This is a genomic window from Pseudooctadecabacter sp. (genome assembly GCF_020627745.1).
Lineage (GTDB): Bacteria > Pseudomonadota > Alphaproteobacteria > Rhodobacterales > Rhodobacteraceae > Octadecabacter.
In genome coordinates this window covers 1-55,778 of the sequence record NZ_JAHDGE010000008.1, presented here as the reverse complement: position 1 = coordinate 55,778, position 55,778 = coordinate 1, and the positions used below count along the sequence as shown (strand labels likewise).

Annotated in this window: 55 protein-coding genes, 1 tRNA gene and 1 riboswitch (1 of these 57 running past the window's edge); of the genes, 19 read left to right on the top strand and 37 right to left on the bottom strand. The window is 61.5% G+C overall.

What is annotated here, in order from left to right:
• Positions 1-801, bottom strand: the 5' portion of a protein-coding gene (locus QZ653_RS05910; protein WP_296418501.1) for a glycine--tRNA ligase subunit alpha. 117 nt of this gene lie to the left of the window's left edge; 801 of the gene's 918 nt are visible here — the first part of the coding sequence; the start codon lies at positions 799-801; its stop codon lies beyond the left edge, outside the window.
• A gap of 208 nt (positions 802-1,009) precedes the next feature.
• On the opposite strand from QZ653_RS05910, the gene QZ653_RS05905 reads away from it, so the two are divergent.
• Positions 1,010-2,773, top strand: a complete 1,764-nt coding sequence (locus QZ653_RS05905) for a serine protease (protein ID WP_296418499.1) — start codon at positions 1,010-1,012, stop codon at positions 2,771-2,773.
• Positions 2,774-2,782: 9 nt separating this feature from the next.
• On the opposite strand, the gene QZ653_RS05900 is transcribed toward QZ653_RS05905, so the two are convergent.
• Positions 2,783-4,405, bottom strand: a complete 1,623-nt coding sequence (locus QZ653_RS05900) for a thiamine pyrophosphate-binding protein (protein WP_296418497.1) — start codon at positions 4,403-4,405, stop codon at positions 2,783-2,785.
• A 2-nt stretch (positions 4,406-4,407) separates the two neighbouring features.
• Positions 4,408-5,859, bottom strand: coding sequence for a TrkH family potassium uptake protein (locus QZ653_RS05895; RefSeq protein WP_296418496.1), 1,452 nt, complete (start codon positions 5,857-5,859; stop codon positions 4,408-4,410).
• A 121-nt stretch (positions 5,860-5,980) separates the two neighbouring features.
• Between QZ653_RS05895 and rpiB the strand changes: the two genes are divergently transcribed.
• On the top strand, positions 5,981-6,412 hold the full coding sequence (gene rpiB, locus QZ653_RS05890; RefSeq protein ID WP_296418495.1) for a ribose 5-phosphate isomerase B: 432 nt from the start codon (positions 5,981-5,983) through the stop codon (positions 6,410-6,412).
• A gap of 6 nt (positions 6,413-6,418) precedes the next feature.
• Here rpiB and folE2 read toward each other — a convergent pair whose 3' ends face one another.
• Together folE2 and QZ653_RS05880 are read right to left on the bottom strand one after the other, a co-directional pair.
• Positions 6,419-7,522, bottom strand: coding sequence for a GTP cyclohydrolase FolE2 (folE2, locus tag QZ653_RS05885; RefSeq protein ID WP_296418548.1), 1,104 nt, complete (start codon positions 7,520-7,522; stop codon positions 6,419-6,421).
• A 238-nt stretch (positions 7,523-7,760) separates the two neighbouring features.
• The gene (locus QZ653_RS05880; protein WP_296418493.1) at positions 7,761-8,939 is read right to left on the bottom strand and encodes an aminotransferase class V-fold PLP-dependent enzyme; all 1,179 of its coding nucleotides are present in this window, start codon (positions 8,937-8,939) and stop codon (positions 7,761-7,763) included.
• A gap of 45 nt (positions 8,940-8,984) precedes the next feature.
• Positions 8,985-9,062, bottom strand: a riboswitch (SAM riboswitch).
• Between the two features lie 83 nt (positions 9,063-9,145).
• Between QZ653_RS05880 and QZ653_RS05875 the strand changes: the two genes are divergently transcribed.
• Positions 9,146-9,856, top strand: coding sequence for a glutathione S-transferase N-terminal domain-containing protein (locus QZ653_RS05875; RefSeq protein WP_296418492.1), 711 nt, complete (start codon positions 9,146-9,148; stop codon positions 9,854-9,856).
• Positions 9,857-9,909: 53 nt separating this feature from the next.
• A complete protein-coding gene (locus tag QZ653_RS05870; RefSeq protein WP_296418490.1) occupies positions 9,910-10,194 on the top strand; it encodes a PilZ domain-containing protein in 285 nt (94 codons plus the stop codon).
• Here QZ653_RS05870 and QZ653_RS05865 read toward each other — a convergent pair.
• The 4 genes from QZ653_RS05865 to ftsY are packed head-to-tail and all read right to left on the bottom strand — an operon-like array spanning position 10,191 to position 14,121.
• Positions 10,191-10,808 (bottom strand): inner membrane-spanning protein YciB, encoded by a 618-nt coding sequence (locus QZ653_RS05865; RefSeq protein WP_296418489.1) that lies wholly within the window; start codon positions 10,806-10,808, stop codon positions 10,191-10,193. The genes QZ653_RS05870 and QZ653_RS05865 overlap by 4 nt on opposite strands.
• 9 nt (positions 10,809-10,817) lie before the next feature.
• A complete protein-coding gene (locus tag QZ653_RS05860) occupies positions 10,818-11,720 on the bottom strand; it encodes a DMT family transporter (RefSeq protein ID WP_296418487.1) in 903 nt (300 codons plus the stop codon).
• The gene (locus tag QZ653_RS05855) at positions 11,717-12,634 is read right to left on the bottom strand and encodes a hypothetical protein (RefSeq protein WP_296418485.1); all 918 of its coding nucleotides are present in this window, start codon (positions 12,632-12,634) and stop codon (positions 11,717-11,719) included. Before QZ653_RS05855 ends, QZ653_RS05860 begins: the two co-directional genes overlap by 4 nt.
• Positions 12,631-14,121: a signal recognition particle-docking protein FtsY gene (gene ftsY, locus QZ653_RS05850; RefSeq protein ID WP_296418483.1), complete on the bottom strand. Its 1,491-nt coding sequence runs from the start codon at positions 14,119-14,121 to the stop codon at positions 12,631-12,633. Before ftsY ends, QZ653_RS05855 begins: the two co-directional genes overlap by 4 nt.
• Before the next feature lie 143 nt (positions 14,122-14,264).
• On the opposite strand from ftsY, the gene QZ653_RS05845 reads away from it, so the two are divergent.
• Complete coding sequence (locus tag QZ653_RS05845) at positions 14,265-15,299, top strand: alkane 1-monooxygenase (protein WP_366933058.1); 1,035 nt, start codon at positions 14,265-14,267, stop codon at positions 15,297-15,299.
• 46 nt (positions 15,300-15,345) lie between these two features.
• Positions 15,346-15,738, top strand: coding sequence for a hypothetical protein (locus tag QZ653_RS05840; RefSeq protein ID WP_296418482.1), 393 nt, complete (start codon positions 15,346-15,348; stop codon positions 15,736-15,738).
• 21 nt (positions 15,739-15,759) lie between these two features.
• Here QZ653_RS05840 and xseA read toward each other — a convergent pair whose 3' ends face one another.
• A complete protein-coding gene (gene xseA, locus QZ653_RS05835) occupies positions 15,760-17,304 on the bottom strand; it encodes an exodeoxyribonuclease VII large subunit (protein WP_296418480.1) in 1,545 nt (514 codons plus the stop codon).
• A 64-nt stretch (positions 17,305-17,368) separates the two neighbouring features.
• Between xseA and purD the strand changes: the two genes are divergently transcribed.
• The gene (gene purD, locus QZ653_RS05830; RefSeq protein WP_296418478.1) at positions 17,369-18,631 is read left to right on the top strand and encodes a phosphoribosylamine--glycine ligase; all 1,263 of its coding nucleotides are present in this window, start codon (positions 17,369-17,371) and stop codon (positions 18,629-18,631) included.
• A 150-nt stretch (positions 18,632-18,781) separates the two neighbouring features.
• Here purD and QZ653_RS05825 read toward each other — a convergent pair whose 3' ends face one another.
• The 5 genes from QZ653_RS05825 to QZ653_RS05805 all read right to left on the bottom strand — a co-directional run bounded on the left by QZ653_RS05825 (position 18,782) and on the right by QZ653_RS05805 (position 23,577).
• The gene (locus QZ653_RS05825; protein ID WP_296418476.1) at positions 18,782-19,294 is read right to left on the bottom strand and encodes a CarD family transcriptional regulator; all 513 of its coding nucleotides are present in this window, start codon (positions 19,292-19,294) and stop codon (positions 18,782-18,784) included.
• 152 nt (positions 19,295-19,446) lie between these two features.
• The gene (gene fdxA, locus QZ653_RS05820) at positions 19,447-19,782 is read right to left on the bottom strand and encodes a ferredoxin FdxA (protein WP_296418475.1); all 336 of its coding nucleotides are present in this window, start codon (positions 19,780-19,782) and stop codon (positions 19,447-19,449) included.
• A gap of 70 nt (positions 19,783-19,852) precedes the next feature.
• Complete coding sequence (locus QZ653_RS05815) at positions 19,853-20,218, bottom strand: RNA-binding S4 domain-containing protein (protein ID WP_296418473.1); 366 nt, start codon at positions 20,216-20,218, stop codon at positions 19,853-19,855.
• Complete coding sequence (locus tag QZ653_RS05810; RefSeq protein ID WP_296418471.1) at positions 20,215-22,977, bottom strand: helicase-related protein; 2,763 nt, start codon at positions 22,975-22,977, stop codon at positions 20,215-20,217. The genes QZ653_RS05815 and QZ653_RS05810 overlap by 4 nt, the downstream gene beginning before the upstream one ends.
• 21 nt (positions 22,978-22,998) lie before the next feature.
• The gene (locus QZ653_RS05805; RefSeq protein ID WP_296418469.1) at positions 22,999-23,577 is read right to left on the bottom strand and encodes a tetratricopeptide repeat protein; all 579 of its coding nucleotides are present in this window, start codon (positions 23,575-23,577) and stop codon (positions 22,999-23,001) included.
• A gap of 60 nt (positions 23,578-23,637) precedes the next feature.
• Between QZ653_RS05805 and QZ653_RS05800 the strand changes: the two genes are divergently transcribed.
• Positions 23,638-23,925 (top strand): SCP2 sterol-binding domain-containing protein, encoded by a 288-nt coding sequence (locus QZ653_RS05800; protein ID WP_296418467.1) that lies wholly within the window; start codon positions 23,638-23,640, stop codon positions 23,923-23,925.
• 5 nt (positions 23,926-23,930) lie between these two features.
• Positions 23,931-24,875 (top strand): alpha/beta hydrolase, encoded by a 945-nt coding sequence (locus QZ653_RS05795; protein WP_296418465.1) that lies wholly within the window; start codon positions 23,931-23,933, stop codon positions 24,873-24,875.
• Here QZ653_RS05795 and QZ653_RS05790 read toward each other — a convergent pair.
• On the bottom strand, positions 24,872-25,633 hold the full coding sequence (locus QZ653_RS05790; protein ID WP_296418464.1) for an HpcH/HpaI aldolase family protein: 762 nt from the start codon (positions 25,631-25,633) through the stop codon (positions 24,872-24,874). The two genes, QZ653_RS05795 and QZ653_RS05790, sit on opposite strands and share 4 nt — an antisense overlap.
• Before the next feature lie 115 nt (positions 25,634-25,748).
• Here QZ653_RS05790 and QZ653_RS05785 point away from each other — a divergent pair, with 115 nt between their 5' ends.
• From QZ653_RS05785 to QZ653_RS05770, 4 genes are all read left to right on the top strand, one after another.
• Entirely contained in the window at positions 25,749-26,756 is a 1,008-nt protein-coding gene (locus tag QZ653_RS05785) for a ligase-associated DNA damage response exonuclease (RefSeq protein WP_296418462.1), read from the top strand.
• A complete protein-coding gene (locus QZ653_RS05780; RefSeq protein WP_296418460.1) occupies positions 26,753-28,342 on the top strand; it encodes an ATP-dependent DNA ligase in 1,590 nt (529 codons plus the stop codon). The genes QZ653_RS05785 and QZ653_RS05780 overlap by 4 nt, the downstream gene beginning before the upstream one ends.
• Positions 28,335-29,210 carry an amidohydrolase family protein gene (locus QZ653_RS05775; protein WP_296418459.1) on the top strand — a complete coding sequence of 292 codons (876 nt, stop codon included), beginning with the start codon at positions 28,335-28,337 and terminating at the stop codon, positions 29,208-29,210. Before QZ653_RS05780 ends, QZ653_RS05775 begins: the two co-directional genes overlap by 8 nt.
• A 96-nt stretch (positions 29,211-29,306) precedes the next feature.
• A complete protein-coding gene (locus QZ653_RS05770) occupies positions 29,307-31,121 on the top strand; it encodes a M3 family oligoendopeptidase (protein WP_296418458.1) in 1,815 nt (604 codons plus the stop codon).
• Here the strand turns inward: QZ653_RS05770 and QZ653_RS05765 are convergent.
• The 6 genes from QZ653_RS05765 to QZ653_RS05740 all read right to left on the bottom strand — a co-directional run bounded on the left by QZ653_RS05765 (position 31,118) and on the right by QZ653_RS05740 (position 36,561).
• Positions 31,118-31,816, bottom strand: coding sequence for an NAD(P)-dependent oxidoreductase (locus QZ653_RS05765; protein ID WP_296418456.1), 699 nt, complete (start codon positions 31,814-31,816; stop codon positions 31,118-31,120). The two genes, QZ653_RS05770 and QZ653_RS05765, sit on opposite strands and share 4 nt — an antisense overlap.
• A gap of 62 nt (positions 31,817-31,878) precedes the next feature.
• Positions 31,879-32,193 carry a DUF4389 domain-containing protein gene (locus QZ653_RS05760; protein ID WP_296418455.1) on the bottom strand — a complete coding sequence of 105 codons (315 nt, stop codon included), beginning with the start codon at positions 32,191-32,193 and terminating at the stop codon, positions 31,879-31,881.
• Positions 32,194-32,220: 27 nt separating this feature from the next.
• Complete coding sequence (locus QZ653_RS05755) at positions 32,221-33,189, bottom strand: Gfo/Idh/MocA family protein (protein WP_296418453.1); 969 nt, start codon at positions 33,187-33,189, stop codon at positions 32,221-32,223.
• A gap of 128 nt (positions 33,190-33,317) precedes the next feature.
• Positions 33,318-34,214, bottom strand: a complete 897-nt coding sequence (rpoH, locus tag QZ653_RS05750) for an RNA polymerase sigma factor RpoH (protein WP_296418451.1) — start codon at positions 34,212-34,214, stop codon at positions 33,318-33,320.
• Positions 34,215-34,439: 225 nt separating this feature from the next.
• Positions 34,440-35,459, bottom strand: coding sequence for an RluA family pseudouridine synthase (locus QZ653_RS05745; protein ID WP_296418449.1), 1,020 nt, complete (start codon positions 35,457-35,459; stop codon positions 34,440-34,442).
• An 88-nt stretch (positions 35,460-35,547) separates the two neighbouring features.
• Entirely contained in the window at positions 35,548-36,561 is a 1,014-nt protein-coding gene (locus tag QZ653_RS05740; protein ID WP_296418447.1) for an AbrB family transcriptional regulator, read from the bottom strand.
• Positions 36,562-36,711: 150 nt separating this feature from the next.
• On the opposite strand from QZ653_RS05740, the gene QZ653_RS05735 reads away from it, so the two are divergent.
• Positions 36,712-38,895 carry an NADP-dependent isocitrate dehydrogenase gene (locus QZ653_RS05735; protein WP_296418446.1) on the top strand — a complete coding sequence of 728 codons (2,184 nt, stop codon included), beginning with the start codon at positions 36,712-36,714 and terminating at the stop codon, positions 38,893-38,895.
• Positions 38,896-38,966: 71 nt separating this feature from the next.
• On the opposite strand, the gene QZ653_RS05730 is transcribed toward QZ653_RS05735, so the two are convergent.
• The 3 genes from QZ653_RS05730 to QZ653_RS05720 form a co-directional block, all read right to left on the bottom strand.
• The gene (locus QZ653_RS05730) at positions 38,967-39,293 is read right to left on the bottom strand and encodes a hypothetical protein (RefSeq protein WP_296418444.1); all 327 of its coding nucleotides are present in this window, start codon (positions 39,291-39,293) and stop codon (positions 38,967-38,969) included.
• A 262-nt stretch (positions 39,294-39,555) separates the two neighbouring features.
• A complete protein-coding gene (locus QZ653_RS05725; protein ID WP_296418442.1) occupies positions 39,556-40,989 on the bottom strand; it encodes a helix-turn-helix transcriptional regulator in 1,434 nt (477 codons plus the stop codon).
• Positions 40,990-41,085: 96 nt separating this feature from the next.
• Positions 41,086-41,162 (bottom strand) — tRNA-His (locus QZ653_RS05720).
• 138 nt (positions 41,163-41,300) lie between these two features.
• Here QZ653_RS05720 and QZ653_RS05715 point away from each other — a divergent pair.
• Positions 41,301-41,489 (top strand): DUF6324 family protein, encoded by a 189-nt coding sequence (locus tag QZ653_RS05715; protein WP_296418440.1) that lies wholly within the window; start codon positions 41,301-41,303, stop codon positions 41,487-41,489.
• Positions 41,490-41,532: 43 nt separating this feature from the next.
• The gene (locus tag QZ653_RS05710; protein WP_412765993.1) at positions 41,533-42,345 is read left to right on the top strand and encodes a DMT family transporter; all 813 of its coding nucleotides are present in this window, start codon (positions 41,533-41,535) and stop codon (positions 42,343-42,345) included.
• Here the strand turns inward: QZ653_RS05710 and QZ653_RS05705 are convergent.
• The 6 genes from QZ653_RS05705 to QZ653_RS05680 all read right to left on the bottom strand — a co-directional run bounded on the left by QZ653_RS05705 (position 42,342) and on the right by QZ653_RS05680 (position 46,493).
• A complete protein-coding gene (locus QZ653_RS05705; RefSeq protein WP_296418436.1) occupies positions 42,342-42,803 on the bottom strand; it encodes an MmcB family DNA repair protein in 462 nt (153 codons plus the stop codon). The genes QZ653_RS05710 and QZ653_RS05705 overlap by 4 nt on opposite strands.
• 469 nt (positions 42,804-43,272) lie before the next feature.
• Complete coding sequence (nusB, locus tag QZ653_RS05700; RefSeq protein WP_296418434.1) at positions 43,273-43,755, bottom strand: transcription antitermination factor NusB; 483 nt, start codon at positions 43,753-43,755, stop codon at positions 43,273-43,275.
• Positions 43,752-44,291, bottom strand: coding sequence for a 6,7-dimethyl-8-ribityllumazine synthase (locus tag QZ653_RS05695; RefSeq protein ID WP_296418432.1), 540 nt, complete (start codon positions 44,289-44,291; stop codon positions 43,752-43,754). The genes nusB and QZ653_RS05695 overlap by 4 nt, the downstream gene beginning before the upstream one ends.
• Positions 44,292-44,407: 116 nt before the next feature.
• The gene (ribB, locus tag QZ653_RS05690) at positions 44,408-45,538 is read right to left on the bottom strand and encodes a 3,4-dihydroxy-2-butanone-4-phosphate synthase (RefSeq protein ID WP_296418430.1); all 1,131 of its coding nucleotides are present in this window, start codon (positions 45,536-45,538) and stop codon (positions 44,408-44,410) included.
• A 131-nt stretch (positions 45,539-45,669) separates the two neighbouring features.
• Positions 45,670-45,900 carry a hypothetical protein gene (locus QZ653_RS05685; protein WP_296418428.1) on the bottom strand — a complete coding sequence of 77 codons (231 nt, stop codon included), beginning with the start codon at positions 45,898-45,900 and terminating at the stop codon, positions 45,670-45,672.
• A complete protein-coding gene (locus QZ653_RS05680; protein WP_296418427.1) occupies positions 45,897-46,493 on the bottom strand; it encodes a riboflavin synthase in 597 nt (198 codons plus the stop codon). Before QZ653_RS05680 ends, QZ653_RS05685 begins: the two co-directional genes overlap by 4 nt.
• Before the next feature lie 148 nt (positions 46,494-46,641).
• Here QZ653_RS05680 and QZ653_RS05675 point away from each other — a divergent pair, with 148 nt between their 5' ends.
• The 3 genes from QZ653_RS05675 (at position 46,642) to QZ653_RS05665 (ending at position 51,268) form a co-directional block, all read left to right on the top strand.
• Positions 46,642-47,925, top strand: coding sequence for a capsule biosynthesis protein (locus QZ653_RS05675; protein WP_296418425.1), 1,284 nt, complete (start codon positions 46,642-46,644; stop codon positions 47,923-47,925).
• Positions 47,926-48,110: 185 nt separating this feature from the next.
• Positions 48,111-49,232: a polysaccharide biosynthesis/export family protein gene (locus tag QZ653_RS05670; RefSeq protein WP_296418422.1), complete on the top strand. Its 1,122-nt coding sequence runs from the start codon at positions 48,111-48,113 to the stop codon at positions 49,230-49,232.
• Positions 49,229-51,268 carry a capsular polysaccharide biosynthesis protein gene (locus QZ653_RS05665; RefSeq protein WP_296418420.1) on the top strand — a complete coding sequence of 680 codons (2,040 nt, stop codon included), beginning with the start codon at positions 49,229-49,231 and terminating at the stop codon, positions 51,266-51,268. The genes QZ653_RS05670 and QZ653_RS05665 overlap by 4 nt, the downstream gene beginning before the upstream one ends.
• Positions 51,269-51,298: 30 nt before the next feature.
• Here QZ653_RS05665 and ribD read toward each other — a convergent pair whose 3' ends face one another.
• From ribD to QZ653_RS05635, 6 genes are all read right to left on the bottom strand, one after another.
• Positions 51,299-52,366, bottom strand: a complete 1,068-nt coding sequence (gene ribD / locus QZ653_RS05660; protein ID WP_296418418.1) for a bifunctional diaminohydroxyphosphoribosylaminopyrimidine deaminase/5-amino-6-(5-phosphoribosylamino)uracil reductase RibD — start codon at positions 52,364-52,366, stop codon at positions 51,299-51,301.
• A gap of 23 nt (positions 52,367-52,389) precedes the next feature.
• Entirely contained in the window at positions 52,390-52,857 is a 468-nt protein-coding gene (nrdR, locus tag QZ653_RS05655; protein ID WP_296418416.1) for a transcriptional regulator NrdR, read from the bottom strand.
• A 134-nt stretch (positions 52,858-52,991) separates the two neighbouring features.
• Positions 52,992-53,486, bottom strand: coding sequence for a hypothetical protein (locus QZ653_RS05650; protein WP_296418414.1), 495 nt, complete (start codon positions 53,484-53,486; stop codon positions 52,992-52,994).
• Between the two features lie 23 nt (positions 53,487-53,509).
• A complete protein-coding gene (locus QZ653_RS05645; protein WP_296418412.1) occupies positions 53,510-55,045 on the bottom strand; it encodes an amidohydrolase in 1,536 nt (511 codons plus the stop codon).
• Entirely contained in the window at positions 55,042-55,440 is a 399-nt protein-coding gene (locus QZ653_RS05640; protein WP_296418410.1) for a secondary thiamine-phosphate synthase enzyme YjbQ, read from the bottom strand. Before QZ653_RS05640 ends, QZ653_RS05645 begins: the two co-directional genes overlap by 4 nt.
• Before the next feature lie 53 nt (positions 55,441-55,493).
• A partial coding sequence (locus tag QZ653_RS05635) for a sigma-70 family RNA polymerase sigma factor (RefSeq protein ID WP_296418408.1) occupies positions 55,494-55,778 on the bottom strand: 285 nt, incomplete at its 5' end.

The following is a 55,778-nucleotide window of genomic DNA, read 5'->3' as shown; positions in this document are numbered from 1 at the left end:
CAGCAGATTGAACAGATGCGACGCCTTGATGCACTGGTCATAAGCCGGTTGCGCCATGACGATTTTCAGGCCGGTTTTCGGATCAACCTGTTCATTGGCAAGGATCGCCGCGCATTCGCGTTCCGCGTCCTCGAAATGCTTCAAAAGGATGTCGGTGTCCGCCACGTCAAAGTTCCAGCGCGAATATTCCTGTTCGTTCTGCAAGAACACATCGCCGTAGGTCAGCGCGATGGGCGCGTCTGGGTCGTTATAGGGCATGTCCATCACGTGATCGACACCCAGCACATACATCGCCAGCCGTTCCAGACCGTAGGTCAGCTCACCCGACACGGGATGGCAGTCATGCCCGCCAACCTGTTGAAAATACGTGAATTGCGACACTTCCATGCCGTCGCACCAGACCTCCCATCCGAGGCCCCATGCACCCAGTGTGGGGCTTTCCCAGTCGTCCTCAACGAAGCGAATGTCGTGCATGTCCATGTCGATGCCGATGGCCTGAAGGGAGCCAAGGTACAGGTCCTGCAGTTCGGGCGGGCTGGGTTTGATCAGGACCTGATACTGATAATAATGCTGCAACCGGTTGGGGTTGGCCCCGTAGCGTCCGTCCGTGGGGCGGCGGGACGGCTGCACATAGGCCGCAGCCCAAGGCAAAGACCCCAGCGACCGCAGGGTGGTGGCGGGGTGGAATGTGCCTGCGCCGACTTCCAGATCATAGGGCTGCATGATGGCGCATCCCTTGTCGGCCCAATAGGCCTGAAGCCTTAGGATAATCTCCTGAAAACTGCGCGGTGTGTCGGTCATGTCATGCCTCTTGCGGTGCTTCGGGCTTGCATAGGCGCGTGCGAAGTGAGGGTCAATGTGCACAAAGTGCCGCAAATGCCACGAAAAGCGGTCAAAACATTGGGAATACAGTCTTTTCGACGTGCCATTTGCGCTGTTCTTGCTAGATAGTCGCGAACGTCGGGCATGGTCCGGCTTGATTGGATATTCTCGGGACAGGTTCGTCGCTATGGTTCGTTTGATTTTTGCCCTGCTTTTCAGCCTGCTGTCGGTTCTGCCCGCAGCCGCGCAACAACCGGTATGGGTCCAGATCGAGGCCCAGCGGACGTTGACCGGCGCGCAGAATGCAGCGCGCGGCTATGCCGCTGCGGGGGTCGAGGATGTCACGGGCTTCGCCCTTCCCGGCGGCTGGTATGGCATTGCTTTGGGGCCCTATGGGGCGCAACAGGCCGATGCCACCCTGCGCCGGTTGCGGGCGGCGCGTCTGATCCCGTCGGACAGCTACATCGTGGATGGCAACCGGTTCCGGACCCAGTTCTGGCCTGTGGGGGGCGTGACGCAGGCACCTGCCCCGACCGCGACGGAGGAGACACCCGAAGCCCAGTCTGAACCCGGTGTGGCCGAACCCGTCGTCGCAGCCGAACCCGACCCCATTCAAACGCCCGATGAAACCTTGCGCGAAGCGCAGGCCAGCGAAGCCGATCTTGACCGCGACCAAAAGCGCGCCTTGCAGGTCGCGTTGCAGTGGGCCGGTGTCTATGACGGGGCCATCGACGGGCTTTATGGACGTGGCACGCGCCGGTCCATGTCCGCGTGGCAGGAGGCCAACAATCATGAGGTTACGGGCGTTCTGACGACCTCTCAACGGGCGGAACTGCTGAACGCCTACAATGCCATTCTGGACGGCATGGGCCTGCAACTGGTGCGCGACGATGCCACCGGTATTGCGATGCAAATCCCCACCGGCGTTGTGGAATTCACCACCTATGAGCCGCCCTTCGCACGTTTTGATGCCTCCGGTGATCTGGGCGCGCAGGTCTTGCTGATTTCGCAACCGGGCGATCAGACGCGGCTGTTCGGACTTTACGAGATTTTGCAGACGCTTGAGATTATCCCGACAGACGGCCCCCGTGAAAGACGCAATTCCAGCTTCGAGATTGAAGGTGTGGGCGACGATGTGCACAGCTACGTCTCCGCCAGACTGGAGAATGGTCAGATCAAGGGCTTCATTCTGGTCTGGCCTGCGGGCGACGATGACAGACGCCGCCGTGTACTGGCAGAAATGCAGGCAAGTTTCTCAACCACATCTGGGGTCCTTGACCCTGCCATTGCCCGCCCCGACGAAGATCAGGCGATTGATCTGATCGCGGGCCTTGAGGTGCGCAAGCCGATCCGCGACCGGTCGGGGTTCTATATCAACGACGGCGGGGCCGTCCTGACCACCGTTGAGGCTGTCGATCAGTGTGAGGTCGTGACCCTCGGGTTGGAATATGACGCGACCGTGGTTCATCGTGACGATGCGCTTGGTCTTGTTGTGCTGCGCCCCGATGTGCCGCTGGCACCTGCGGTGGTGGCCGAATTCCAGACCGGCGTGCCGCGCTTGCAGGCCGAAATTGCCGTGGCGGGTTTTCCTTATGGCAACGTGTTGACGACGCCTGCGCTGACCTTTGGCAAGCTGGCCGATATCCGTGGCCTGAACGGGGAAGAGGATGTCAAACGGCTCGATCTGGTTGCACAATCCGGCGATGCGGGTGGGCCGGTTTACGACAATGGTGGCGCGGTTCTGGGAATGCTGTTGCCCAAAGCGGCCAGCAATGGCCAGACCCTTCCGCCGGAAGTGTCGTTTGTTCTGGACGCGGGTGAGATTGTCACCTCCGTACAGGCGGCGGGGATTGATCTGACCACCACAAATTCGGTGGCCTACATGACGCCTGAGGCGCTGACGCAGATGGCCGCTGATATGACCGTTCTGGTCAGCTGCTGGGACGACTGAGCCGCCCGTTCAACTGAACAGATCAGGCGTCAATCGGATGACCGTCGGACGGCAGGCTTTGAACGCCGCACGGAGGGCGGGTGCAATGTCCGCCAATGTCGCGGGTTCAACCGCGTCAGCGCCGTAGGCCCGCGCCAGCATCAAGAAATCCGGGTTTTGCTGGATCACGGCGTTGGGCGCGATCTGGGCGCGGATCATGCTGTCCTCGATCTCGCCCAGTTTGCCGTTGTCCCACAGGATGATCGGCAAAGGCAGGCCAAGTTCCACAGCCGTGCCCAGTTCGGGCAAGGTGTATTGAAGCCCGTAATCGCCGATGATCACACAGGTCGGCCCGTCAGGCCGCGCCACGGCCCCGCCGATCCCTGCGGGCAAGGCGTAGCCCAGCGTGCCAAACCCGTACGGATGGTGCCAATGGCCGGGTCGGTCCATGTTCCAGACCTCTTTGGCGGCATAGGCCAGCTGGCACATGTCCGAATAGATCATCGCGTCCGTGGGCATGGCGGCTTGCACAGCATCAATCACCCCCAACAGGCCGGGGCGTTCGGCGGAAACCGCGCTGCGCATCCGGGCGCGAAAATCCGCAGCCTCGGCCTGGGTCCAACCGGTCTGCGGCGCGCCGTCGCCCAAGGCATCGGTCAGCGCCTGCACAAACCGGGTGGCATCGCTGCGGATGGGGGTTTGGCCGGGCAGATTGCTGGCCAAGGGCTCGGCGTCGATATCAACGCGGATCAGGCGGCCCGAATGGCCCAGCTGATCGCGCCACAAATCGACCTCCGCCAGTTCGGTGCCAATGGCGATGACCAGATCGGCGGACCCGATGAGGCCTTCGGCCTCGGGTCGGGACAGATAGGACCCCAGCAGAAGGGGGTAATCCGCCGGAACGATCCCGCGACCGGCAAACGTGGTGAAGGCTGCCGCACCGCTGCGCGCCAAAAGGGCCTGCACCGGCGTGGGTTGGCCCTGCCCCACGGGCGCCACAGCGGCGTCGCGCGCGCCCCCGCCAAAGATAAACAGCGGGCGTTTGGCCTGCGCGACCTCTTGGGCGGTATAGGTGATCCAGTCCGGTTCGGGTTCAACGGGGCGCGGACCCAGAAACGGTTTTGCGGGCCAATCGGGGGCGGCCTCCGCCTCAAGCTGGGCGATGGGCACGTGCAGGGCCTTGGGTCTGGGGCGGTTGGTCGCCATGTCCTGCAAGGCGCGGTCGATGAGCGCGTAGGCCGCTTGCGGCGTCTGCGCTGTGTCGGACCAATCCGTCACAGTGGCCGCCGCCCCCTCTTGGTCGCGCATCTGGTGCAACTGGCCGCGCGTGGCCGCGGTTTCGTCCAGACAGGACGCCACCATCAGCACGGGCACACTGTCGGAATAGGCCTGCCCCAAGGGCGTCAGCGCATTCAGAACCCCCGGCCCGGTGATCACATAACACACGCCAGGCCGCCCCGTGGCACGGGCATAGCCATCGGCCATGAAACCCGCGCCTTGTTCGTGGCGCGCCAGCACATGGGTGATGCCTGCCTCTTCGATCCCACGGTAGAGTTCTTGATTGTGTACGCCCGGAATTCCGAAAACCACGTCTACACCGCGCGCCTTCAACATATGTGAAATCTGCGCGCCCAAGGGCCGTTGCTGCGACATGGTCAACCTCTCCAGAAATTCCAGCTTAGAATGGTGAAGACGGCCATAATCTCAAGCCGCCCCACCAACATCGCCATGGCCAATATCCATTTGGCGGTGTCGTTCAGGCCCGCAAAATTGCCCGCCGGTCCAATCTCGTTGCCCAGTCCGGGACCCACATTGGCCAGCGCCGTGGCAGCGCCCGAAATGGCTGTGATGAAATCCAGCCCCGTCAACGCCAAAGCCACGCCCACCACACCGATGGAGACCATAAAGGCCACAAAAAACGCCATGACAGAGTTCAGGACATCATCGCCCACGCGCCGCCCCTGATAGCGCGGGGTAAAGACGCCGTGGGGGCTGTGGATGCGGCGGATCTGCGCCTTGATCGACGCGAACAGCAGCTGATAGCGGAACACCTTGACCGAACAGGCGGTGGACCCCGCGCAGCCGCCAATCAGGCCGATAAAGAAGAACATCGTGACGGCAAACGGGCCCCACAGCATATAATTGGCCGAGGCATAGCCCGTGCCCGTCATGATGGAGGTGACGTTGAAGAACGCCTCCCTGAACCCGCGTTCGCTGAACCCGTCAAAGAACTGCCACACCCACAACGTCATCACCGTCACGAGGGCGAAAATCACCACGAAGAACGTCCTGATCTGGCTGTCGAGGAACAGGGGCGACGCCCCACCGCCCGAAATCAGCTGCACGTAGCGCACGAAGGGCAAGGCGGACAAAAGCATGAACACGCTTGCCACATACTGCGGGCCGGACCCGAAGGCCGCAAAGGACGTGTCGTAATTGGCAAACCCGCCCGTGGCCACGGTCGTCATGGCATGGGTGATTGCATCGAATGACGACATGCCCGTGGCCGTGTAGCACAGCGCGCAGGCCAGGGTGATCGCCACGTAAATTACGGAAATCTTGCTGGAAATCTCCGCCGCGCGGGGCAGGATTTTGCCCATCGTGTCAAAGGCTTCGGACCGGAAAATTTGCATACCGCCCACGCGCAATTCGGGCAAAAACACCATGGCCACAACGATAATACCGATGCCGCCCAGCCACTGCATGATCGACCGCCAGAGTTTCAGCCCCTCGGGCAACGTTTCGATCCCCACAATCACGGTGGACCCGGTGGTGGTCAGCCCGGACATGGCCTCGAAAAAAGCATCTGTGAACGACAGGCTGGACCCGCCCAAAATAAACGGAAGTGATCCGAACAGTGGCAGCGCCAGCCAGACCAGCGTGGTCAACAGGAACGTCTGCCGGATGCTCAGCCCCTCGGAGACGCCGTTTTGACAGGCCAGCGCCACCAGCCCACCCACCAGAATGGTCAGGATCGCGCTTTCCAGAAACACCGGCCAATGGTCATTGCCGGCCACAAGATCGGCCAGCAAGGGCGCGAACATTGTCACCCCAAGGGCCGCGACCAAAAGGCCGATCACATATCCAACAGGGCGGGCGTCAATCATGCAGCAGGGTTGGCGTGAGGGCCGCGCGGTGTCAAGCGCCAGACCGTGTGAATGACGGCTGTCAAACGGCGTCAAATCCGCTAGACCTAGGCCCGACACCAACCAGATGCGAAAGCCTGCCATGACCAAAGTTGTCCTGTCCTCCGATCACGCCGCCATCGACCTGCGCCGCGCCGTGGCCGACCACATCGAAGCCCAAGGGTACGAGGTTGAAGACATCGGCCCGCAAACGCCCGAAAGCACCCATTACCCCAAGCACGGCCACGCCGCGGCTGAGGCCGTGGCCTCGGGCCGTGCTGATCTGGGCATTATTCTGTGCGGCACGGGCCAAGGCATCATGATGGCCGCCAACAAGGTCAAAGGCATCCGTTGCGGGGTCTGTTCGGACACGTTTTCGGCCGCCATGATCCGCCAGCACAATAACGCGAACATGCTGTCGCTGGGCGCGCGTGTGGTGGGCGAAGGGTTGGCCTTGTCGATTGTAGATGCGTTTTTAGGGGCCGAATTTGAGGGTGGCCGCCATGCGACCCGCGTCGACATGATCGAAGGCTGATCGCCCCTAGCCTACGTGGAACAGCGACTGGAACAGACGCGGATCAAGGGATTCCGCGTCAAAGGTCGCCCCTTCCGTCAACACCGACACCGCATCATGGGAATGCAGGCTTTCCTGGTGGGACGCGATCACGCGGTAATCGGCAACCCGTGGGTCGGCCTGCAGCTGTTCGGCAAACAGGCGTGCGGCATCTTCGACGAAAATCGGGTTTGCGGCATTAAGTTCCGCAAACGCCTGTTCATCCTCGCGTTTCACCATCACCTGCGTTTCCGTGGGCACCGCCGCGCGGCACATGTCGATCAGGTCTTCGAACCACAGCACATTCGCCGCCGGATCAAGTTCAACCGACACGCGCGCCACGGACCGCTGGGAATGGGGCGTGGCCAGCTGGCCGCGGAACTGACGGGCGTGTTCGCTCAGTTCCAGCGAACAGGGGCAGGTTGATGAATAGACGTAATCCAGATGCACGATCTTTTTGCGCACGCCGTCCGTTTCGATCAGTTCAAGCGCGATGTCGTAATACTGATACCCCGCAAGGCCGGACCGCAGGCTGTCCACTTTCATCGGAAAGGACGTGCGCATCATGATCCGCGCATCAAAACTTTCCAGATCGGTTTTGTAGGCATCCAGCGCGCGGGAGATGACCTCGAACGAGAACACCTCTTCGGCATGTTTGTAGAATGTCCGCATGATGCGGGACATGTTGATGCCCTTCTTTTCAGCCTCAAGCGACACAGTGCCGGTGACGCTGGTCTCAAGCGTCAGATCGCCGTTGTCGCGGGTGTGAAAGCCGATGGGCAGGCGGAAATTGGAAATGCCCACATGCTGGATCGCGCGTTTGGCACCGCGGATCAGGCTGCTGGGTCCGTTTTGCAAATCGGGCATCGAGGCTTTGTAGACGTCATCCACCTCGAATTCTTCGGGGTAGGCGCGGGCCAGCGCGGGGTAATTCGACACCTCTTTGCCCGGGATCAGACGGGACACCAGCGGGTCAAGCTGCGCGACCTCTTCATCGGTCTTGGTGGCGGCCCACTGGCGCAACATCGCCAAAGCGGCCTCCGCCTCTTCGCGGCTCAGTTCACGGTCTAGATCTTTGGAATGGATGTTCATGCCGGCCCCCTCGGTCGCCCCGCGCGCCACGGCCACAACAGGGCCTGCGCTGTCAGTCTTATCACTACACATAGGGTGTTACGGCCTCATGACATCATCGGATGACTAAAATGACCGTGATCGGATGCAAAAACCAGCCCCTTCTTTGGTTCTTAAATATGCACAATCCGTTGCGCCCAACATGGACCGAACCTTTCAAGGGGTGACGCCACGGCGCCACACCCCCCTTGCGCGCGCCCTAAATCTGATCCAGAGCCGCTTTAAGATCGTCAATCAGGTCACGCGCGTCCTCAAGCCCTGCGGACAATCGTACCATACCGCCGGAGATGCCCAAGATATCCTTCTGGTCCTGCGGCAAACGCTGATGGGTCGTCGTCGCAGGGTGGGTCACAATGGATTTCGCATCGGCAAAATTGTTGGAAATGGTGAACAATTCCAACGTATTGAGGAATTTGAAACACGCCTCTTTGCCGCCCCGAACCTCAAGCGCCAGCACGGTGCCGCCGGTTTCACCCTGCGCGCGGGCAAGTTCGGCCTGCGGGTGGGCGGCGTGGGTCGGATAGCGCACATGGGCCAGTTTGGGGTGCCCGTCCAACGCCTCGGCAATGGCCATCGCGGTAGCCGCCTGCTGGTTGACGCGCAAATCCAAGGTCTCAAGCGATTTCAAGTGCGTCCAAGCGGTGAACGGGTTCATGGCCCCACCGGTGTGCTTCATATACGCCTCGATCGGGCCGCGGATCAGGTCGCGGCTGCCGGTGATCAGGCCGCCCAACATGCGCCCCTGCCCGTCCACATGTTTGGTGGTGGACACGATGGCAATATCCGCGCCGCAGGTGGCCGCATAGGAATAGATCGGCGTGGCCATGGCGTCATCGACCAGCACCAGCGCGCCCACAGCGTGGGCGGCTTTGACCACATGGCGCAGGTCCACGACCTCCAACGTGGGGTTGGAAATGCTTTCGAGGAACACAAGCCGCGTGTCCGGCCGGATCGCCGCATCCCATGCGGCGTTGTCCGTGCCATCGACCAACGTCACCTCAACCCCGAAGCGCGCCAGAATGTCCTCAAGCACATACAAACACGACCCGAACAGCGCACGGGAACTGACGACATGATCCCCGGCTTTCAACAGCGCGGTCAACGCGCCGGACACCGCTGCCATGCCTGACGTGCAGGCAAAGGCATCTTCATACCCCATCAGCATCGCCATCCGGTCTTCGAACATGCGCACGGTGGGGTTGCCGTAGCGGGCGTAAATGAATTCATCCTCGCCCAGCGCCTCAAACCGTGCTTCGGCGGCTTCGGCTGTGGGATAGACGAACCCTTGAGTGACGTAGATCGCCTCGCTCACCTCACCGTACTGGCTGCGCCGCGTGCCCGCGTGCACCGCTTTTGTGCGTTTCTTCCAAGTGTCCATGTGTATATGCCCCTTCAAGCAAAAACCCCGACACCGGCAAAGGTATCGGGGCTGCGCCCGTCCCTTTTAGCAGCATATTTAAAGTGGCCCGCAATCCGGTAACAAATCGCCACTGGGTGCTGAATACGCGGCACTGCAGCACCCGTCAACACCCCTTGGCGCGGCCTCACGCCCCTGTCATGATCCCCAAAACAGGAGCCTGCCCCATGTCCCAAGACCCCATTGATCTGTATTTCTGGCCCACGCCCAACGGCTGGAAAGCCACCATCGCGCTTGAGGAAATGGGCCTGCCCTATAACGTCCATCTGGTGAACATCGGTGCAGGCGATCAGTTCACGCCGGAATTTCTGGCGATCGCGCCCAACAACCGGATGCCAGCGATTGTTGACCCCAATGGGCCGGACGGCGCGCCGATCTCGATGTTTGAATCCGGCGCGATCCTGCAATATCTGGCCCGCAAGACAGGCCAGTTTGGCGGCCCCACGGAACGGGACCGCATTGCCGTGGATCAATGGCTGATGTGGCAGATGGGCGGGCTTGGCCCCATGGCGGGGCAAGCGCATCATTTTCTGAAATACGCGCCGGCAATGGACCCGCCCAACGACCTGCCCTACGCCAAAGACCGCTACCGGTCCGAGGTTGCACGTCTTTACGGTGTGCTGGACCGGCAGTTGGCACAAAACGAATATGTGGCGGGGGATTTCTATTCCATCGCCGATATGTCGATCTGGGGTTGGGCGTCTTTGTGGGAGGGCCAGCAGCAGACGCTGGACGACAAACCGCATCTGGCCCGCTGGCTGGATGTTGTGGGCAGCCGCGCGGGTGTCATTGCCGGCCGTGCGGTGCATGCCGACAAACGCGGCGATTTCCGTAAAGATAAATCCGCGCAGGATCAGCTTTTTTCCAAGCGCGACTAACGATTGTTTAAGGTTTCAGGGGTCTAGTGGGCACATCTGTTCAGGAGTGTCCCATGTCCGGTCGTGCCCCGCGATTCCCTGCCAATTTTGATGTCATGTTGCGTAAGGGGCCGGAAATTTTCCCAAGCACCATATGCAACATTTCTGTTGGCGGGGCCTGTCTGGTCGGCATCGACAAGGTTGAAAAGGGCCAGCAGTTCACCATCGACTATTCTTTTGGCCAGACCCGCGCGACGGTGACATGGACGACGGGCAAAATGGCGGGCATCCGGTTTGAAGATCAACTGTCAGACAGCGGGCTTCAATTCATCCGCGCGTCGCAAAGCTATGCGTCCTAGGCGTCCGTGTTGGCGTCTTCTTCGGGGTCGATAACGAAGCGTTGAAGGGCGACAATCTGGACCCAGAGGAACACGAAAAGGGCGATCGGGAAGACGAAGGTTTCGATAATGACCCAGGCCTGTGTCGACATGGTGCGCCAAACAATTTCATTGACGATGGCCAGCGTGGCAAAGGCAAGCGCCAGACGTTTTGTCAGGATCATCCAGCCCTCCTCGCGCATGGGGATCATCTCCCCCATGACCCACTGCAACAGGCTTTTGCCGCGCAAAAGTCCGATCCCAAGGATCACCGCAAACAGACCGTTCACGATGCTGGTCTTCATCTTGAAGAACCTTTCGTCGTTGAACCACGCCGTCAGCGCACCAAAGAAGATGACCATAAAGGCGGTGAACACCTGAATCCGGCTCAGCTTGCCTGTCAGCGCCCAAAGAATGCCCATACAGACCAGAAGGACCGGCACGAAAATGACAGTGGCCGCGATGAACCCCGTGTACTCGACACCATTCACCACAAAGGTGTCTTCCTTGATCCGCAGATACAGCACGAAAAAGGCAACGGTCGGTCCCAGTTCAAGGACCTGTTTCAGGACGGGATTGATGTGACGTTCGCTCATAGCACCCTCTTACCCGCCAATCTCGACCATGACAGCCCCCAAAGCGATCCCCGCCATCAGGACCAAGCGTCGCGGGCCGACCGCCTCGCCCAGAATGAACCAGCCAATCAGCGCCGCGAATACGGTTGAGGTTTCGCGCAGCACTGCGGCCTCCCCCACCTTGTCGAGCCGCGTGGCCATCATCACCCCGCCAAAGCTGATCCAGGCGATCACCGCCCCCGCCAACCCGCGCCGCATCAAGGACCCCACACCGCCCGGCACGCCGGTCCGGCGCATCCGCAATGCGGCCAATATCGGGAAATCCAATGCTGTCAAAAAGAAAAACCACGCCAAAAAGGTAAAAGGATCAGGGCTTTGCCGGATGCCATAGGCATCCCAGACCGTATAAAGCGCCACCAGCATGCCGCCCGCAAAGGCCCAGATCAGTCCGATCTTCAGGCCCCGCAGGTCGACCTTTTCGGCGGCCATATTGCGCAGGGCCAGCAGCAACATCGCACCTGACAAGGTGGCCACACCCGCCCATTGCAGGGGTGAAAAATGCTCGGCGAAAATGACGCTCGCCCCCACGACGGTGACCAACGGCCCGGTGCCGCGGATCACCGGATAGACGACCGTATACGCCGCCCGTTCATAGGCCAGTGCCACGGTCACCTTATAGGCAAAATGAACAGCCATCGCGCCCAGCAGGATCAAAAACGTGGACGTCGTGGGCCAGGGGACGACAAAAAGGGCCACCGGCGCAGAAATGACAACCAGCCAGACGTCGATCGACCCGCGCATCAGCCAGGGGTCATGCCGGCCCTTTTGCAACGCGCCGAACGCTGCATGGGCGAGCGCTGACATCAAGGCCAGCGCCGTGGCCAGCCGTGCCCCTTCGGGCGTTCCCGCAATGTTGATCAACCAGTCGGTCAATCAGCCACCTGTGTCGCGGGCGTCCAGTCCGCATCAAGCGTCACGCCATCCAGCAAGAGACCCATTTGCCGGCGATCCGCATCCGGCGTTTCGGCCATCAGATTGGACAATGTCATGGCAGCCGATGCACCAAGCTGCATGAACCCCAGCCCCCGTTCAGAGGCAAAGGACAATTCAAGCGTACCGGCCGGTGCAGGCAAATCCCCCGCATAGGCCATCAGTTCGGCCCGCGCGGCGGCGTCCATAACGCCCTCCGGCAGCCGCGATAAGCCATCGAAAACCGCCCTGCGACGGGCCTCCACATCACCTTGCATGTCCATGTCGACCATCACACCGAAGGGATTTTCGTAGGTCCCCTCCAGCGTCATGGTCAAAATCCCGGCCCTAAGCGCCGCAGAGCCGACGGACACCTGCAGCATGGCAGCGGACGATAGAAAGACGCGGTCGATGACACCGGACACCGCCACTTCATCGCCCGCCCCGTTGCGTAAAACCGCCCGTTCCAAAATCAGCTGGCCGCCTGCGGGGTCCTGTCGCAAAGTGGCCTGTGCAGACAAATCCGGCCGGTCCGTCGGGGCGCTGTCTTGCAGACGGTCGGGATCAATTCCCTTGATACGAAGCTGCACGGCAAGGGGGGGAATCGCGTCCTCGGTCCAGCGCGCCGTGCCGTCGCTGCGCCAGTCCAGGGTTGTGAACACCGCGTCCTGCAGCCCCAGCGCGCTGGCAGACACACGGCACCATCCATCCAACGTCGCAAAAATGGCTGTCCCGATCCGGCGGGCCTCCGTTCCATCCGCACCGACCATCTGCACTGCGGTGTCAAAACTGTCGCGACACATCGACGGCGTCATGGTGTCGAAGGCGGCCACCGGTGTGCTGGCGAGGATCGCCAGACAGCTTAACGCCGTTTTCATCTGTCCGTCCCGATCAACGCGGCGGCAAATTCTTCGGGGTCGAAAGGTGCCAGATCATCAATTTGTTCGCCAACACCGATGGCATGAATGGGCAGCCCGAACTTATCCGCCAACGCCACCAGAACCCCGCCCTTTGCTGTCCCGTCGAGCTTGGTCATCACAAGCCCTGTGACGTCTGCCAATTCCTGAAAGGTCTTGACCTGCGACAGCGCGTTTTGACCGGTGGTCGCATCCAGTACCAGCAAGGTGTTGTGCGGCGCGTCAGGGTCTTTCTTGCGAATGACACGCACGATCTTGCTCAGTTCCTCCATCAGATCGGCGCGGTTTTGCAGCCGTCCGGCGGTGTCGATCATCAAAAGGTCCGCGCCATCCCGCGCGGCCTGTTCCATGGCATCAAACGCCAGCGAGGCGGGGTCCGATCCTTCCGGCGCGGTCAGCACCGGCACGCCAGCCCGGTCGCCCCAGACCTGCAGCTGTTCCACCGCCGCCGCGCGGAACGTGTCGCCTGCGGCAATCACGACCTTCTTGCCCGCAGCCTGAAACTGGCTGGCCAGTTTGCCGATGGTCGTGGTCTTGCCCGACCCGTTGACACCCACGACCAAAACCACTTGCGGCGTGCTGGGATAAAGCGGCATCGGACGGGCCACGGGGTCCATGATCCGCGTGACTTCGGCGGCGAGCAAGTCTTTGATTTCCTGCGTCGAAAGCCGCTTTCCAAACCGCCCCTCGGCCATGTTCGCCGTCACCCGCAACGCGGTATCGACACCCATATCCGCACTGATCAGCAGCTCTTCGAGCTGTTCAAGCATGTCATCGTCAACCTCGCGCCGGACGACAGTCTTCTGGTCGCCCCGCCCCAGCAGACGTCCCAGCAAACCCGGTTTGGCAGCGGCCTCGGCCTGTTGCGCGGCTTCGGCTTGCCGGTCAGCTTCGGCTTTGCGGGCCTCTTCTGCGACGCGCGCTGCTTGAGCGCGGTCTTGAGCGGCGCGTTCCGCGGCCTCCTGGGCCGCACGGCGTTGTGCCTCGCGTTCGGCGGTCTCGGCTTCGGCCTTCTCCTTGGCGAAGCGGGCCTCTATCTGCGCTTGGCGGGCCGTTTCTTCGCGCAGGGCTTTGTCTGCGGCAGCGCGGTCTGCTTCGACTTTGGCGTTGGCCGCATCCTGTCTTTGCCGTGCGGCGGCCTGCGCCAACGCTTCGGCCTCGGCGGCCTCTTTTTCAGCGGCGATGCGGGCCAGATCGGCGGCAAGCTTCTCTTCGGCCAGCATGGCATCAGCCTCGGCCTTGGCCTGCGCCTCGGCCCGCTCCGCCTCCAGCCTTGACGCCTCCCGCTGTTCCGCCTCGGCCTCAGCCTGCGCCGCCTCGGCCTGTGCGGCGTCCTCTTGCACGGCGTCTTCTTCAACGCCCCCGTCTTCCACGATGGCATCCAACCCTTCCTCGATCTTGGAAGAGGACTTGAACAACCGATCCTTGAGCTTCTTGAAAAACGCCATTTGGGGCTCCGTTCCGACTTTGGTAACACCTAATGGCGCATGGAACGGGAAGAAACCCGCAACCACGAAATTTCCCCATTCCTGCCGGGGTTGAGACGTCCTGCCGCGCTATTCATGACGCCAAAACCACGTATAAGACGGACATGATGCGTTCACCCCTGCCCCTTTTCGCCCTAGCGACCCTGACTGCGCCTGCCCTTATCGCGGCGGGCGCCGTGTCTGGCGGCGTTTGGGCCGTGGCCGGACTGGTCTGGATGACCGCTTTGACCGCCAGTCTGGACGAACTGGTGTCAGTAACGCTGCCCACCTCCGAAGGGGAGGAATTTCCGGCCGCAGATGGCTTGTCCGCCACCCTGGCCCTGTCTCATCTGGCGGTCTGGGCGCTTGTCGTGGCTGCGCTGGGCGGCGCGACCGGGCTGGACACCTGGGAAAAACTGTCCGTCTTCGCGGGCGCGGGCCTGTTTATGGGCCAGGTCAGCAATTCGAACGCCCATGAAATGATCCACCGTCCGGCCCGCTGGCTGCGGCGGCTGGGGCGCTGGGTCTATATTTCGGTCCTGTTCGGGCACCACGCCTCCGCCCATCCTTTGGTACACCATGTGCATGTGGGCACGGCGGCGGACCCCAGCACAGCGCGCCGTGGCGAAAGCTTTTACCGCTTTTTCAAACGGGCCTGGATTGGCGGGTTTCGTGAGGGGCTGAAGGCCGAGAACAAACGGTTCCCCCGTCTGGGCCAGCCTGCCTATCGCCACCCTTATGTGGGCTACATTGGGGGGGCCGTGATCGTTCTGGGGATCGCCACACTGATCGGCGGGGCCAAGGGCCTGCTGGGCGCGGTGTGTCTGGCGGGATTTGCACAGACCCAGCTGATGCTGTCGGACTATGTGCAGCATTACGGACTGTCGCGCCGCCTAGACGACAACGGCAGGCCGGAACCGGTGGGCACGCGTCATTCATGGAACGCACCACACCTGATGTCGTCGGCCCTGATGCTGAATGCCCCCCGCCATTCGGATCATCACGCCCATCCCGCCCGTCCGTTCCCCGCGCTGCGCCTTGCACAGGACTGCCCGATGTTGCCGCGATCCCTGCCGGTGATGGCCTGCGTCGCGCTGTATCCGCGGTTGTGGAAACGGGTGATGAACCCGCTTGCGGATGAATGGCAAGCTGCGCCGTAAACCTGCCTGTCTGGCAAGCGGGCCGCAGATATGGCATCCTGAACGCATGAGAGTTTTTGCCGTGTTGATGGCCTGTGCAGGCCCCGCCCTTGCCGATGTCCCCCTGACCGGTGACGCGTTCGAAGCTTTGGTAGAAGGCAAAACCCTCTCGTTTTCCGTCGGCGATGTGCCGTATGGAACCGAATACTACGCCCCCGGACGACGGGTGATCTGGTCCTTTATCGACGGAACCTGCCAATCAGGTGAGTGGTACGAGACAGCGGGCGACAGTGGACCACAGATCTGTTTCACATACGAAACCAGCGCGGACCCCCAGTGTTGGCAGGTGTTCGAGGTTGGCGGGCGTCTGCGAGCCGACTTCATGAACGCTCCGGGCACCACTGTCCTTTATGAGGCGACCGAAGCCGAGCCGCTGGTGTGTGGCGGGGTCGGAACCTGAGCCAGCGCACCAGGGTGGCTGTCAGAACAGGCTCCCCTGATCGGGAGGAGGCTGTTTGGGTTTCTTGGGTTTGGGGGCCGGCGCTGCAGGGGCCATTTTGCCATCGGCAAATTCAATCTCGATCCGGTCGGCAGCCTTGGCCGATTTGACGGAAGTCACGACCTCTCCGTCGCCCCGCACCACGGCGTAGCCGCGGGCCAGTGTGGCGCGATACCCCAGTGTTTCGCGCATCCGGTCCAGTGCGGCAAGGTGACTGCGGTGACGGTCCGTCTGCGTTTGTGCAGCGGTCAACAGACGGCGCAGGGCCGCACCAAGATCCTTTTGACCACGTTGGCGTGCGGCTGCGATCCCGTCCAGACGCAGACGACGGGCCTGCTGGTTCAGATCGCGTCCCGCTTGCACGGTCGTGCGCTCCAACGCGGGGCCAAGGCGACCTTGCCAAACCGTCAACCTTTCACGCCCTTGTGCCAGACGCGCCGCCAGAACCGAAGGCCTCAACAAACCGGACGCTTCCCCCAGTCGCAAACGGCCCGCTTGAACACGCGTCGTCAGCGCGCCGTCCAGCCGTTCGGACCAATAATCAAACCGCTGTCTGGCATCGTCGACCATCTGTTCGGGTCGGGGCAAGGCCCGCGTCAGATCGGCGACCCGTTGCTTCTTGCGTATGACGCCATCAGTCACCGCACGACTGGCGCGGGCGTTCATCTGGTCAACCGCGGCCAGCAGGTCCAGCCGGACCGGCACGGCCATTTCAGCCGCAGCGCTGGGGGTCGGCGCACGGCGGTCGGCCACATAATCAATCAAGGTGGTGTCCGTTTCGTGCCCCACTGCGGAAATCAGGGGAATTGTCGAAGCCGCCGCCGCACGCGCCACAACCTCTTCATTAAAGCCCCACAGATCCTCGATCGACCCGCCGCCGCGGGCCACGATGATCAGGTCGGGACGTGGCAGCGCGCCGCCTGCGCTCATCTCGTTGAACCCGTTGATCGCCGCCGCCACCTGCGGTGCGCAGGCCGTGCCCTGCACCGCGACGGGCCAAACCAGCACCTTACGTGGGAACCTGTCCCGCAGACGGTGCAGAATATCGCGGATGACCGCCCCCGTGGGCGAGGTCACAACCCCGATGACATCCGGCAGAAACGGCAGCGGCTGTTTGCGCGCGGTGGCAAACAAACCCTCCGCCTCAAGCGCCTTTTTGCGTTTGTCGAGCATGGCCATCAACGCGCCCACACCGGCCACCGCCACCTCGGTTGCGTTCAACTGGTATTTCGACTGACTGCCAAAGGTCGTCATGCGGCCATGCACGACGACCTCCATCCCCTCCTCGGGAATGACCGACAGGGAGGACACCTGACCCTTCCATGTGGTGCAGGCCAGAACATTGCGATCATCCTTGAGGTCGAAATAAAGGTGCCCCGATCGCGCCCGCACGACCCGTCCCACCTCGGCCTTGACCCGCACGTGGCCGAATTCCCCTTCGATGGCGCGTTTGACGGCCCCTGACAGTTCGCTGACGGTAAATTCCGGCGTATTGCCTGCCGTATCAGGATCGTCGATCAGGTCCATTGCGGCCCTCTTGTGCTGCTCATGCGGCCACAATAGAACGCAACCAAGCGGAAGGGAATTGCACATGAACATCCTTATTTTGGGCGGCGGCGGGCGCGAACACAGTCTGGCCTGGGCGGTTAAACAGAACCCCAAATGCGACAGGCTGATCGTGGCCCCGGGGAATGCCGGAATAGCCCAAATCGCAGAATGCGCCGCGCTCGATATCGAAGACGGGGACAAGGTCGCGACCTTCTGCGCAGACAACGCCATCGACTTTGTCATTATCGGACCGGAGGCCCCCCTCGCCGCTGGCGTTTCGGATGTTCTGCGCGCAAACGGGTTTGTCGTTTTCGGATGTTCTGAGGCTGCAGCGCAGCTTGAAAGCTCCAAATCTTTCACAAAATCAATCTGCGACGCGTGCGATGCCCCCACCGCAAAATACGCCCATTTCACCCGGTCAGGCCCCGCCAAAGACTACGTGACCGCCCAAGGGGCCCCCATCGTCATCAAGGCAGATGGACTGGCGGCAGGCAAAGGCGTCGTTGTTGCGATGGACGTGGCCACAGCCCACGCCGCAATCGACGACATGCTGGGTGGCCAGTTCGGCGCAGCGGGTGCAGAGGTCGTCATCGAAGAATTCATGGAGGGCGAGGAAGCCTCATACTTCATCCTGTGCGACGGCGAAACCGTGCTGCCCGTGGGCACCGCGCAAGATCACAAACGCGCCTTCGACGGTGACGAAGGCCCCAACACCGGCGGCATGGGCGCCTATTCCCCCGCGCCTGTGCTGACCGACGCAGTCGCGCGGAAAGCGTTGGACGAAATCGTCAAACCCACCGTTGCCGAAATGGCAAATCGCGGCACGCCCTTTCAAGGCGTGCTTTATGCCGGTCTGATGATCAAAGACGGCCAGCCCCGTCTCGTTGAATACAACGTCCGCTTCGGCGATCCCGAATGTCAGGTCCTGATGATGCGGCTGGGCGGTCAAATCCTCGATCTGCTGCACGCCTGCGCCGAAGGCCGGCTGAGCGACGTCAAACCGAATTGGGCCGATGACCACGCCATGACCATCGTCATGGCGGCCGACGGCTATCCGGGATCTTACGAAAAAGGCAGTACCATCAACGGCCTGCAGGACCTTCCCGAAACATCATCCGAAATGACCTTTCACGCGGGCACGACGGACAAAGACGGGGCGATCACCGCCACAGGGGGCCGCGTGCTCAATGTCACAGCGCGCGGCAACACTTTGCGAGAGGCCCACGCCAAAGCCTATGCCATGACCGCCCAGATCGACTGGCCGCAAGGCTTCTTTCGCCGTGATATCGGCCATCGCGCGCTCTGATTTTCTCTGGTTCAAAAATACCTCCGCCGGAGGCGCATCTTTCAACAAGATGATCCCGCCTGCCGCGATTGGCTCACACCCGAGATATTCACCCATAAAAACAACAAAAGCCGCGCCTGAAAGGCGCGGCTTTTTCAATATTCAAACAGCTTAGGCAGCAGGCGCGCGGCTGGCCAGTGTCTCGCTGATCTCGTCAGCGGCGTCGCTCTCGTTGCCATTGCCAACGGCGGCAATCTCACGGGTCAGACGCTCCAACGCGGCTTCGTAGAGCTGGCGTTCGGAATAGCTTTGTTCACGCTGGTCATCAGCGCGGTGCAGGTCGCGCACCACCTCGGCGATGGCAATCAGATCACCGGAGTTGATCTTCTGCTCGTATTCCTGTGCCCGCCGCGACCACATGGCTTTCTTGACCTTGGCCTTGCCCTTCAGGGTTTTCATCGCATCGGCCACCACATCGGGCGCAGACAGGGACCGCATGCCCACTTCCTCGGCCTTGTTGGTCGGGACCTTCAACGTCATCTTGTCCTTTTCGAAGGCGATGACGAACATCTCCAACTCGAACCCCGCCACTTCGGAGGTTTCGATCGACAGAATCTTGCCCACCCCATGCGCCGGATAGACGACGAAATCATTGGGGCTGAATTCACTTTTCTTCTTCGCCATGAGTATTTCCTTTCCTCAAAGCAGCCTCTCCACACGACAAAAAGACCGGCGGCACCAAAGGGTCCCGTCAGGTCTTTACGTCAAAAATGGATCAGCAATTACGCGGCATTAGCGACTGCATACCACAAAAACAGGGTGATTCCCAGCGGCGCTTAGCCACCCTCGCCGGCCGCCTCGGAGAACAGGTCCATCTTGCCCTCTTTGCCGTCCATCTCGTCGGCATTGGGAAGCGGGTCTTTCTTGGTGATGATGACCGGCCACATCTCGGAATACTTGCGGTTGAATTCGACCCATTTTTCCATGTCCGGCTCGGTGTCGGGGCGGATGGCGTCGGCGGGACATTCGGGTTCGCACACGCCGCAGTCGATGCATTCATCAGGGTGGATGACCAACATATTCTCACCCTCGTAGAAACAATCCACGGGGCACACTTCGACGCAGTCGGTGTATTTACAGGCGATGCAATTGTCGTTGACGATGTAGGTCATGGGTCCGTCCAGCTAGGTATCGCAGGGTCTGTAACGCGCCCCTGACAGGGCTTCAAGACCCCTTACGGTGTCAGCCCGTCCAATCGCCCTTCAACTGATCCATCTCACGGCGGTCCTTTTTCGTCGGACGCCCGCCAACCCGCTGTTCTATATCGCGATTTTCCGGCTCCCGCGCAGGGGTCAAATCTTCGTAGAGGGCTTGGGCCTCAGACGCTGGTCCGCGGCGTTCGCCCAAGCCCAACACCTTCACGATGCGGACTTCGTTTTCTTTGGGAAATGTCAGCACCACACCGGGCGCAATGGTGCGGCTGGGTTTGCTGACCGGCGTGCCATCCACGCGGCAGCGTCCGGATTTCACCAGACCGGCGGCCAGCCCGCGCGATTTGAAGAACCGCGCGTGCCAGAGCCATTTGTCCAGTCGGATCGTTTCGCTCAATCCTTTTTGAGCCCCGCCAAAGCAGCCGCAAACGGATTGTCGGGATCAATCGCCTTTTCCTTTTTGGGCGGCCGCGCCGAGAAGGATTGCGCCTTGTCACGTTGCGGTTTGCCACCCTTTTTGCCTTTGGGCGGGCCTTTGCGCTGGGGCCGGTCGCCTTGTTTGCCGCCCGGTTTGCCCCCTTGGGGCCGGTTGCCGCGCGGCTTTGGCGCCCAGGCGAAGGTGTAAAATACCTCCATCTCCGGCGGTTCCGGGGTCTCATCTTCGGGGATCGGCTGTGCGGTCTCAGCCGCTTTGGCCGCCAAAGCCGCCTCCGCTTCGGGATCGGCGGCGGTTGGCACCGCTTCTGCGGGGGTGGCGTCCGCAGGCACAGCCACCGCAGGCTTTACCTTTTCGCGTTCGCCCTTATCGGCCTTGTAGCCGAGGCCCTCCATCAGGTTGGCGAATTGTTCCAGCGTCATGCCCGTGATCGACAGCATATCCGCCGTGGCCTCGAACCCGCCACGCGTGTCCTGATCGCGCAGCATATCGGCCAGCCGTTCCAGCATATCAATGCGGATCGCACGCTCGCCCGCCGCACGGTAGCCGGACATGGCGTATGTGCCGGGTTCCAGCCCCTTGACGGTGGGCACCGTGACCAAACCGGGGGGTGGGGCTTCGGGAAAATCCTGCAAGCCTTTGTCGATGCTCCACAAAACCAGACGCAGACGGGTTGGTGCGGGTTTCAAAAGCAGCGGCATAAAGATTGTGAACTGACCAAAGCGCACACCATGTTTGCGCAGCGCACCACGGGCGTCCTGATCCAGCGCCTTGACCTCATCGGCGACCTGACCGCGGGGGATCACGCCGAACCCTTCGACCAGACGGAAGGCAAAACCCTTTGCCAGACCGGACAAGTCTTCGTCGGCGCGCAGTTTCATCATCGGCTCGAACGCGGTGGCAATCTTGCGGTCGATAAAATGCTGCAACCGGCGTTGAACCTTTTCGGCCACCTCGGGCCCGGCTTCGTCATCAACAAACGCCTGTGCGCGGGGTTTGAGCGGATCATCGCCCTTCACCAGTTTGCCCACCGCGTCAGAGCCCCACATCAGGCCCCCCTGTTCGGTGAAATCAATTTCCGTGTCGGGGGCGTTGTAGAACCTGTCCGCGCGCAGCACGAATTGCGGCGCGAGCGCCTGAAGGCTTGCCGTGCGCAGCGTCTTGGCCTCCTCGGCGTTGGCCGAGGCATCCTGACGGAACCGGAATCCTTCGATTTTCCCAACAAACTGCCCTTCGACAGTCACTTCACCTTTGTCGTTTACGTCGGCCACAAGGCCCTCCTTTTGGTTGAGCCGCCGAAGGAGCACGCTCGTCCGCCGGTCCACAAATCTTTGCGTCAGCCTTTCATGCAAGGCATCCGATAGCCGGTCTTCTACAGCGCGCGTGGCCCCGCGCCAATGGCTTTCGTCTTCGACCCAGCCCTTGCGCTGTGCGACATAGGTCCATGTGCGGATAAAGGCGAGGCGTTTGGACAGCGCGTCGATGTCCCCGTCCGTGCGGTCAATGCGGGCCACACGGGTCGCCATCCACGCATCCGGCACACGGCCCTTTTCGTGCAGAAAGTTATAGATGTCGGTCAAAAGCTGGGCGTGTTCGGCGTGGCTGATGTCGCGGAAATCGGGGATGCGGCAGACGTCCCACAAGAGCCGGACAGAGGGCCCGTCCGTGGCGCGCGCTGTGACCTCCGCGTCGTTGGAAACCGCCTTAAGCGCTTGTAAATCATCACTTTCGCGCACGCGGGTCAGCCAAGGGTCATCGGTGCGTTCTTCGAGGGTTGCGATCAGACGTTGCACAGATCCGAACTGCAGCCGCGCGTTGCGCCATTGCAGTTTCTTGACCGGCGCAAAGACGTTTGCGGTGATCGCCTCAACCACGTCTTCATCCAACGTGGGCGCCTCACCGGTGACACCAAAGGTGCCCTTGTTCATGTGCCGCCCCGCGCGGCCTGCAATCTGGGCCAGTTCATTGGGCATCAAATGGCGCATCCGGCGGCCGTCGAATTTGGTGATCGACGAAAAGGCCACGTGATCAATATCAAGGTTCAGGCCCATCCCGATGGCATCCGTGGCCACCAGATAATCCACATCGCCATTTTGATACATCTCAACCTGCGCATTTCGTGTGCGCGGGCTCAGCGCGCCCATGACCACCGCAGCACCGCCCTTCTGGCGGCGCAACAGCTCTGCGATGGCATAGACATTTTCAACAGAAAACCCGACGATGGCCGACCGTGCAGGCATCCGGCTTATCTTTTTCGAACCTGAATACGTAAGCGTGCTGAACCTTTCGCGTTTGATAAATTCGGCCTCGGGCACCTTGGAGGCAATCGCGCCCCACATGGTTTCCGCACCCATGAACAAGGTCTCATGGGTGCCGCGCATCCGCAAAAGACGGTCGGTAAAGACGTGCCCCCGGTCCGGATCGGCACACAGCTGAATTTCGTCGATGGCGACGAAATCCGCGCCCATGCCTTCTGGCATCGCCTCAACCGTGCAGACCCAATAGGCCGCGCGGGGTGGCACAATCCGTTCTTCGCCAGTGACAAGGGCCACCACGCCGGGTCCGCGTATCCCGACGATGCGGTCATACACTTCACGTGCAAGCAGCCGCAGCGGCAGGCCGATCACACCGGTGCGGTGCCCCAACATCCGCTCAATCGCGTAGTGGGTCTTGCCCGTGTTTGTCGGGCCCAGAACGGCAGTCACCCGACCAAGGGGCATCACATCAATCCTCGAAAAAGCCTAAAGCGTTTCGCCCGCCAGCTGTGTGGTCAGCCGGTCGATCACCTCAGCGATGTCCGCATCAGCGGGGGAGAAATCGGCCAGTTGCCTCCAGATGTCCAGCGCATCTTCGGGTCGGCCAAGCTCCTCCAGCACGACGGCAACACCCGTCATCGCCCCCAAATGCCGCGGCTGCAACACCAGCGTCTGGCGCAAATCGTCAATCGCAGGGCCAATCAGGCCAAGGTTGTAAAAGGCCGTCGCGCGGCCATGGTAGCCTTCGGCGAACTCCGGCGCGTGGTCGATCAGGGCCGTAAAATGTTCAACCGCCACGTCAAACTCTGCCGCCTCAAGGGCGTCTTCGCCGCGTTTGCGCAGCAAATCCATAGACGCGGACCCGGATTTGCCGAATTCCGTGATGATCTGGCCCTCGATCCGGGCCACCTGCTGCGGCTCAGCCTCAAGCAGCTGTTCGAACAACTGGTCAAGCCGGTCCGTTTGCGCGCCCAAAGGTCCGGAAATCCCGACCGTGACACAAAGTGCCGTAGCGATAGAATTGATGATGTTCGCATTCATGCCCATACTGGGACTGTAGCGCATCCCGCGCCCGATACCAGAGGCTCCGCCGCGTTCGCGGCACCATACCAAAGGACACCACCCATGAGCGACACGATCAACGAAGCCGTCACCGCCCTGAACGCCAAGATGGACGGCGGTTTTGACGGCACCGCGAAATTCGACATCGAAGGCGAAGGCGCAATTATCATCGACGAAAATGGCGCACGTGCGGGCGACGAAGAGGCGGACGTGACGCTGTCGGCCTCAGCCGAAACCTTCAAGGCGATTCTGGACGGCGAAGAAAACCCCACAGCGGCCTTCATGACCGGCAAACTGACGGTGGACGGCGACATGGGACTGGCGATGAAACTCGCCGGTGTTTTGGGCTAAACCGGATGGATCAGGCCCCCTACCACGCTGATATTGCAGGCAATCCCGACGGGGTTTGCCATTGGCTCCTCACCGTGGATGGGGTTCGTATCCGCGTGGGCCATTGGACCGCGCCAAACGCCAAGGGGACCGTCCTGATCTTTCCGGGCCGGACCGAATACATTGAAAAATACGGGCGCACGGCCACGGATCTGATCAAACGGGGCTATGCCTGTGTCGCGATCGACTGGCGTGGTCAGGGCATTGCGGACCGGTTGCTGGACAACCGCGCCGTGGGTCATGTGAATGTCTTTGGCGATTACCAGCTTGATGTCAAAGCGGTCCTCGCTCACGTCAAAAAGCTGGGTCTGCCCGAACCTTACCACCTGTTGGGCCATTCCATGGGCGGCTGTATCGGGCTGCGCGCGCTTTATGATGATCTGCCGGTTCGAACGGCAGTCTTTTCCGCCCCGATGTGGGGCATTCAGATGGCTCCGGCCCTGCGTCCGATCGCATGGGGGCTAAGCACGGTCAGCAAACCGCTGGGCTTTTCGGGCGTCTTTGCGCCCGGCCAGCAAGCCGAAACCTATGTGCTGCGCACCACGGTGGAGGAAAACACGCTGACGTCGGACGCGTCCTCGTTCGAGATGTTGCAGGCTCAACTCAAGGCGCATCCTGATCTGGCCTTGGGGGGGCCGTCGTTGCATTGGCTCAACGAAGCGTTGCGCGAAATGCGGCAGCTGTCCGTCAAACCGTCGCCTGATGTGCCGTGCAAAACGTTTCTGGGCACGCAGGAGGCGATCGTCGATCCCGTCCGCATTCACGACCGGATGTCGCGGTGGCCCGGCGGCGATCTGGTGTTGCTTCAAGACGGCCGCCACGAGGTGCTGATGGAAGAAAAATCCATTCGCGATCAGGTCTTTAACGAGGCGACGGCGCTGTTTGACACCGCCGCGCCGGAACTGGCCTAAGCGATATCGTGAATGCCCTTGGCCGCAGCCGCCGCGCCTTGCCGCATCCACGTGTGTTCTGAGGCCACAACGAAACCGGTCATGCCGAAGGCCGTCCATTCTGCCGCCTTTGTCGCGTCCGGCACCCATGAAATATAGGCTTTGCCATGGGCCGCGCAGGCTTTGCCCACGCGGTCCAGCGCCTTGGGCAGGTCCGGATTGTTCTGGTCACGGTGGCCGTATCCGACCGTGAGATCGGCAGGGCCGGCAAACAGCGCGTCGATCCCGTCAATGGCGGCGATGTCTTCACAAGCCTCAACGCCCTCGGGCTCCTCGATCTGGGCCATGACGATGGTCTGATCGTCCTGATCCAGCACTTCACCCATCGGGCGCGTGGCGAATCCGGCCCAGCGTGTCGATCCGGCGAACCCCCGCCCCCCGCGCCCGAAATGCGCAGCCTTCGCGATGGTTCTCGCCTTCTCGGCCGAATCCACATGGGGCACGACAACCCCGACGGCCCCAGCGTCCAGCGCCATCAGGACGTTTTCTTCGGACCCGCTGGAAATTCTGACAAGGGCAGGAAAATCAAGGGCACGCGCCACCGCAAGGCAGGCATCCAGACGCCCGCGATCAAACCCGCAGTGTTCGCCATCCAGCACAATAAAATCGAGGCCCGAGGTCGCCAGAACCTCGACCACCGTGACTTCGGCGGTTTTGACAAAGGTACTTGCGAGGGTCTCGCGGTTAAGAAGTCTTGTTTTCAATCCAGCTGTGCGCATACGGGCCTCCTGTTTGGCGCAGCGCATCACATTGCGCCGCGCAGGACAACCGCCCCCACGTCCGTGGCGCAAAAAACGCACTTTGAACGGGCGAAACCCGCGCTACCTGCAGGTCATGACCGACCTTTTGACCTTTACGCCCGACGGGATCTACTGCGCTCAGGGCGATTTCTACATTGATCCGTGGCGTCCTGTGGACCGTGCGCTGATCACACATGGTCACGCTGACCACTCGCGTCAGGGCATGGGCCATTATCTGGCAACCCATGCCGCAGCCCCCGTGATGCGCCACAGGCTGGGCGACATCTCTATCGACACGGTGGGCTATGGTGAAACCGTGACCCGCAACGGCGTGACCGTGTCCTTTCATCCGGCAGGCCATGTACCCGGATCCGCCCAGATCAGGCTGGAACACAAGGGCGAGGTCTGGGTCTGCTCGGGCGATTACAAAACCGTGGACGATGGCCTGTCCGAACCCTTCGAACCCGTCAAATGTCATGCTTTCATTACAGAAAGCACGTTTGGCCTGCCGGTCTTCAACTGGACCCCGCAGGACATTCTGGCGCAACAGATCAACGACTGGTGGTCGGCCAACGCAGCCAACGGCACCTTTTCATTGCTGGGCTGCTACGCCCTGGGCAAGGCACAGCGCCTGCTTCGCACCGTTGACCCGTCCATCGGGCCGATCCTGACGCACGGGGCCATCGAAAACACGAACCGCGTCTTGCGTGGACAAGGGATCGCGCTGCCGGACACAACACTTGTAACGCCCGACCTTGATGTCAAAGCCAACGCCGGTGCCCTCGTTCTGGCCACACCCTCCGCACTCAATTCGACATGGGCGCGACGCTTCAAACCCGCCTCTACCGCATTTGCGTCCGGCTGGATGGCCTTGCGCGGGGTCCGCCGGCGCCGGGCTGCCGATCGTGGATTTATCGTGTCCGACCACGCCGACTGGTCGGGGTTGAACGACGCGATTGGCCAGACCGGCGCCGAACGGATCTTCGTCACACACGGGTACACGGCAGTCTTTTCCAAATGGTTAAACGAACAGGGATACGACGCCAAAATCGTAGAAACCGAATTCGACGGTGAAACTCTGGATCAGGGCGAACCGGAATGAAGGATTTTGCCGCCCTGTTCACCCGCGTCGACCAGACCACCAAAACCACCGTCAAGGTTGCGGCCATGGCGGATTACTTTCGCACGGCGTCCGATGACGACAAACTGTGGACCATCGCGTTGTTTTCGGGCCGCAGACCCAAACGTGTCATCACCACAACCGCCCTGCGTGAGTGGGCCGCGGAACGGGCCGGACTGCCGCTGTGGCTGTTTGAGGAATGTTACCCGATCGTGGGCGATCTGGCCGAGACAATCAGCCTGATCCTTCCGCCCGCTACGGGAGTTGAAGATCGCCCTCTAAGCGCTTGGATAAATGAATTAAAACATCTTTCCACACTGGACGACGATGCCCGCAAGGCCGGCATTCTGCATGCGTGGTCGATCCTGCCCCAGATCGAACGGTTTCTGTTTACAAAATTGCTGACGGGGGGCTTTCGGATCGGTGTCAGCCAGAAATTGATGACCCGCGCTCTGGCGCGCGCCACCGATCAGGACGAGGCGGTCCTGACCCACAAGCTGATGGGCAACTGGACGCCGCAAACCACCACGTGGGCCGACCTGATCGAAGCCGAGGATCCCACGGCCGACCTCAGCCGACCTTACCCTTTCTATCTGGCTTACGGGCTGGAAAATCTGGATGAACTGGGGCCGACAACCGATTGGTTTGTCGATAGAAAATGGGATGGCATTCGCGGTCAGCTTATTGTGCGGCAAGGGGAGCATCATCTGTGGTCGCGCGGTGAAGAACTGATGACAGACCGCTTTCCCGAACTGGCCCAGTTGAAGGATTTTCTCCCTGACGGGACTGTGCTGGACGGCGAAATTCTGGCCTTCCGCGATGAAATGCCCTTGTCATTCAATGCCTTGCAAACGCGGATCGGTCGCAAAACCGTTCCCAAAAAGGTTCTGGCCGAAAGTCCGGTCATTCTCATGGCCTATGACCTGCTTGAACATCACGGGGCAGACATTCGCGAAACCGCTTTAAAGGATCGCCGTAAAGCGTTGGAATTACTTATAAAGGGAATACCCGGAACCGCCCCGATCCGCCTGTCCCCCGAAGTCAGCGGACCAACGTGGGACGCGCTTGCCGAGGAACGGGCGAAATCCCGTGACCTCAACGCCGAAGGCTTGATGCTCAAACGGCGCGACAGCCCCTATCTTGCGGGGCGCAAAAAGGGGGACTGGTGGAAGTGGAAGATCGACCCCCTGACCGTTGATGCGGTCATGATCTATGCCCAGGCAGGGTCCGGCAGACGGGCCAATCTGTTCACCGACTTCACCTTCGCCGTCAAAAACGGCAATGATCTGGTGCCGTTTACCAAGGCGTACTCCGGCCTCACCGACGCGGAGTTTCGCAAAATTACGGCATGGGTGCGCAAAAACACGCAGCAGAAATTCGGCCCCGTCAGACAGGTCCCCGCCGAACATGTGTTCGAAATCGCGTTCGAAGGCATTCAGGCCTCCCCCCGTCACAAATCGGGGATTGCACTGCGGTTTCCACGTATGCTCCGATGGCGGCAGGACAAACCGGTGAACGAGATCAACACGCTCGATGATCTTAAGGAGATGTTAGACCTTTATGGCTAAACCCATGGCACAAATGCCGCCCGCCCCCCGCGCCCCGCAGATCGCCCCGCCGCCCGGTGCCTGCGACGCGCATGTCCATCTTGTCGGGGGCGTTGACGACTTCCCTCTGTGGGACGGGCGCGTTGAAGATCCGGCGCACGGGCCGGATTTTGATGGCTGGCTCGATCTGTACCGCGCGCATCTGGATATGCTGGGGTTTGACAAAGGGCTCATCGTTCATTCGATCCTCTACGGGACCGACAACACCCTGACAGTCGAAACAATCAAACGACTGGGGCCGAATTTCAAAGGCGTGGGCCTGTTGCCCGACACGGCGACCGACGCCGACCTTGACCGCTTCGCGGATCAAAACCTTAAGGCCGTCCGCCTGAACTATGTCCATGGCGGCGTGCTGTCGTGGGAGGGGGCCAAATCCATGGCGCCGCGCCTGCGCGACCGCGACTTGCACATCCAGATGCTGCTGCACAGCCACCTGCACATGGATGATCTGGCCGCGGACATTCGCGCCCTCCCTGTCCCGCTTGTGATTGATCATATCGGCTGGCCTGATCTGGACCTCACCCTCAACGATCCCGGCTTTCAAACCCTCCTGCGTCTGGTGGGGGGCGGCCATGTCTTCATCAAACTCAGCGCGCTCTACCGCTTGTGTCCCGCACCCTACGACCGCGCGGCTCCGTTCGTCGACGCCCTCGCCCGCGCCAACCCGGACGGCTGCCTTTGGGGGTCCGACTGGCCGCACCTGATGCTCAACGGCGCACGGATGCCCCATGCCGCAAAATTGCTTGATGCCTTCCACGACGTTGTCACCGACACCGAAACCCGCATCAAAATCCTGCGCGACACACCCGACCGGCTGTTTTTCTCCTGATCTTCATCTTGGCCGATACAACTCCCCCCGGAGGGCCGCTTTCAATCCGGCGGCTCCGCCCCTAGATAATACCAAACACCTGACACGAGGCCCCCGATGACCCAGCAACGAACCTTCGACGCCAAGACCACTCATGGCTCCGCTTTCGGCGATCTGCCCGAATGGGATCTGACGGATCTGTACCCCGCGCCCGATGCCAAAGAACTCAAACGGGATCAGGACTGGCTGGAAAACGCCTGCCGCAGCTTTGCAGACGACTACGAAGGCAAACTGGCCGAACTGGATGCGGATGGCCTGCTTGAGGCGGTTCAACGCTACGAACAGATCGACATCATTGCGGGCCGTATCATGTCCTATGCGGGTCTGCGATACTACCAGCACACCACCGACCCCGAACGTGCCAAGTTCATGTCAGACGCGCAGGACAGGATCACAACCTACACCACCCCGTTGGTATTCTACGGTCTTGAATTCAACCGCCTTGACGACGCCCATGTGGATACCCTTCTGGCGGCCAATCCTGACCTTGCGCGCTACAAACCCGTGATGGACCGGATGCGCGCCATGCGTCCCTACCAGTTGTCGGACGAGCTTGAAAAATTTTTGCACGATCAATCGGTTGTCGGCTCTGCGGCTTGGAACAAACTTTTCGATGAAACCGTCGCCAACCTGACTTTCACGGTCGACGGCGAAGACCTGAACCTCGAAGGTGTCGCCGATCTGATGTCCCACAAGGACCGCGCCAAACGTGAGGCCGGTTCACGTGAAATGGCCCGCGTTCTGGGCCAGAACGTCGGCCTTTTCGCCCGCGTCCACAACACGCTGGCCAAGGAAAAAGAAATCGAGGACCGTTGGCGCGGCCTGCCCACCCCACAAACCGGCCGGCACCTGTCCAACCATGTGGAACCCGAGGTGGTCGAGGCCCTGCGCAATGCTGTTGTCGACGCCTACCCCCGCCTCAGCCACCGCTACTATGCGCTCAAGGCCAAGTGGATGGGCCTTGAGACCATGGAGGTCTGGGACCGCAACGCGCCATTGCCCATGGAAGCGGACCGCACCGTTTCATGGGATGAAGCCGAAGCGACCGTCATGGGGGCCTACGCCGCCTTCGATCCGCGCATGGCCGAACTGGCCAAGCCGTTTTTCACCGACGGCTGGATTGATGCAGGCGTCAAGGACGGCAAGGCGCCCGGCGCTTTTGCCCACCCGACAGTCACCACGGTCCATCCTTACGTGATGTTGAACTATCTGGGAAAACCCCGCGATGTCATGACTTTGGCCCATGAGTTGGGTCACGGCGTGCATCAGGTTCTGGCAGCCCAGCAAGGCGAACTCCTCAGTTCCACCCCGCTCACCCTTGCGGAAACCGCATCGGTTTTTGGTGAGATGCTTACCTTCCGCAAGCTGCTGGAGGAAGCAAAGGACCCACAGGAACGCAAGGTCCTTCTGGCCGGTAAGGTCGAAGACATGATCAACACCGTCGTGCGTCAGATCGCGTTTTACGACTTCGAATGCAAACTGCACGCCGCCCGTGCGCAGGGCGAATTGACGCCCGACGACATCAACGCGCTCTGGATGTCGGTGCAGGGCGAAAGCCTCGGCCCGGTGTTCAATTTCATGGACGGATATGAAACCTTCTGGGCCTACATCCCGCACTTCGTCCACTCGCCGTTCTACGTCTACGCCTATGCCTTCGGCGATGGCCTCGTGAACGCGCTGTATGCGGTTTACGAAGAACAGGGCGAGGCGTTCAAAGACAAGTATTTCGATATGCTCAAGGCGGGCGGGTCCAAGCACCACAGCGACCTGCTGGCCCCCTTCGGTCTGGATGCGTCCGACCCGGCGTTCTGGGCCAAGGGTCTTGGCATGATCGAAAGCATGATCGACGAACTGGAGGCGATGGAGGACTAGCCCGCAAATTCGTCGAGCAGTTCCGTCAGGTCGGAATGTTCGGGCGGCTCGTCGCGGGCGATAGCAGGGGTGCCGTGGATCCACGTGCCCTGCTCAACCACATCCAGCATGAACGAGGCCAGATCCGCGTGCCGGGTTCGGATCATTTCGGGCGAGATCACCCGGTCGCGCACAACCCAGTCATCGGTCGCCGGCGCGTCAAGCAACCAGCCGGGACGCACAGCTGTCCAATCAATCCCGTCGCTGTCGCGCAAGACGTCTTCCATCCGGGACATTTGCGCGAACACCCGCGCCAGCGCAGGTACCGCTGTCAGCTTGAAATGCAGCGGGCCGCGGTTCGGGCTTTCTACGAAGGTTGCCGATATGACCACCAGCCGCGCGACACCTGCCTTTTTCATTTCCGCCACGATGTTGCGGGTGCCGTCGTCGTAGATCGGCGGCGGATTCAGCAGCGTCGCAGGATCATTGCCCACGCCTAAACAGGACACCACCGCATCCGCGCGCTCAAATACATGCTTGAATGGGGGGGAAAGAGCATCCAGCGCCGCCAATTCGGCCCCGCCGGGCGCCTGATCGGATGCCGAAACATCGCGTTCGGTTCCGACCATATCGTGACCGCGCGCAGCACCCTGTTTGAGAACCTCGCGGCCGGTCATTCCGTCCGCCCCGATCACCACGATCCGTTTTCCACCCATGTCACGCCCCTTTGCTCACCAAAGGCAACGTGCGACAGGCCCGCGAAGTTCCTGAGGCGCTGTCAGTCCAGTTCCGTCCATGGCCAGGGCTTCACCTCGGACGCGGCGGTTTGATACCGCGTGGCTTTGGCCACCCAAATGCCCACATCCGTGCCCAGCTCCGCGATCCGTTCATTCGGCTGTTTCTGATTCACCAACATGATGATGAACTGCAACAGCGCCAGAATGCCAATCACCGATCCCGCGAAAGAAATCATGAAAGCAATGACAATCATATGAATCAGTCGCGAAAACAGGTTCTCGTCCACAGGCTTTTCTGGCTCCCGCCGGGCTGTGTTTTCGGGTAGTACATCATCAAACTCATGGGGGTCGGCCATGTCTGTCTCTCCTGTTGCGGGTCCAGATTAACCCGACTTGTCCTTGGCATAAATGCTGTCAATCACACGTTGGGTGGCGCGCGCGTCCTCCAGGGTCCACGCAAAGGGTGTATCCCCGCGCACGGCTGCCCCGAAAGCCTCGACCTGCTGCACGTATTGGCGCACCTGCGGCCAGCGCTCCACACGTCGTGCGCCATCCGATTGCTCAAGAACCAACGTGGCCTCCCCGAAAGCACCGGCATTGAAGGGCGCGCTCAGATGGATCGTCCCGTCTTCTCCATGAAACGTCATATGTTGGGCGCCATGAATGTTCATCGCCGTCACCCAATGGGCTGTAAACCCGTCAAATCGGGCAGACACACGGGCACGCACATCGACCCCGTTCAACATATCAATGTCGGTGTGGGTGATTTCGATGGGGTCCTTTCCCGTCGCAAAACGGGTGGACCCGATCGTGTAGACGCCAATATCGGGCAAGCTGCCCCCGCCCTTCGCCGGATCATACCGCACATTTGTCAAATCCGGATTGTTATAGGCAAAAAAGCCCTCCACATGGGCCAAGGTTCCAATCGCCCCGTCCGCAAGAAGGTGCCGGACGCGATGCCACTGCGGGTGATGGACGATCATGTAGGCTTCCGCAGCCTGCAATCCGGTCTCGTCGCGCAATGCAATCAACGGGTCGATCTGCGCGGCATTCAGACCGACGGGCTTTTCGACCAAGACATGTTTGCCCGCCCGCAACGCTTTTTGCGCCCATTCGATGTGCAAATGGTTGGGCAAGGGCACGTAAACCGCATCAACGTCATTGTCGGCCAGCACCGCGTCATAGCTGTCATGCACCGTCAGATCGGGCGCAAATGCCCGGAACGCCGCCGCCTTGTCCGCCGACGACGTGCCCAGCGCCGCCAACCGTGCGCCCGATGCCGCGTGGATGGCCGGCCCCATCTGGTCGCGTGCAAATGTGCTGGCCCCTAGTATCGCCCAGTTGATCGTCATACGTGCCCCCGTTCTCGCCGGTCAGATGCCCTGCGCTCCGGCTGTCTTTGTCTCGTAAATATCCCCGCCGGAGGCATCCTTGGCCAGCAAAAAGGCGAGGTCCTCTCGAACCCCGCCCCCCGAATGCATCACTGTGCGGACAACATGCCCCGTTCACGGGCAAGGGTCTGCATCTTCTTTTGCAGCTTTTCGAACGCCCGCACCTCGATCTGGCGGATGCGCTCGCGGCTGACGTCATACTGGCCGCTGAGGTCTTCCAGTGTCACCGTTTCTTCGGCCAGACGCCGCTGCATCAGGATGTCCTTTTCGCGATCGTTCAGAACCTCCATTGCCTCGGCCATCAATTCGCGGCGCGCCTCCAGCTCATCGCGGGCCTCGTAATCGCTTGCCTGATCGGCGTCTTCATCTTCAAGCCAATCCTGCCATTGCATGGTGCCTTCGCCTTCGGACCCGACAGTGGCATTCAGCGACGCATCCCCGCCCGACATCCGCCGGTTCATGGAGATCACCTCATCCTCGGTCACGCCCAGATCATTGGCGATCCGTTTGACGTTCTCGGGGCGCAAATCGCCATCTTCCAAAGCGCCAATGCGGCTTTTCGCCTTGCGCAGGTTGAAGAACAGCTTCTTTTGCGCCGAGGTGGTGCCCAGTTTGACCATGGACCACGACCGCAGCACGTATTCCTGAATGGAGGCGCGAATCCACCACATGGCATAGGTCGCCAGACGGAAACCCTTTTCCGGATCGAACCGCTTGACCGCCTGCATCAGGCCCACATTGGCCTCAGAAATCACCTCGGCCTGCGGCAGACCGTAGCCGCGATAGCCCATGGCGATTTTGGCCGCCAGCCGCAGGTGGGATGTGACCATCTTGTGGGCCGCTTCGGTGTCTTCATGATCCACCCAGCGTTTGGCCAGCATGTATTCCTCATCCGGTTCCAGCATCGGGAACTTGCGGATTTCCTGCATGTAGCGGTTCAAGCCCTGTTCGGGTGATGGTGCCGGCAGATTTGTGTAAGAGCTCATGTTTTGCCCCTCCCAAGGTAGTGTCTCGCGGCCTGATGTTTAGGGCCTTAACATGGATATGGGCGCAGGATGCACCCGTTTCAAGACTGATCTGTTCAGTTTTCTCTAGAAGAACTAAGTGACCGCGGACGGGGTTCCAAGGCGCATGACAGTGCATTCACGCACATGAGATACGCATGGGGCTATTGTTACATTTTTCGGGCACAATGCTGAACCGTGGCGCGTTCACTTCCCGCCAAGGTCCTCGATCAGCTGTTGCATGTCAGTCGGCATGGGTGCCTCGAACCGCATCATGTCGCCGGTCACGGGGTGTTCAAACCCCAAGGTTGCTGCGTGCAAGGCCTGTCGCGGGAAAACCCGTGCCGCCTCACGACCCCGTTCACCGACCGCCTTTTCAGACAATTTGCGCCGCCCGCCATAGGTCGGATCACCGATCAATCCGTGACCCGCATGGGCCAGATGCACGCGGATCTGGTGCGTGCGCCCGGTCTCCAGCCAGCAATCCAGCAGGGCTGCAACCGCCGGTGTGCCCAAAGGCTGCACAATTCGCGCCCGCGTCACCGCATGACGTCCGTTGTGCCAGACGACTTGTTGCTTCTGACGGTCATGCTTGTGGCGCGCCAGTTGTGTCTGCAGCTTCAGGATATTGCCCGGTTCGAACGATGCCCCCTTCACGCCGCGCACACGCGGGTCATTGCTGTCCGGCACGCCATAGCAGATGGCGCGGTAATGGCGTTCGACCGTGTGCGCCTCGAACTGCGCGGCCAGCCCGTGGTGGGCGCGATCCGACTTTGCCGCGACCAGAAGGCCGCTCGTTTCCTTGTCGATCCGATGCACGATGCCGGGCCGCTTTTCGCCGCCCACACCGGACAGGCTGTCGCCGCAATGGTGCAACAGGGCATTGACCAAAGTCCCCCCGGGCGTGCCGGGGGCCGGATGGACCACCATCCCCGTGGGCTTGTTGATGACAATCAGGTCGTCGTCTTCAAAGACCACGTCCAGCGGGATGTCTTCCGCCGCCACATGGTAGTCTTGGGCCACCTCCACGGTGATCAACACAGCGTCACCTTCGGCCGCTTTCGCGCGCGGGTCCGTGACGACCGCACCGTTCACGCGCACCGCCCCGTCCGCCAGCAGCCGCGACAGACGCGACCGGCTGAGCGCGGCCTCCTCAGGCACATCGCGCGCCAAAGCCTTGTCCATGCGCGCAGGTGGCGCCTCGCCAATGATAAACTCTACCGTCATGCCCGTCTCATACGCCGACGCTCGGGCGTTGTCACCGCCCCGTCCTGTTTCGTTTTGCCCGAAATACTCCCGCCGGAGGCATCCCGCCCTATCCACCAAACCAGCGGTCCACCAGCGGGGCACCCACGATCACGAACACGATCCGCACCAGATGATGCGCCACCACGACCGCCGCATCGGCCCCTGCCACCAGCGCCACAATCGCCATTTCCGCCTGACCACCGGGCGAGAATGCCAGAACGGCCTCCGTCAGGGGCAGCCAGCCTGCATGGATAATTGCCACAGCGAACACCGCCCCGACACACAGGCTCAGCGCCGAAAAAACCACCCCTGCCGTCACATCCACCCGCAATTCGCGCCATGTTATGCCGCTGTATTTCACGCCGATGGTGAAGCCGATGAAAAACTGCGCCGCCGCAATCGCCTCAGCGGGCGGGCGGTGGTGAATGACGTCGGCCAGAGACAACGCGGCGGTCAAGAACAACGGCCCCAGCAGTGACGCGCCAAACAGCCCGATGCGCAGCGCCACGCGCCAGCCGACAATCCCCGCCACGGCCAGAATCACCAATTCCTGCCAGGGCACCGCGGTGAATGGCGCACCCGCAGGCTGGTTCAAATCCACTCCGTAGAAGTAGGCAAAGACAAAGGGCAGCACCATCACCACAATCAACACCCGCGTGGCGTGGATCAGCGACAGCGCACGCACGTCACCGCCTGCCTCTTCCCCGAACAGCAACATGTCCTGCAATCCGCCGGGCATTGAGGCATAGAACGCGGTCGGGTGATCAAACCCGAACCCGCGCCGGAACAGCGGATACCCCACAGCGCCCACGCAAATGACCAAAGGCGGCACCAGCGCCAGCGTCCAGATCAACGTGCCCATCTGTGCAAACAGCGCAGGGGTGATTGTGGCCCCCACGGCCACCCCCAAAATGGTGCGCATCACCTGACTGGTGCGCGGCGCACCGCGCAACCGCACCCCGCACAACGCGGCAATCAGACATCCCAGAAGCGGCCCCAACAGCCATGGCAACGGCAGGGCCAGCGCCATGAAGACAGCGACGCCTGCGCCGGATATAAGAAGGGTCAATAACAACGCCATGTCCCCACCTGCCACGGCATCCCCGTCCTTGCCTAGACCGGTCGCCAAAAAATCGGACCAAATGTCCCGATCTGCTGCGTTACGGTGGACGATGGTATACAAAGCCGCTAAACGGCCCCCAAACCGCACCGATACAAGGGACATTACCCCATGACCAAGATCATCTACACCACCGTTGACGAAGCCCCGCAGTTGGCCGCCGCGTCGTTGTTGCCCATCATTGAACGTTTTCTCGCGGAGGCAGGAATCGACGTTGAAACCCGCGATATTTCTCTGGCCGGTCGCATCATTGCGGCCTTCCCCGACCATCTGACCGACGCACAGCGCCAGTCCGACGCGCTGGCCGAACTGGGTGAACTGGTGAAAACCGCCGATGCCAATGTGATCAAACTGCCCAATATCTCGGCTTCCGTGCCGCAGCTGACGGCCGCGATCACCGAACTGCAGGCGCAAGGCTACACACTGCCCGACTACCCCGAAGACCCGCAGACAGACGAGGAAAAGGCCGTGCGCGCCAAATACGACGCCATCAAAGGGTCGGCGGTGAACCCCGTGCTGCGGGAAGGCAACTCCGACCGCCGCGCACCTGCCGCCGTCAAGGCCTTCGCCCAAGCGAACCCGCACCGGATGGGCGCGTGGTCGGCGGACAGCAAAACCCGCGTGGCGACCATGGGCGCGGATGACTTCCGGTCCAACGAAGCCTCGGTCACGCTGGCCGATGCCGCGACATTGCGCATCGAACATGTGGCAGGTGACACTGTGACGGTGATGAAAGACGGCCTCGACATGCCCGCAGGCACCATCGTGGACAGCACATTCATGTCCGTCAAAGCGCTCAAGGCGTTCTATGACAAGACCATCGAAGAGGTCGCACAGGAAGGCACGCTGTTTTCGTTGCACATGAAAGCCACGATGATGAAGGTCTCCGACCCGATCATCTTCGGCCATTGCGTGCGCCAGTATCTGGCCCCCGTGTTCGCGGCCCATGGCGACACGTTCGCGGCCAACGGCATTTCCCCCAACGGCGGCCTTGGCACGATGCTGGCCAAAATCGCGGAGCTTCCCAATGGCGATGCGATCCTCAAGGAAATTGATGACGTGATGGCCTCCCGTCCGCCGCTTTACATGGTCAATTCCGACAAGGGCATCACCAACCTGCATGTCCCCTCCGACGTGATCATCGACGCCTCCATGCCTGCGGTCATCCGCGCAGGCGGTAAGGGTTGGGGTCCTGACGGGGAAGAGGCCGACACCACCTGTGTGATCCCCGACAGCTCCTACGCAGGGGTCTATGCCGAAAGCATCGACTATTTCAAAGAAACCGGCGCGCTGGACCCTGCGACCGCTGGCACCGTGCAGAACGTCGGCCTCATGGCGCAAAAGGCGGAAGAATACGGCTCCCACCCGACGACATTCGAAGTCCCCGCCGCAGGCACGATGCGGGTCATGTCGGGCGACACGGTCCTCATGTCCCATGAGGTCGAGGCCGGTGACATCTGGCGCATGGCCTCCACCCGCAAAGCGCCGATCGAGAACTGGATCGAACTGGCCATCGAACGGCAGGCGGCCGAAAACTGCCGCGCGATTTTCTGGCTGGATGAGACCCGCGCCCACGATGCGGAACTGCTTAACTACGTGCGCCCTGCCCTTGCAGACCGTGGCCTGACCGACACGTTTGAGATCATGGCCCCCACGCCTGCGACCCGTGCATCCTGCGAAGAAATCCGCGAAGGCCGCACGACCATCGCCATCACCGGCAACGTGCTGCGCGACTACCTGACCGACCTCTTCCCCATTCTCGAGGTTGGCACATCGGCCAAAATGCTGTCCGTCGTGAAACTGATGCAGGGCGGTGGTCTGTTTGAAACCGGTGCCGGTGGGTCCGCGCCCAAGCACGTCCAGCAGCTGATGGAAGAAAATCACCTGCGCTGGGACAGCCTTGGCGAATTCTGCGCCTTGGGTGAATCGCTGCGGTTTGCAGGCTCCGACAAGGCCAAAGTCATGGGCGATGCGGTGGATGCGGCAACAGAAAAGCTGCTGTCCAACGGCAAATCGCCGGGCCGTAAGGTGGGTCAGGACGACAACCGCGCGTCCCACGTGCACTTCGCCCTTTACTGGGCAGAGGCGCTGGCCAACCAGACGGCGGACGCCGAACTGGCCACAGCGTTTGAACCCGTGGCACAGGCGCTGTCCGACAACCTTGAGACCATCCTGTCCGAGATCAAGGCAGGGGCCGGTCAGCCCGTCGATCTGGGCGGCTACTACCACGGCGACGCGGCCAAAACCGCCGCTGTCATGCGCCCCTCCGCTACGTTGAACGAGATCATCGGCTAAACCTTCAGGGTCCAGAACCGCAAAAGGCCCGCCTTTTCCGAGGCGGGCCTTTTTTGTTTCTACACGAGCGCCTAGCGGATGTCGTAGACGAAAGATGCCCCGTTGCCACGATCCCGCGTCACGGTTGCCTGAGATCCGGCCACCGACCAGATCTGACAGTCCAGATCAAGGGTGCGCGTGGTGCCGATGCGCCCCTCGCGGCAGGCGGCACCATCCACCCATGTCCATGTGCCGCTGATCCCGTCCCCGTTCCAAGGGCCTGAAAACGTGCCGTCGGCATTGAACATGAATGTGTTTCCCTCAAACGCCAAAGTCCGCCCGACGATCGCTTGTTCGAACTGGGCCTGTGTCCCCAACATCACGGCGGCCCCGTCTGCGTCGGTAGCCGGGGTGGTCATGCAGGCGGTTAACCCTCCCAAACCCGCCAAAGCAATGAAGCGTGTTACATGTGTCATCGTTGTTAAATCCTTCCGGTTGTCCGCGCCATCCAGCCCCGTCACAGGCCCGTCACCAGCCCGTCACAGGCCCCGACGGGTCCGCACTGTTCAGCGTCCCGCCAACGGACTGACGTCAAAGGCAGAACATCACGCGGCGTGTTTCAATGGCCCGAACCTGAGCCAGCGGCCGGACCTTGAAAACACGTAAAAACCTGCGGGTACCTCAAATGGGGTATGTGCCCGCAATGGCACGTAGCACAGACCGCAGGGACGCACCCTCGGTCAGATGCCCCATCTCCGCCATGACCTGCGGGGGCCTGCCGGACACATAGTCGGCCAGCCGCGTCAGATCCTCCAGATCGTGAACCCGATCCTGCGCACCGTGCCAGAACTGTTTGGTCACCGGCAAACGCCGCGCATCGTCCCAGTCGAAATGCACCTGCCCCAGATAATCATGACGGATCGACCCTATGGACTGTCGCACCGCATATTTCAGCCGCGCCGCTTTCTGCGCATCGCTGAAGACGCTGTCCAGAACAACCTTATCCGCAGCGCTGCCGCGAAAAATGCGGCGCACCGTCCGTTCCAGTCGCGGCAGATCGAAAACCGCCCCCGAGAGGTGCTGGGCAAACACCATCGCCATCCGCCCGTTCTGGCGCAGCGCCCGCACCAGAAAATCCCCGAAATATCCGTCCCGTGTCCGCGTCCGGCCTGCCGAATAACAGGTCGAGACAAAGTCGATCTGTGCCACGCTGTGCGGATGCCGCGCCGCCAGCGTTGTGGCATACCCGCCAGAAGACACCAGGGCCACAACCGGCACCGGGGCTGCGGAAACAGCCTCCAACACGGCGGCGCAATCCGCGACAGCGGCGTCACAATGGTCCTGCCATGTGCCCGACTTCAGGGCCGACTGGCTGAGACAACGGGGACGGACGGGCCAGATTGCCCGCAGCCCAAGTTCATGAAAAAGCGCGACATCCTCCGCGTGGATGTCCGGAAACACCATCGGATGCAGCACCATCACGACCCGCCCCGACACAGGCCCCATGTCCAGATAGCGCACCGTTGCACCATCGCCGCGTTCGACTGCGGCACAGCGCACACCTGCGGGAAGGAACGCGCGGTAGGGGCCAAAACCCGCATCGCCGGATCGGTGCAGCGCCGACAGTCTGGCCACCAGCCGGTGCGCCACCTGACCGGCCAGCCCAACCATCGCCGCCTGCGTATCGACGGCAAGCTTGCGAAACGTCCCTTGCAATTGCTTGCGCCGCGTCGACACCGCGACCCCCGCACGCGCTGCACTCTCATCGACCGACAAGCCGCACGCCAAATCCAGCAGGACCTGATGTTCCGCATCCGACAGGGGCGCGGACAGATGCGCGCTCACATGCGCCCGAAAAACTTCGGCCGGAAGGATGAATGCCCTCGTGCCTGTGGCGCAGGCAAGCGCAATCTTGCGCGACCCGACCGCCTGCACAGGCCAGGGGTCGAGGGTGTCCTCTCTGTCCACCACCCAGACAGGGGCGTCGTCAAACCAGAACGACGGGACGTCATCGACTGCACGCAGTTTGTCGGAAAAGGCCACAAGCCCCGCGTGACCCTCATCCAGCGCATCGGCCAGCACCGGCAGTGCGTCCATTCCCGACAGCTGTTTCATGCCACACCCCCAAATGGGCAACAGCGTGGCATCTGACGCGACATCTGACAAGCCATAGGACCAGGCCAACCGCGCATGCGCACGAAAAAGGGGGGGTGGTACCACCTCCTGGTCTCGAACCAGGGACCTCTTGATCCACAATCAAGCGCTCTAACCTACTGAGCTAAGGCGGCACACGGGCGGATTTAGCCAGACCGCACGCCGATTGCAAGAGGCTTGCCCACGCTTTTCGCACCCGATCGCCCCTGCCCTTGCCATTTGCCCGCCCCCCGCGCTAGATCAGTCGCAACGCAGCCGAAGGACCGGACCGCATGGGTATCAACGACGACAGCAATATCGAAGCCAGCCTTCAGATCGGGCCGACCGATCTGGGTCAGGTCCGTTTGTTCGTGGATGCAGGCCAGTTCGAGGTCCCGATGGATTTCACCCCCGAAGAGGCCGAGGAAATCGCCGAGGATATCCTCGCCGCCGCCAAGGCCGCACGCGCTGTTCAGGGATAAATCACCCCCGCTTTGGCAGATAGCCGCAACCGTGTTCGTGGCCATGACCTGCATCGTTATCGGGGACACCGCAGGCAAGATGTTGACGCAGGACGGGTTCAACCCCCTCTTTGTCGCCTGGACGCGGTTTGCCCTTGCCGCTGTGGTTCTGGCCCCGTTTATGGGGCTGACACAGGCGGATATGCCCGCCCTCAAGGACCCGCTGGTCTGGCTGCGTGCGGTCCTGATCGCGGGCGGAATCGCGTGTATCCTGACTGCCCTGCGCACCGAACCCATCGCCAATGCATTCGGGGCCATGTTTATCAATCCGGTGGTGGCCTATGTGCTGTCGGCGCTGGTGTTGAAGGAACAGATCACACCGGCACGTTCGGCCTTGTTGGTGTTGGGGTTCGCCGGCGTCATGCTTGTCGTCAAACCGGGCTTCGGGGCAACACCGGGGCTGTTTTTCGCACTGGCCGCGGGTCTGCTTTATGGCGGCTTTCTGACCACCACCCGCGTTGTGGCGCAAAGATACCGTCCCCGGCTTTTGCTGATGACGCAGCTTGTCATCGGCGCAGTGATCCTTGCCCCCTTCGGCCTGTCCGCATGGCCCGACACGATCAGCGCGCCGCTGTTCAGCCTTGTCGTTCTCAGCGCGCTGGCCTCGGCGGCCGGCAACCTGCTGGTGGTTCTGGCCAGCAAAACAACAGACAGCAGCGTCATTGCGCCGCTGATCTATCTGCAACTGATCTCGGCCACGGCCATCGGATATCTGGTGTTCAACGATGTGCCCGATCCGGTCAGCATCCTCGGACTTGCCCTGATCCTGACCTCCGGCCTTGCCGGTCTGGCCCTTGTGCAAAAGGGCCGACGTTAACCCAGCGGGGCCGCCGGATCCCGCAACGCCTGCAACCGCATCGCCGCCGTGCGGGCAAATTTCTGCACCATGACCTTGCGACGCGCAGGCGCCAGTTTGTCTTCAGGCCCCATGCGCACGATCTCCGCATCATAGGCATCCGCCAGAATAAGCCCCGTGTCCTCGGGCAACAGCTCGGTCGGGAAAGCCCCGTCTACAGCCCAGAAAAACCGGTCGCACCACTCCAGATAACCCTGCCATTTGCAGTCTGACTGGAAATCCGCACGGCTTGATTTGCACTCCACCACCCAGACCTCACCTTTGGGTCCCAATGCCATCACGTCGACGCGCAACCCGCGCGCGGGCACCAGTTCCTCGACACAGACAAAATTCAGAGCCCGCAGATGACGACAAACCCCCCGCGCCAAAAGCTGGCCGGGCTGCATCAGGGCGTCTGGGTGCATCAGATCATCAGGCATGTTCCAAACATGAACAATTCATGAACATCGGTCAAGGCCATGACGGACCCCCTCGTTTCGTTTTGCCAAAAATACTCAAAACACCCCCTCGATGCCCAAGGGCTGCCGCCTCCGGTCCCGCCGCCAAAATTCTTCGAATTTTGGCCCCCGCCCGCGGCACGCGCCCTTGTACGCCACCCCCCCACGCACTACGTCTGATGGTGGCGGGCTTCTGCTCTTCTCGTAAACATGAGGCAACATTCCAGTGGCCTTAAGCAAATCCGAGGGGGCTGGCGCTGTCGTGGCCCTGGTCACGTTACCTGGTCCCCACCTGTACATACAGGTCCTCGGGAATTAGACCTCTACGGTCGCTGCGGGGCCCGCCACCCTAACCGCGATGGTTGACCAGATGGAAAGCGGCCCTCCGGGGGGAGTTTTTCGGGCCAGATGAAACAGGGGACCCGCGCACTGGCAGATCGCGCGTTTCGCCTTAAAAGGCGTCGGGTTTCACTTCACGGGCCATGTGATCCAGCACGGCATTCACGAACTTCGGCTCGTCGCCCGCATCAAAAAACGCTTTCGCCACGTCCACATATTCCGAAATTGCCACTTTGGGCGGGGTGTCGCGCCCGATCAGTTCGACGCCGGCCGCACGGAACAAAGCCCGCAACGTCGGATCAATCCGGCCCAGTGGCCAGCGGGCAACCAGCGCACGGTCGGTCAACTGGTCGATCTTGACCTGATGATCCACCGCCCGTTCGACCAACATCTTGAAATGCGAGATGTCGCCGTCGATCATCTCCGCCCCGTCATAGGTCTCCCCGAACCGGAAATTCAGAAACTCTGCCGTGACGGCGTCCAGCGTCTGGCCGCTGTGTTCCATCTGGAACAGTGCCTGCACCGCATAAAGTCGCGAGGCGGACTTCATCTTGCGACGTTGATTGCCGGACTGGTTCGAAGGGGTGTCGTTCATGCTGTGGGTGTGCCGTCCATTTTGCCTGCCATCAGGACGTCGCTGGAAAACCCAACGCCGCCTGTCGCGCGGCCCCACTTACGGGCCAGGGCAATCAGGTGCAAGGCCGCAGCCGCAGCCCCGCCGCCTTTATTCTGATCCGAAGGATCAGCGCGGACGGCAGCCTGTTCGTGGTTTTCCACGGTCAGGATGCCGTTGCCGATGCACAGCCCCTGCAATCCCAGCAGTTGCAATGCGCGGGAGCTGTCGTTGCAGACCGTGTCGTAGTGGGTCGTCTCACCGCGGATGACGCAGCCAAGGGCCACGTAGCCGTCAAAATTGCTCATCCGTTCGGCGATGCCGATGGCGGTGGGAATTTCCAACGCGCCGGGAACCTCGATCACCTCATGGGTGGCGCCTGCGGCTTCGATCTCGGCCACAGCACCGGCCAGCATGTTGTCCGCGATATCCTTGTAGTACGGCGAAATCACGATCAGCAGCTTGGTTTCGCGGTCCACCTTTGGCGTGGGGATGATGTAGTGGGAGGGTCCGGCCATATCTGTGGTTTCCTGAATCAGAATATCATGATGGCGCGGTGCGCCTTGAAAGGCAGCGTTTGCGCAGCAAACGCGTTCGAGCGGTGTAATCGCGTCGTTTGAGCAGGAAACACCACTTATCCAAGCTCCGAAATTTTGCGCGTGCCGACGATTTCCAGCCCGTAGGCCTCAAGCCCGACGATCTTGGGGCGCGGCGAATTGGTCAGCAGTTCGATCTGGCCCAGACCCAGCGAGCTGAGGATCTGCGCCCCAAGCCCGTATTGCCGCAAGGTCTGGGGGGAGACTTCGTCGTGGGCCACGATCTTCATCGAGGTGTCGCGCAGCAGAACGACAACGCCGCGTCCTTCTTCGGCCACGCGTTTCATCGCCTCGCCAAATTCGGCTGTGCGGCCCTTGGGGCCTGCACCCACCACATCCAGCATCGGATCCATGGAATGCATGCGCACCAACACTGGCGCGTCACCGGTGATATCGCCTTTGGTCAGCACGATGTGTTCGTCGCCGTGTGTTTCATCGGCGTAGACTTTCATCTGCCAGTCGCCGCCAAATTCCGACGTGATGGTTTCTTCGGCCTGTACGCGCACCAGATTGTCGTTGCGGCGACGATAGGCGATCAGGTCGCTGATGGTGCCAATTTTCAGCCCGTGCAACTGGGCGAAGGCGACCAGATCGGGCAGCCGCGCCATTTCACCGTCGTCCTTCATGATCTCACAGATCACACCGGAGGCGTTCAGCCCGGCGAGGCGGGAAATATCCACCGCTGCTTCCGTGTGGCCCGCGCGGACAAGCACACCGCCTGCGCGCGCGCGCAGCGGGAACACATGGCCGGGGGTCGCAATGTCCTGCGGGCCTTTGGTGGGGTCGATGGCGACGCTAACGGTGCGTGCGCGGTCGGCGGCGGAGATGCCCGTGGTCACGCCCTCACGCGCTTCGATGGACACGGTGAAGGCGGTTTCATGCCGCGACGAATTGTGGGTCGACATCAGGCTGAGGCCCAGCGCATCCAGACGTTCGGCTGGCAGTGTCAGACAGATCAGCCCGCGCCCGTGGGTCGCCATGAAATTGATCGCATCCGGTGTGGCCATCTGCGCGGGGATCACCAGATCGCCCTCATTCTCGCGGTCCTCATGATCCACCAGAATGAACATGCGTCCATTGCGTGCGTCGTCGATGATCTCCTCGATTGAGGAAATCGCGTCGCGGTAGTCGGTTTCAACCGGTCCTGGGGCTTCGAACATATCGCTCATGTGGCGTCCTTTTACGGGCTTTGGCGTCAGATAGCCCGTGGCGCAGGGTTTGGAAAGACATGGGACGGGGGGTTATTTGGCAGACCGGCCCTCCGGGGGGAGTTGTATTGGCCAAGATGAAGCGGTTGGTGTCAGTCAATCAGCCAGGGAATGTCGCGGATCGCGGCGGAGTAGGCTGCGAATTGGGTTTTGAAGGACGGGCCGTCGGCGGCGGACAGGCGGCGCCAGCCGTGGCTGTCTTCGGGATCGCGGCGGCATTCGGCGTAGGTGAAATCTGCGTCGCCACGTTGGATGATATCCACACAGCGGTCGCCGGTATCATCTTCGAGGGAGGCGACGACAAGGGGTTTGGGGGCAGTCATCTGTAGTCCGCCAGTCGCGCCACGTAGCGGGCCATTGTGTCGACCTCAAGGTTCACAGCGTCCCCGACCTGCGCATCGCCCCATGTTGTCACGGTCTTGGTGTGGGGGATGAAATTGATGCCGAAGCGCGCGCCGTCGACTTCGTTCACGGTCAGGGAGGTGCCGTTGAGCGCAACGGAGCCTTTGGGCGCGATAAAGCGTGCCAGATCGTCCGGTGCCTGCAGCGTCACGCGGGTGCTGTCGCCTTCGTCGCGCATGTCCACGATGTCTGCCACGCCGTCCACATGGCCCGACACGATGTGCCCGCCCAATTCATCGCCCACCTTGAGCGCACGTTCCAGATTGACCCGTTTGCCGACCACCCAAGCCGACAGGGACGTCAGGTTCACCGTCTCGGCCGAGATGTCCACGTCATACCAGCCGCGCGGGTCGGTGCCTTTGTCCACCACCGTCAGACACACCCCGTCCGATGCAATGGACGCGCCGATGTCGATGCCCGCGATGTCATACCCGGTGCCGATCCGCGCGCGCAGATCGCCGCGGTTCTCCAGCGCCAAAATCTCGCCTACGTCTGTGATGATCCCTGTGAACATGGCGCGGCCTTTCGATTATTCCCCGTGTGCGGTCAGGCGTAGCCTCTTGATTGGATAGGGGCAAGGTGACTAGGTGGGGCACCATAGCCATAATTCCGCCCATTTGGGCCGTTAAGGATAGAACAAGACCGACCGACAGGACCCTTTCGTGACCGACGCCACGCCCGCCTTTTTGTTTCTGCAAGGCCCCCACGGGCCGTTCTTTCACCGGCTTGGCAAAATGCTGCGCCGCGCGGGGGCGGATGTGTGGCGCGTGGGGTTCAATGCCGGCGACCGGGCGTTCTGGTTCGGGGCCAAGGGCTATATCCCCTATCGCGGCACGCCTGAGGACTGGATGGAAACCTTTCGCCGGATTGTCGCGGACAAATCCATCACCGACATCGTCCTTTACGGCGACACCCGCCCGATCCACGCCCATGCGGCGGAGGCCGCGCGCGACATGGGCCTGACGGTCCATGTCTTTGAAGAAGGCTACATGCGGCCCTATTGGGTCACCTACGAACGCGGCGGGGCCAACGGCCATTCCCGTCTGATGGACACCACGGTGGACAACATGCGTGATGCGCTGGCGCAATCCGATCTCGACATCCCCGAGGCCCCTGCCCATTGGGGCGATATGCGCCATCATGTGTTCTATGGTGCGCTTTATCATTGGTTTGTGATGTTCCGGAACGGGGACTACCGCAACTTCCGCCCCCATCGGGACCTGCCGTTGATTGCGGAAACCGCGCTTTATACCAAACGTCTGTTGCTGATGCCGTGGTTCGCGCTCGACCGGATGGTTTCGACCTTGCGCATCAAACACGGCGGGTTTCCCTATCATATTGCGCTGTTGCAGCTGGAACATGACGCCAGTTTCCAGATGCATTCCCCGTTCACCAAGATGGAAGACTTCCTCAAGGTGATTATCGAGGGCTTCGCGGCGGGTGCGCCCAAACACCATCATCTGGTTCTCAAGGCGCATCCGCTGGAAAACGGGCGCAGCCCCTTGCGGCGCATTGTGCGTGCACTGGCCAAGACCCACGGCGTGTTGGACCGCGTGCATTACGTCCGCGGCGGCAAACTGGCGCAACTGCTGGATCATGCGCGCACGGCGGTCACGGTCAATTCCACGGCCGGTCAACAGGTCCTGCACCGTGGTATCCCTCTCAAGGTGTTTGGCGATGCGGTCTATTCCAAGCCGGAATTTGTGTCCGATCTGCCGGTTGAGGCGTTCTTCGCCCAGCCCGGCCGCCCCGACAACCGCGCCTTCAAGGATTACCGCCGCTATCTGTTGGAGACCAGTCAGGTGCCGGGCGGGTTCTATTCAGCGCGCGGGCGTCGGCAACTGATGCGTCAGGTGGTCGACATGATGCTGGATCCCAACGATCCCTATGATGCGCTGCGCAGTGGCAAGGCCCCCCCGCGCCAGCAGTTGCGTGTCATAAAGTAGCGGCCACTAGATGTGGCAAGGTCGGTTGCACGTTGGCCACACCCCCTACGCTGACGCACGTTTAACTGGATTTTCACGCGGGATTCCCGTAGTTTGCAGACAAAAGGTGAGGTGAATTTGAATTCGCCCGCGAGACGTTTGAGGCAGAACAATAACAGGTCGAGGAGACCGGAGCAGTGAAATCCATGAAAACGCGCCTTGCAAAAGGTGTAGCCCTCGTTGCGGCGCTGGCCGTTGTTGCATCCTGTGGCCTGCCCCGTTCAGGCCCTAACAAACAGGAAATTTTCGCAGGCTCGGTCATGCGGGATGGCGATGCTTTTGTGTTGCTGGTTGACGACCGAGTGAACCTTGTGGCCGGTGTCACGCCTGCGCTGGGATTCTCGGCCGGCTTCCGCAACGCGTCCCAGCTGGGCAGTGATACAATCCGTCCCGGTGATACGCTGGGCCTGACGATCTGGGAAAACGTGCGCGATCCGCTTTTGGTGGCCACAGGCCAGAACGCCACGGTGCTGGACGAGGTTCAGGTTGACGGCTCCGGCTTTATTTTTGTGCCCTACGCAGGCCGCATCCGCGCGGCTGGCAACACACCTGAGGCGATCCGCCGGATCATCACCCAGAAACTGGAGGAACAGACGCCGGACCCGCAGGTGCAGGTGCGCCGTCTGGCCGGTGACGGGGCCACGGTGTCTATTGTCGGCGCAATCAGCGGTCAGGGAGTTTACCCGATTGAACGCCCGACCCGCACCCTGTCGGCCATGCTGGCCGCAGCAGGCGGTGTGTCGGTCTCCCCCGAAATCGCGCGCGTGACCGTGACACGGGGCGACCACACGGGCGAAATCTGGTTTGAAGACCTGTACGACCATCCGGGCCATGACATTGCCCTGCGTGCAGGGGACAAGATTTTTGTCGAAGCCGACACGCGGACCTTTACCGCCCTTGGTGCCACTGGCGCCCAATCGCGGCTGGCGTTTGAAAGCCAGACGATTTCCGCCATCGAAGCGATTGCCCAAGTGGGCGGGCTGAACACCAACCTTGCCGATCCTACCGGCGTTTTTGTGTTCCGCAACGAACCCGAAGAAATCGCAGAACAGCTGGTGGGGCGCAACGATCTGACCGGCACCCAACGTGTGATCTACGTGCTGGATCTGACCGAACCCAACGGCATGTTCATGGCCCGCGATTTCGCGATCCGTGACGGCGACACCGTTTACGTGACCGAAGCGCCGTTCAGCCAGTTCAACAAGACGATCTCTGCGGTCTTTGGCACCTTGGGTCAGGCCACGTCGGCCGCCTCTCTGGTGCAGTGATCCCAACAGACGATCCTTTCAACACAGCCGCCGCGCCCGAAAAGGCGCGGCGGCTTTTTGTCTATAACGGCGGGTTTTTGACGCAAAAGCGCATCCGCCGCATTCTGACCCTGTCGGGCTATGATGTGTCCTTGGGCAAACCCGGACCGGACGATATGGTCGGCGTCTGGGGGCAATCGCCGACCTCATGGCGGGGCGAGGCCGTTGCAGGCCGCACCTCCGCGCCCGTTTTACGCGTTGAGGATGCGTTTTTACGTTCCGTCCTGCCCGGCCGCGACGGGGAGCCGCCCCTGGGCCTGCATCTGGACACCCGTGGCGTCCATTTTGACCCCGCGCAGCCCTCCGATCTTGAGGTGCTGTTGACCGAACACCCCCTCGATGACACGCATCTGTTGAACCAGGCCCGTGATGGCATGGCGCGTCTAAAGCGGCTGGATCTGAGCAAATACAACGCCCATGATCCCGCCTTGCCCGCCCCTGCCCCCGGTTTCGTGCTGATCGTGGACCAGACCAAGGGTGACGCGTCGGTCACCGCGTCGCGGGCGGATCGAAATACGTTTCTGGAGATGTTGTTCATCGCCCGTGAAGAACACCCTGCCGCGCCGATCTACATCAAAACCCACCCCGAAACCCTGCACGGCCACCGCGACGGGCATTACCGCGATGAGGACTTGGGCGAGAACGTTTATTTCCTGACCGATCCCGTCTCTCCGCACGCGTTGCTGGACGGGGCGATTGCCGTCTACACGGTGTCGTCGCAACTGGGGTTTGAGGCCGTTTTGGCAGGTCATAAACCGGTTGTGTTCGGCCAGCCGTTTTATATGGGCTGGGGGCTAACGGATGACCGCCAACCGCTGGACCGACGCCAGCGCAACCTCACCCGCGCGCAGCTTTTTGCGGCGGCGATGATCCTTTATCCGCGCTGGTATGACCCCTACCGCGACCGGCTGTGTTCCCTGTCCGACGCCATCGACACAATGGAGGCGCTGACGCGCTGCTGGCGCGAGGATCATCGCGGCTGGGTGGCGTCGGGCATGCGGCTATGGAAACGGCGCCCCTTGCAAGATGTTTTCGGGCGGCACCGCAAGGTGGTTTTCGAAGACGATCCCGACAAGGCCGATACGTTGGCGGCAAACACCGGACGGGGCCGCATGGTCTGGGCTGGAAAATCCGACGGCCATGACAGCGCCATGCGCGTGGAAGACGGGTTCTTAAGGTCACGCGGGTTGGGCGCGGACCTGATCGCGCCCCTGTCCCTCGTCCTTGATGATCTCGGGATTTACTACGACCCCACGGCCCCCAGCCGCCTTGAGGCGTTGATCGAAGCCTCGGTGACTTTAAGCGCGGCCGACTGCCAACGCGCCGAGACGCTGATCGCGCGGATCACCGCCGCGGGTTTGAGCAAATACAACCTTGATGCAACTGACCTGCCCGATGACCTGCCCAAAGGCCGCCGTATTCTGGTGCCTGGACAGGTCGAAGACGATGCCTCAATCCGGCTGGGCACTACGGACGTCCGAACGAACCGCGATCTGCTGATCGCGACCCGCACGGCGAACCCTGCGGCCAAAATCTTCTATAAACCGCATCCGGATGTGGAGGCTGGCCTGCGCGACGGGGCGGTGCCCGATGCCGCCAACCACGCCGATGTGATCCTTAACAAAACGTCGCCCATTGCGGCACTGGATGCCGTGGATGCGGTCTGGACGATGACGTCAACCTTGGGGTTTGAGGCGCTGTTGCGCGGCAAGGACGTCACCTGTTTTGGCACGCCGTTTTATGCAGGCTGGGGGCTGACCGACGACCGTGCCCTGCCCTGCGTGCGGCGCAGCGCGCAGCCAAACTTGGCGCAATTTGCCCATGCCTGCCTGATCGACTACCCGCGCTACCACGATCCGGTGACCGGCCTGCCCTGCCCTGTGGGCGTGGTTCTGGACCGGCTGGAACAGGGCACTGTCCCGCGCCCCCGCCGGGCCAACCGACTGTTGGCCAAGCTGCAGGGGGCCTTCGCATCCTACGCGCATCTGTGGCGATAGGATGAAAGCGGCCCTCCGGGGGGAGTTTTTCTAGCCAGATGAAGCCGAGGCCCGCTGCCAGCGGTGCATCAGATCAGCCCCCACGGTGCGTGTTTCGATCAGCTTGAACCTCGGCGCATCGGACAGACGATCGAGCCCCATGGCACCCACCGAAGGCGTGCCTTCGGCGCCGAGCATCAGACCAGCGGTAAATCCCACGACCTCATCCACCAGATCAGCGGCCAGCAGCGATGCAGCAAGGCTGCCACCCCCTTCGCAAAACACGCGGGTCAGCCCGTCGTCCGCCAGTTTCGTCATCATATCAACGGGGTCGATCTGACGGCCATGGGCGGCGCAGGCGATCGTCTTGGCGCCGGTGTCCTGCCACGGCGCGACGTTGGCATCGGCCCCGTGGCACAGCCACAGCGGTGCTTGATCTTGCGTCGCGCGCAGTGCGGCAGCGTCGATGTCCAACTTACGGGAGGCCACGATGCGCACCGGCTGCCGCGTCACGCCGATGTCGCGGACCGTCAGCGTTGGATCATCGGCGCGCACTGTGCCAGCACCCACCAGCACCGCGTCATGGGCGGCCCGTTGCGCGTGTACCATCCGGCGCGCGTCCGGCCCTGTGATCCATTGGCTTTCGCCCGTCGCGGTGGCGATCCGCCCGTCAAAGGAACTGGCGAGTTTCAAAGTTACGAATGGACGGTTCTGGGTCATCCGTGTGAGGAAGCCTGCCATGTCGCGTTGCGCTTCGGCGGCACGCACCCCAGCCTCAACCTCAATGCCTGCGGCGCGCAGCATCGCGATGCCCTTGCCCGACACCCGTGGATCAGGATCATCTGCAGCGATCACAACGCGCGCCACATTTGCGTCAATCAGCGCCTGTGCACAGGGGGGCGTTTTGCCGGTGTGGGCGCAGGGTTCCAGCGTGACATAGGCTGTCGCCCCTGCCCCGTCGCAGCGCGCCAGCGCCTGCGTTTCCGCATGAGGCCGCCCGCCATCGGCTGTCCAGCCGCGGCCAATAACACGACCGTCCTTGACGATGACGCAGCCCACGTTGGGATTGGGCCAGACACGGCCAAGGCCCCGCCGCCCGAGCGACAGGGCCAACCCCATAAAACGATGGTCTAAAGTGCTGCTCAATCGTCCGATTTTTCAGGGGGGCGCAATTCGCTCACGAACTTGTCGAAGTCGTCTGCGGCCTGGAAGTTCTTGTAAACGCTGGCAAAACGGACGTAGGCGACAGTGTCGATCCGGGCCAGCGCCTCCATCACGATCTCACCGATCTGTTTGGACCCGATATCGGTTTCGCCCATGCTTTCCAGACGCCGGACAATGCCCGAAATCATCTGGTCCACGCGTTCGGGTTCAACAGGGCGTTTCTGCATCGAAATCCGGACGGAGCGTTCGAGCTTGTCACGGTCGAAATCTTCCCTCCGACCGTTCGATTTGATCACCACCAGATCGCGCAGCTGCACGCGTTCATAGGTCGTAAACCGGCCGCCACAGGCGGGGCAAAACCGCCGCCGCCGGATGGCAACATGGTCTTCCGCTGGGCGGGAATCTTTCACTTGGGTGTCGACGTTTCCGCAAAAGGGGCAACGCATGGTCTGTCCTCGTCATCTGCCTCTGGGGTCTTATGCCCCATTTATCCACAGCCACTATAGGAGGCGGGATAAGTTTTGGGTAGTAGGCAATTCACACCACAAGATCATGGAGCGCAAAGGTCACAGTTGTGCGGTCAATCCGGCAACTCAACCCACATACGGTCCACAGAATTCCAACTGTAACCCAGCGCCTGCTTGGCCTCGAAGAGCTCTTCACCCCAGTCAAAGTCAACGGTCGCACGGTCGCAGGCCAGATCAGCCAAGGTGTCCTCGCCTCGTTTCACGCTAACGCCACCGAAACGGGGCGTCGGATGATCGTCTTCGGTCTCATCATCAAACATCCGGTCAATTCCGGCAAAGACACCATAGCGATAGCCTTCGTTCGTAAAGATGACGTCTTCGAAGATGGACCGGCCCGCCCCGGGCCATGGCCGGTAATCCAACGTGGCCACAGGCTCCGAAATCTCAAGCTCGGGTTCGCTTTTCAGAGGGCCGTACCGGTAAAACGCGGTGTCTGGTGTAAAGCAAACCCGAAGAAATGTGTCGCGCCCCTCGATCTGGCAGGCCATGAACGTGTCCTCACCGGAAAGACATGCGGCCAAGGTTGAGGATGTCCAAGAAACAGCCATCAAAACGCCCGTCGTGATTGTCTTTATGTTGAGATATGCCAAGTGTACCCCCGTGATGTTTCAATATATTCCGGCCATGAAAACTGGACCGGTGGATCATAGTCACACAGCGGGGGGATGGTCGCCTCCCCCGTGCGCCGTTCAAATTCATCCCACGCCGCTTGCCGCGCGTCGGCGTCTTCCAGAAGGCGCAGGGCTGATGCCGCCAGCACCTTGGCAGCCACCTGAACCATCGGATCAATCGTTGCGGGTATTCCGCCCAATGCGTTCATCGCCCAAGCGGGATAGGGGCCGCCCTTAAGTGCGGGTCGCGCCATATAGAACCGCGCAGTCGGCGCATGCCACGTCATGTCGGTATAGTCATCGGACGTGGAATTGAGCTGGCTGGGCGGCAGGTCACGGCGCAAGATAGCCTCTGCTTCCTGCGGTGGGATCAGCGCCTCACAGGCGGGCAAGATTGGATCGGCATCGGGCGTCATTCCGCAGTTTTGCTGGATTTTTCGCATGATGTCCTTGGCCGTTTTATCCCAGACAGGCGCGCCAACCTTTTGAATTTGGTCCCAAACCAAATTGGCCATGGCGTGGTTCGGCAACCCTGGGCGGGATTTGCAGACCCAGTGCCGTTCAACCCGACATCCGGTTTGCTGGGCGATCGTTTCCGCCAAACCATCGAGCCGCGCGGTGATCCGTTCGGCCAGTTCAACCGTCGGCACCCGCATCATATATTGCAGCTCTGCCAGCGCTGCGGGCAGGTTGTCTGCGGTCGCCTGCCCGGCTGAAATGATGGCCTCCGATATTGACCAGCCGCCCGTGTGCGGGGCCATCGTATCGCGCAACATGCGGCCTTGTGTGTACATCATCACCAGTGCGTCGTTGGCGCCGGGCGCGCGAATGTCGGAATGGCTTTGCGGGATCGGAGCGCCGTCTTGTGCGCCAAAAAGGTGCGGGTCATCGCAGATGAAGCGGTAAATCATCGAATAGGCCGCACCACAGTGGGTGTCCCAGCGCACCGTGTTGCACAGCGGCAGCATGTAGAACGGATGAAACGACAGCATGCCCGCCAGACCGTCGTAGTACCCCTTGGCGGCATGGATGGGTTTCGACCCGCGCACCTTTTCCGCAGGCTCACCGGTAAAGCGCAAGCCCCCTTTGATACCATGACGCTCCATCGCGGCTTTGGTAGCAAGAAGCCCGCCTAACCCGCTGATCCCCAAGGCGGAATGGGGGTCCGTGTGCCCCGCCGCTAAGGGGGACATCCCTGCGCGGGGGCCTCGTTCAGCTGACGCGGCCTGACAGTTTCCGGGCACGGCGTCGTATTCCGCGTACATGCCCACAACCGGCCCCGGCCCGTTTGACCATTCGGCGCAAAAGGCCGTTGGCATCCCGCCGCTGCCCTCTTCCACGGTGAAGCCTTCGCCGCGCAGGCGGTCCACATACCACGCGGCAGACCGGTATTCGCGCCACGCGGGCTCCGCATAGTCAAAAAGCGTTGCGCAGTCGCGCGACAATCCCTCTGCCGCCCCATCCACCCACGCCATCGCCGTCCCACGCGCGGTCATCTTAGCATCCCCACGACGCGCCTGCGGTGGGCCATCGCGCGATGTTCGAAAAGGTAAATTCCCTGCCATGTTCCCAGCTGCATCCGCCCATCAACAACAGGAATAGACAAGCTGACGGGCAGCATGGCGGCCTTGATATGGGCGGGCATATCGTCCGGCCCCTCATAGGTGTGACGCAGATACGACATTGACGGATGATCGGACGGCGGCACCAAGCGGGAAAAATAGGCCCGCAGATCGTCCTGCACCTCGGGGTCGGCATTTTCCTGAATGAGCAGTGAACAAGACGTGTGTTGCACAAACAACGTCAACACGCCCGTGCCCGACACCTGCCCCGCCACTTGATCCGTGAACTCATACAGTCCCGGCCCGTTTGTCGAAATCACCCAGTCCATAAAACAAATGTCCCCGCTGGATGGCGGGGACACAAGCGTTATTTTACAAGCGTTTACTGATCCAGGAATGACCGCAAGCGGCGCGACCGGCTGGGGTGTTTCAGCTTGCGCAGCGCTTTGGCTTCAATCTGGCGGATCCGTTCGCGCGTCACGCTGAACTGCTGACCGACCTCTTCCAACGTGTGGTCCGTGTTCATCCCGATGCCAAAGCGCATCCGCAGCACACGTTCCTCACGCGGGGTGAGAGAGGCCAGAACCCGTGTCGTGGTTTCCTTGAGGTTCTCCTGAATGGCGCTGTCCAGCGGCAGCACGGCATTCTTATCCTCAATGAAATCACC

What these genes read in the sequence shown, in the direction of transcription:
- QZ653_RS05770 (WP_296418458.1), top strand. Translation starts at nt 29,307, where the DNA reads ATGACCCAGCAACGAACCTTCGACGCCAAGACCACTCATGGCTCCGCT.
- QZ653_RS05745 (WP_296418449.1), bottom strand. Translation starts at nt 35,459, where the DNA reads ATGACGGTAGAGTTTATCATTGGCGAGGCGCCACCTGCGCGCATGGAC.
- QZ653_RS05705 (WP_296418436.1), bottom strand. Translation starts at nt 42,803, where the DNA reads ATGCCTGATGATCTGATGCACCCAGACGCCCTGATGCAGCCCGGCCAG.
- QZ653_RS05895 (WP_296418496.1), bottom strand. Translation starts at nt 5,859, where the DNA reads ATGATTGACGCCCGCCCTGTTGGATATGTGATCGGCCTTTTGGTCGCG.
- QZ653_RS05640 (WP_296418410.1), bottom strand. Translation starts at nt 55,440, where the DNA reads ATGGACTGGGTGATTTCGACAAACGGGCCGGGACTGTATGAGTTCACG.
- QZ653_RS05805 (WP_296418469.1), bottom strand. Translation starts at nt 23,577, where the DNA reads ATGCGCTACAGTCCCAGTATGGGCATGAATGCGAACATCATCAATTCT.
- QZ653_RS05685 (WP_296418428.1), bottom strand. Translation starts at nt 45,900, where the DNA reads ATGACTGCCCCCAAACCCCTTGTCGTCGCCTCCCTCGAAGATGATACC.
- QZ653_RS05880 (WP_296418493.1), bottom strand. Translation starts at nt 8,939, where the DNA reads ATGGACACTTGGAAGAAACGCACAAAAGCGGTGCACGCGGGCACGCGG.
- QZ653_RS05785 (WP_296418462.1), top strand. Translation starts at nt 25,749, where the DNA reads ATGACCGACCTTTTGACCTTTACGCCCGACGGGATCTACTGCGCTCAG.
- QZ653_RS05840 (WP_296418482.1), top strand. Translation starts at nt 15,346, where the DNA reads ATGAGAGTTTTTGCCGTGTTGATGGCCTGTGCAGGCCCCGCCCTTGCC.
- ribD (WP_296418418.1), bottom strand. Translation starts at nt 52,366, where the DNA reads ATGGGGTTGGCCCTGTCGCTCGGGCGGCGGGGCCTTGGCCGTGTCTGG.
- nrdR (WP_296418416.1), bottom strand. Translation starts at nt 52,857, where the DNA reads ATGCGTTGCCCCTTTTGCGGAAACGTCGACACCCAAGTGAAAGATTCC.
- QZ653_RS05905 (WP_296418499.1), top strand. Translation starts at nt 1,010, where the DNA reads ATGGTTCGTTTGATTTTTGCCCTGCTTTTCAGCCTGCTGTCGGTTCTG.
- QZ653_RS05725 (WP_296418442.1), bottom strand. Translation starts at nt 40,989, where the DNA reads ATGAAACAGCTGTCGGGAATGGACGCACTGCCGGTGCTGGCCGATGCG.
- nusB (WP_296418434.1), bottom strand. Translation starts at nt 43,755, where the DNA reads ATGAACGACACCCCTTCGAACCAGTCCGGCAATCAACGTCGCAAGATG.
- QZ653_RS05795 (WP_296418465.1), top strand. Translation starts at nt 23,931, where the DNA reads ATGGATCAGGCCCCCTACCACGCTGATATTGCAGGCAATCCCGACGGG.
- QZ653_RS05810 (WP_296418471.1), bottom strand. Translation starts at nt 22,977, where the DNA reads ATGCCCCTTGGTCGGGTGACTGCCGTTCTGGGCCCGACAAACACGGGC.
- QZ653_RS05845 (WP_366933058.1), top strand. Translation starts at nt 14,265, where the DNA reads ATGATGCGTTCACCCCTGCCCCTTTTCGCCCTAGCGACCCTGACTGCG.
- xseA (WP_296418480.1), bottom strand. Translation starts at nt 17,304, where the DNA reads ATGGACCTGATCGACGATCCTGATACGGCAGGCAATACGCCGGAATTT.
- QZ653_RS05695 (WP_296418432.1), bottom strand. Translation starts at nt 44,291, where the DNA reads ATGGCCGGACCCTCCCACTACATCATCCCCACGCCAAAGGTGGACCGC.
- QZ653_RS05735 (WP_296418446.1), top strand. Translation starts at nt 36,712, where the DNA reads ATGACCAAGATCATCTACACCACCGTTGACGAAGCCCCGCAGTTGGCC.
- QZ653_RS05775 (WP_296418459.1), top strand. Translation starts at nt 28,335, where the DNA reads ATGGCTAAACCCATGGCACAAATGCCGCCCGCCCCCCGCGCCCCGCAG.
- QZ653_RS05670 (WP_296418422.1), top strand. Translation starts at nt 48,111, where the DNA reads ATGAAAACGCGCCTTGCAAAAGGTGTAGCCCTCGTTGCGGCGCTGGCC.
- fdxA (WP_296418475.1), bottom strand. Translation starts at nt 19,782, where the DNA reads ATGACCTACATCGTCAACGACAATTGCATCGCCTGTAAATACACCGAC.
- QZ653_RS05715 (WP_296418440.1), top strand. Translation starts at nt 41,301, where the DNA reads ATGGGTATCAACGACGACAGCAATATCGAAGCCAGCCTTCAGATCGGG.
- QZ653_RS05855 (WP_296418485.1), bottom strand. Translation starts at nt 12,634, where the DNA reads ATGAAAACGGCGTTAAGCTGTCTGGCGATCCTCGCCAGCACACCGGTG.
- QZ653_RS05900 (WP_296418497.1), bottom strand. Translation starts at nt 4,405, where the DNA reads ATGTCGCAGCAACGGCCCTTGGGCGCGCAGATTTCACATATGTTGAAG.
- QZ653_RS05865 (WP_296418489.1), bottom strand. Translation starts at nt 10,808, where the DNA reads ATGAGCGAACGTCACATCAATCCCGTCCTGAAACAGGTCCTTGAACTG.
- rpoH (WP_296418451.1), bottom strand. Translation starts at nt 34,214, where the DNA reads ATGAGCTCTTACACAAATCTGCCGGCACCATCACCCGAACAGGGCTTG.
- QZ653_RS05790 (WP_296418464.1), bottom strand. Translation starts at nt 25,633, where the DNA reads ATGCGCACAGCTGGATTGAAAACAAGACTTCTTAACCGCGAGACCCTC.
- QZ653_RS05870 (WP_296418490.1), top strand. Translation starts at nt 9,910, where the DNA reads ATGTCCGGTCGTGCCCCGCGATTCCCTGCCAATTTTGATGTCATGTTG.
- QZ653_RS05740 (WP_296418447.1), bottom strand. Translation starts at nt 36,561, where the DNA reads ATGGCGTTGTTATTGACCCTTCTTATATCCGGCGCAGGCGTCGCTGTC.
- QZ653_RS05760 (WP_296418455.1), bottom strand. Translation starts at nt 32,193, where the DNA reads ATGGCCGACCCCCATGAGTTTGATGATGTACTACCCGAAAACACAGCC.
- rpiB (WP_296418495.1), top strand. Translation starts at nt 5,981, where the DNA reads ATGACCAAAGTTGTCCTGTCCTCCGATCACGCCGCCATCGACCTGCGC.
- purD (WP_296418478.1), top strand. Translation starts at nt 17,369, where the DNA reads ATGAACATCCTTATTTTGGGCGGCGGCGGGCGCGAACACAGTCTGGCC.
- ftsY (WP_296418483.1), bottom strand. Translation starts at nt 14,121, where the DNA reads ATGGCGTTTTTCAAGAAGCTCAAGGATCGGTTGTTCAAGTCCTCTTCC.
- QZ653_RS05680 (WP_296418427.1), bottom strand. Translation starts at nt 46,493, where the DNA reads ATGTTCACAGGGATCATCACAGACGTAGGCGAGATTTTGGCGCTGGAG.
- QZ653_RS05650 (WP_296418414.1), bottom strand. Translation starts at nt 53,486, where the DNA reads ATGGCTGTTTCTTGGACATCCTCAACCTTGGCCGCATGTCTTTCCGGT.
- QZ653_RS05755 (WP_296418453.1), bottom strand. Translation starts at nt 33,189, where the DNA reads ATGACGATCAACTGGGCGATACTAGGGGCCAGCACATTTGCACGCGAC.
- folE2 (WP_296418548.1), bottom strand. Translation starts at nt 7,522, where the DNA reads ATGAACATCCATTCCAAAGATCTAGACCGTGAACTGAGCCGCGAAGAG.
- ribB (WP_296418430.1), bottom strand. Translation starts at nt 45,538, where the DNA reads ATGAGCGATATGTTCGAAGCCCCAGGACCGGTTGAAACCGACTACCGC.
- QZ653_RS05765 (WP_296418456.1), bottom strand. Translation starts at nt 31,816, where the DNA reads ATGGGTGGAAAACGGATCGTGGTGATCGGGGCGGACGGAATGACCGGC.
- QZ653_RS05645 (WP_296418412.1), bottom strand. Translation starts at nt 55,045, where the DNA reads ATGACCGCGCGTGGGACGGCGATGGCGTGGGTGGATGGGGCGGCAGAG.
- QZ653_RS05730 (WP_296418444.1), bottom strand. Translation starts at nt 39,293, where the DNA reads ATGACCACCCCGGCTACCGACGCAGACGGGGCCGCCGTGATGTTGGGG.
- QZ653_RS05780 (WP_296418460.1), top strand. Translation starts at nt 26,753, where the DNA reads ATGAAGGATTTTGCCGCCCTGTTCACCCGCGTCGACCAGACCACCAAA.
- QZ653_RS05710 (WP_412765993.1), top strand. Translation starts at nt 41,533, where the DNA reads ATGACCTGCATCGTTATCGGGGACACCGCAGGCAAGATGTTGACGCAG.
- QZ653_RS05875 (WP_296418492.1), top strand. Translation starts at nt 9,146, where the DNA reads ATGTCCCAAGACCCCATTGATCTGTATTTCTGGCCCACGCCCAACGGC.
- QZ653_RS05825 (WP_296418476.1), bottom strand. Translation starts at nt 19,294, where the DNA reads ATGGCGAAGAAGAAAAGTGAATTCAGCCCCAATGATTTCGTCGTCTAT.
- QZ653_RS05800 (WP_296418467.1), top strand. Translation starts at nt 23,638, where the DNA reads ATGAGCGACACGATCAACGAAGCCGTCACCGCCCTGAACGCCAAGATG.